We start from the raw sequence: 56,039 nt of genomic DNA on the forward strand, positions 1-56,039 counted from the left end.
AATCATGTTTGGCAGGCTCAAGGACTGGCGGCGTGTCGCAACCCGCTATGATCGCTGCCCAAAAGTCTTCCTCTCAGCCATCGCGCTCGCCGCTACAGTCATCTATTGGCTATGAGTCCTGACCCTAGGGCGAACGTGCTTGCCAGAGAACGAAATTTTAAAACTTGTTCCTTGTTCCAATGCATCAAAGGCGCTGCTATTTGTTTTTGCGGGCTCAATTATAGGACGCGCCACTGTCCCCGCTTGGTCTTCTATCCATTCTCGACCCCGACGCATCACGCCTTCGTAGATGAAGAAATTATTCTTTGTCCGAATTGTTAGATCGTTGAAGCCATATGCAATATAGGTGACACCAACGCCCTTATTTCCACGCGTCTCACCCCCAGATTTAAAAGAAATACTTGGAGCAAGGAAAGATCTAAATTCCACCTCTTCGAATCCGCACCCGTTATCGATGATCTCGATAGAGTTTTCTTGCAAGTTGACTACAACTTTGATCTTAGGTTTTTCGCTCAATTCAGAGGAAAAGCGCTTCTCAACGGCATCCATTGCGTTCTGTATAAGTTCCGATAGCGGGTCGTAGTTGCTAACATAAGACTTCAGAATGTTTTTGATTTCACGCTTCTTAGCGGATGCTAGTACATTCGCATCGACCGCACCTGCCGCTTCCAAAGGATCCCAGGTCAAATTCTTGGTAACCGATGCCATGTGCCGACGCTCCTAATTCAAAAGGCTGCTGCTGGACGAGATCTTTGCTCGACGTAGGTGACAGGTATGCCACTTTATCTCGGATTAGGCTAGCCATCTGCCTGCACTGGCTTCGCTATTCCGTCAGCCTTGGGGGGCGGTGACCGACCGGTTTCTGCGCCTGAAGTTCGCGGTGATCGCTAGACAGAGTTTCCGCAAACTGTGCAGCGCAGCGGTCCGTGCATGATGCGGCGAATGTCGGCAAACCGCCCCCTGCGTCGGTCATGGTGCAACAGCAAAGGGTCATCAGTCGGATGGCGCGAACGGCATAAAGGTCCCGCTCAACCGCCATCCGCTAGTCGAAAATGCAGCATGCATGAACGGTAGGAATGTGAAAGCCGCACTGCATAGTGACCGCGTGGGGGCCGTCTCGAATGAATAGCGGCCTGACCAAGTCCACCGGAAGTAGACAGCCATCTTGACAGGCGCCCGCGCGAAGCGCCTACATTTAAGGACCTGACCGGGACATTTCTGGCGAATCCTTTTCGCTTGGGAAAGGGGATCCATGACGCGATGGTTGCACAACTTCCTGAAGGGCGACGCGGTGCTGGTTTCAATCCTGGTGCTGTCACTTTCGGGGTTGGCCGTACTTGGCGCTATCGTGTGGCGCGCAGGCGCACCGGTCCCTGCACCACTGCCGACACCACCCCCTGCCTACACGCTGTCAGTGTCCGAGGACGAGAAGTCCATCCGCATTGAGGGAGCAATCGAGTTGGGCATCACTGCGGCGCTGTCCGAGCTTCTCGATGACATCGGAGATGTTGGCGTGCTGGAATTGCAAAGTGGGGGCGGGCGGGTGCCTGAAGCGCGCGGCCTGATCCGGCTGGTTACCGAGCATCAGTTGGCGACAGTGGCGCGGGGTGATTGCCTGTCGACCTGCGCACTTGTTTTCATGGCTGGCTCCCCGCGGCGGATGGAGGACGGAGCACGGCTGGGCTTCCACAGTTATGCGTTGAATATGCCAGTGGTGTCCACCCTGATGGACGTGAGCGCCGAACAGGCCAGAGACATGGCGGGGTTCCTGGCGCGGGGCATTGACGGGGCTTTCCTCGACCGGATCGTCGCAACACCGCCCGAAAACATGTGGTTCCCGTCGCGTCACCTGTTGCTTGAGGCAGGCGTTCTGACTGAACCGCCAGTAAACGCTGCAGATACCATTCCGTGATCAACGATCGTCCTGTTTGAAAACCCCGCGACCCCGCTTGGCGTTGGGCGGAATGTGTTGCAGCGCATCCCGGCATCAGCACCACCGAACTCCAACAACCTGGCACCTCAATCCAAGCCGAGTTTTTTCCTGATCGCCCTCTCTGAGAGCTCGAGTATCAGGGCGGATAGCTGTTTGAGCGACAATGAAGCAACTTCGGCGGGCGTGAGTACCCGCTTTAGCTGATTCCATACATCCGCCTGCTCCATTGAGGCCAACAGATTGTGGCCCGCAGTTGTCAGGTCGCGGACAAGAATGGTTTGCACAAGCCGCCCGTCCATCGCGATGGGGCGCCCGTCAATCATCTGCCTCTTCGGTCAGGGCGGTGACACCCGCCCCATGGCCGAACATCTGCTGTTGCAAACCTTCGAACACGCCAACCCCCGCCAAAACAGCCGCAGCCTGATAACTTTGCATCACGCCGCTACTGTTTATCCCGGTCGGATCATGCTCCACTTCGGAATCATTGGAGATCAGAACGACGCGGGCAGGGGCGTCTTGATCCAGACTGCTGATCGCCGCATATCCCTTCTTACCTGTCGCAAAACGAAAAAATGCCGCAAGAAGCTGATACAGACCTGCGCTGTCAAGCCCGATCGTCCGAAGAGCGGGGCCGTCATCATCAACTTCGCGGCGAAACCCCTTCCCGGCGGCGATGTACCAGGTATCATGATTAACTCGGCTGACATGCTCTGAGCTATCGGTATACCAAGCAATAAAAGCGTCTACGACGTTTTGTTCTGTCCCGTTGTGATCAATACTGACTGACAACATGTAATCCATGAACGCTTTACCTTTTCAGTTCAACAGGTGCGATGATCGATTCATCTTCCAGAACGTGAAGGGGCGTCGCGCGAGGTACTACTGCGCCAACCAAATCATCAAAGCTCGCATTGATCGGTTTGATATGATCTTTCTTGTCAGCCATTGATCAGTCCTTTGTAGGTCAGCCGCTTGCCGTCCATACGGTCAATCGTCATTCCGATGAAGTTCATGGTGCCAATTGCGTTCTCAATCTTAGTGATGGGATGTGGTCACTGCGGAAGCTCGAGCATAATTGACCTAGACCTGTTTGCAACGAACGTCTGACCAAGTAACCTTGAAATATCACAATGCCCCGCCCCGCGCGGGGCTTTTTCATGCGCGCCGCAGCCCGGCGCTGACAAAGCGTCAGGACTCGACTCTGGCGCGAACTGCCTGCAGGCTTCCCATACCCCCGAATCTGGCTGGCGGCCGGTTGGGGGCAGGGGTAGCGCCCCTAAGTGGCCCCACAGCTAGGGGCTGCGAAGGGCTTGATGGAGCGTGGATGCGCGCAATCAGGCTCGCCCGGCAAAAGCAGGTGCACCTGCCGATGCCAAGCCGCCTCGCAAGGGCGGGATACAAATACTGAGTGTGGTGCAACCATGCTCGAAGGCCTTCGGGCGCTGCTTTGGGGAACCCCTCATGCAGACTCGATTGACGGCAGTCAGAAGGGTTGTGACGCTCCTTGCGGAGATCGCGACCATTCTGGCAGGGATTATCGCAATAGCCGAATGGCTACTGTGATACCCAGGGGAGGTTCCGGCCTCCCCTACCTTACCCTTCACATCACTCATTTGCATCCCTCGTTCGCGCCAGAGCGAAAGCCCTGACAGGGTGATTCTGGCACGCAGGGCAGCCATGCGCAATTAAATATTGCGTTAATCGCAATATAATGCTTGACGGAAGTTGCGCTTATCGCAATAAAGTGCCCATGCCCCAACGCATGGAGACACCGCAATGACCGCCCACGCTACATTCACCCCCGCCGAAATTGCACAGGTTCGCCTGCACAGAAAGACCATGCAGGCGCTGGAATCCACGCTGTTTGCGGCCCGCCAGTCCAGCGACCCTGTGCGCGTGCTGTCAGAGGCGCTGATACGGCAGATGGATTGCGAGGAATTCACGCAGGTCATCGAAGCCATGCTTACGATCTGGAACGCGGAACCCGCCGATAGCGATATGTGCCCGCATTACGGTGCGCGCATGTCACTGGCCGAAGCTGCCAATGACGTGATGCATGACTATGCGCTGGAGGAGGGCAGCTACTACCGGCTGCGCGGGGCGGTTGACCACGCTTTCGGGCCTGCACTGTTCCGGAGGGCGAACTGATGTCCGTCCGCGAGGATCTACTCGCCGCGATGCACGATCTGAACCGTGCGCAACACTCCCTAGCGATGGCGCTGGCGCATGACAGCACCGCCGGGTTGGAAGGTGTCCGCCGCGATATATCGTCCGCAGACCGCTGCCTCGCTACCATTTCGCAGCCAGCAAATCCGCACCGCGGCATGGCTATTCTGCTGGAGGATATCGCGCAGAGGGCACGGGCATGATCCGCATCGCAATCGCGTTCCTGCTTGCTCTCATCGTGCTGCACATCACCCCGAATGCGGCGCTCCACATCACCCATCCCGCAACGATTGAGCATTGACTATGACCCACCTTGCCCCCGGCATTTACGCCGACATACCGGACACGGACTACCACGCCGACACGCTGACAGCGCAGCCTGCGCTGTCCAACTCCATCGCCAAGCTGCTACTGCGCAGCCCACTGCATGCGTGGACAGCGCACCCGCGGCTGAACCCGCACTTCGAGCGCAAGGACTCCAAGGTTTTCGATCTGGGAAGGGCAGCGCATCGCGCGGCCTTGGGCAAGGGCAGCGACTATGCGGCCATTCCGGAAGACTATCTGTCAAGCAATGGCGCGGCCAGCACCAAGCTGGCCAAGGACTTCATTGCCACTTCCCGCGAGCAGGGGCTGACCCCGCTCAAATCGGAGGAAGTGGACCAGATCGGCGCCATGGCCGAGAAGCTGCGCGCGCGGCTGGCCGAATATGGCATCACGCTGGATCCGGCACGAAGCGAAATGACAGCCATTGCTGAGATTGACGGCGTGCCGTGCAAGTGCCGGGTGGACAACGCGCCCGCGGCGGCAATGCGCATCCCGGGCATACCGATGCCGCGCAAGGTGCTGATCGACCTGAAGACCATCGAGGACGCCAGCCCGGACGCTGCGCGGCGCGCGGTTGAGAACTACGGGTATGATTTTCAGGGGGCATTTTACCCCGAGGTATGGAAAGCGGCCTGCGGTGAAGATCGCGATATGATCTTTGCGTTCATCGAGAAACTGCCGCCCCATGAAGTCGCGGTGGTGCATCTGTTGAACGAGCCGGGCCACTCCGGCGACTGGTTCGAGGATGCACGCGCCAAGACAGCGGCAGCCCGCGCACTCTGGAAGGAATGCAGCACGACCAACCGCTGGCCCGGCTATCCGAACGGCATCATCACGCTCGAGGCCCGCCCGTTCTTTCGCCAGTCATGGCAGGACCGTGCCGCCATGCTTTGCCAGACCAGCAAGCCCACCGCTGCCGCATTGCGCGCAGCATATGCCGCACAGGCCCCACACAGAATTGCAGGAGAATAACACATGGGAATGATCCGTTTTACACCTGTCGCCGAACTGACAGACCCGCTGACACTTTCAATCGGCCTGTCCGGCGGGTCCGGTACCGGCAAGACCTACAGCGCCCTTCTGATGGCACGCGGCATCGCGGAGGTTGTCACGGGCAGGGCTGGCGCCCCCATAGGCTATGTGGACACCGAGAACCGCCGGGCGCTGCACTACAAGCAGGCGTTCCCCGAAATGATGCATTTCGACATGAAGGCCGTTGACGACAGCGGCAATATGGTCGGCTTCGGGCCGGAGCGCTGGATACAGGTGATCGATGCCGCAGAGGCCGCGAAACTGCCGGTTCTCGTGATCGACAGCTTTTCGCACGCATGGGAAGGCGTGGGCGGGGTGCTGGACCTGCACGCGCAGACGCTGGACAGGCTGACCGGCGGGGATGACAACAAGAAGAACCAGCGCAGCCAGCTCGCATGGGCAGCAGTAAAGCCCCGCTACCGCCGACTGATCGACCGCATCGTGCGGGCGAAGTGCAACATCATCATCTGCACGCGCGCCAAGCCGGTCATGCAGGAAAAATCCGCAAAGACCAACTGGCAGGAAGTCAATGCACGCCAGACCAAGACCCGCCGCCAGGACGTGCCTTGGGATCCGGCTGCCGATGGTGACCTGATGTTCGAAATGACGACGATGGTCATCCTTGACCCGTCCGCGCCCGGCTGCCCCATCCACCAGATCAAAGTCGCCGACCAGTTCAAGGGCCTTCTGGATGCGCGCCAGCCCATGGGGGTGGAAACCGGCCGCGCCATGGCGAAGTGGGCCATGGGGCAGGGTGATGCGCAAAAGCAGAAGGATATTCTGGACGCAGCGCGCGCAGAGGCCCGCAAGGGTAGGGAGGCGTTTGTTGCCTACTGGAACAGTGACACCGGCAAGGCCAACCGCCAGCTGCTGAACACCATCAAGGGCGAATGTCAGGAGATCGTCGCGCGCGCAGAGCAAGAGGCCGCGCAGTCTGATGATGATCCTTTCGCCACACCAGCCCCGATCCTCACCGATGCTGAGCGCGAGCGCATTGCTCGCGAGGTTGCAGAGGAAGCGCGTGCGGCAGAAGAAGGGGCAGCGTGATGGCATGGTATTCGGAGCGTATGACACCGATCGGCCGCTGGGCACCGCAAGTCACACCCAACAAGCCCTGCGACAGAACCACCGACGGGAAGCACGTCACCCTGCGCCGTGTGCGTGAATTGCGGCCGCACGAGGTACATCTGACAGTTGGTGCCCTGCACGCAATCGAGAACGAGCGGGCACTGCTCGCTTGGGAGCGTGCGCAGGAAGAGGTTCCGGCCGCGCGGGACATGGTGGCAACGGGGATCGCGGAATGACGGCCCGTGCGATGACACCCGAACACGTAGCCGAGCGCTGGGAATGCAGCGCCGAAACCGTCCGCCAGATGTGCAGGCGGGGGGAGTTGCCACATTTCCGCGTCGGGCGCATGATACGACTGCGGCCGGAGCATATAGAGGAATATGAATGCAGGACTACCGGATCGGAAAACTCAACGGACGATTTGTCGTCACATGGCACGAGAGCGGGCACCGCCGCCGCTTCCGGCTTAACGCCGCAACAGCGCGCGAGGCTGAGGCGGAGGCCCGCCAGATAATCCTTGATGTGGCCGCACCGCGTGAAACGGCCAAAGTGTCCGAGATATGGGAAGCCTACCGCGCCGACAGGCAGGGCCGTAGCATCGCCGAATCCATGCTCCATACAGGTAAATCGGTCCTGCCCGCCTTCGGCCATTTCCGCCCCGAGCAGATCACAACGCAGGACTGCCGCGACACGATTGCGGCCTGGCGTGCCGGTGGAAAGCACGACGGCACGATCTGGACGCGCCTGAACCACCTGCGTATTGCGCTGAACTGGGCGCAGAAGATGCGCATCATCGACCGCGCGCCCCATATCGAACGGCCACCGCAGCCCGCCCCGAAGGACCGCTATTTAAGTCGGGCGGAACTGGACCGGCTGGTCAATGCGGAAGCCGAGCCCCATGTGAAGCTGGCCATTATTCTGATGCTGACAACTGCGGCGCGCATTACTGCCGCGCTACAGCTCACTTGGGACCGCGTCGATTTCGCCCGCGGGCAGATCAATCTGCGCACCGGGGAGGGGCACCGGAAAGGCCGTGCGGTCGTCCCTATGAACAATACGCTGCGCGCCGCGCTGGAGGACGCCCAAATGGGTGCGCTTACAGATTACGTCATTGAATGGGGTGGCAGGCCTGTAAAGTCCATCAAGCGGGGTTTTGCACGCGCCGTGGAGAACGCCGGTCTGTCCGATGTGACGCCGCATGTGCTGCGCCACACCGCCGCTGTACGCATGGCCGAAGACGGGACGCCGATGAGCGAAATCGCCCAATATCTGGGGCATACGAACACGGCCATCACAGAGAAGATCTATGCCCGCTATTCGCCCGAACACTTGCGTAGCGCCGCCGATTCACTGGAGTTTTCACAGCTTAAAATAGTGCGCTAAGGTTCGGTGAACCAAAGGGGCACTTAACAAAATTTACCTAAGTTATTGATTTATCTGGTCGGAGTGAGAGGATTCGAACCTCCGGCCCCTGCCTCCCGAAGACAGTGCTCTACCAGGCTGAGCTACACTCCGACCGATAGGTGGCGTATACGACCGCCCGGCACCTTTGGCAAGAGTATGAAAGCATGGAAAATGCACGATCCATGGGTGGATTTCCGAGGGCTTTCCAAACCACATAATATTGCATATGAATGACAAAAGCAGTCAGTAAATGCGGCAGGTATATGCAGCTTATAACAACGACGACGGCGCTGGCCGAATTTTGTGCGGCTGCGCGTGCAGCGCCTTATGTTACCGTTGATACCGAATTCCTGCGTGAACGCACTTATTATGCGCAGCTTTGCCTGTTGCAGATGGCGCTACCGGGGCCTGATGGGCCGACATCCGGGCCTGCGGTTTTGGTTGATCCTTTGGCTGATGGTCTGTCGCTGGACCCGTTCTATGAGCTTCTGCGCGACGAAAGCACAGTGAAGGTGCTGCATGCCGCGCGCCAGGATCTGGAGATATTCTTCATTGAAGGGGGCGTTCTGCCCAAGCCGCTGTTTGATACACAGGTTGCCGCTATGGTCTGTGGTTTCGGCGATCAGGCGGGATATGAAACACTGGTGCGCAAGCTGGCGAAAGCGCAGGTCGACAAATCCTCGCGCTTTACCGACTGGTCGCGCCGCCCGCTATCGGATGCGCAGCTGAAATATGCGCTGGCTGATGTGACTCATCTGCGTGTTGTCTATGAAGCGTTGGATGCGAAGCTTCAGGCAACTGGCCGTGCGCCATGGGTGGTTGAGGAATTGCAGACCCTGTCTGATCCGGAAACCTATATCCAGCGCCCGCAGGAAGCGTGGCAGCGTGTACGCACGCGCAATGATTCCGGGCGCTTTCTGGCGATTGTCCGCGAATTGGCGGCGTTCCGCGAATCCTATGCGCAGGGGCGCAATGTGCCGCGTTCGCGTGTCTACAAGGATGATGCCTTGCTGGAACTGGCATCGGTCAAGCCGACCGCGCCAGAGGATCTGGGCCGCACGCGCCTGCTGTTGCGCGAAGCCCGCAAGGGCGAGATCGCCAATGGTATTCTGGAAGCCGTCGCGCGCGGGATGGCCTGTGACCCGGAAGATTTTCCCAAGGCGCAGGCCGGGCGCGAAAACATGCAGGTTAATCCCGCACTGGCGGATCTGTTGCGCGTATTGCTGAAAGCCAAATCCGACAGCACCGATGTTGCGGCGAAACTGATTGCATCCGCATCGGATCTGGACGCGCTGGCTGCTGGGTTCCGCGACGTTCCTGCGCTTGCTGGGTGGCGCGCAGAAGTGTTCGGCACGGATGCCCTGCGTTTGTGCAGGGGCGAGGTGGGCTTGGCCGTAAAGGGCGGCAAGGTCGATGTGTTCGGGATCTGACACGCCTTTGGGGTCAGCCGGGGGCCTCGACCCGTGGTTGCAGGATTACACTACCTGTTGACCCTGTGAGTTCGCAGATCATGACGTGCGACGTCATTCCTGCGTTCGCGTGGGCAGGCTGCAACGCCAGCCGGATTGCGAAACCTGACGGTCAGCGCCGGATTTCGCGCTGGTTCTGCGCGCCGCGCACCACAATGCGCCGTACCCCTTCCAGACGCCGGTTCGACACTTTCACGCCTGCGGTCACTGTGCGCGATGCTTCTGACCCTGTTCCACTGCGCGACATGGGGCTTGCCACCACGAATTCATAAATCAATGTGCCATCCAGCGGGTATCCGTCATTGAGGGGGCGCAGTTCCACGTCCCACCATCCCTGTGTCCCGGTCACGCCGGTCGCGTGAACAACGGCCCCTTCGGGGGTGCGCAACACTTCCATTTCCGTCACCACGGGCACAAGCGCGCGCCGGTCAACCGTGCCGCCCCATCCGCCTGACGGGGCCAGGGTTTCGGCGGACTGACCGCCGAACCAGTTGAACGGGTTCATCCGCGACTCGCGCATTGAACCGCAGGCCGACAGGACCAGTACCAAAACAAGCGACGCAAGAAGGGACTTTTGCATGACTGGTCCTTTTGATAATAACTGTGCATTGCAGGGCTTTCCTACGGGTTAGCCTAATTCGCAAGCTTTGAAAAGTGCCCCTGAAGCAATGCGGGACAAGCAGAGGCGTGCCGGAATATATCTGGCGGATCAGGCTGGACCTTGGCGGTGTTGGGGCTTAGGACTGTCGGCAGTTCCAGACAAGAGGCCACTCATGGCAAGCCCGGCTTTTGAAGACATCGCTGAAACCTTCGATTTTCTGGATGATTGGGAAGATCGCTATCGTCATGTCATCGAGCTTGGTCGCGCGATGCCCCCGCTTGATGATGCGCTGAAAACACCTGCTACCCGTGTTGAAGGGTGCGCAAGTCAGGTCTGGATTCAACCGATGCCAAAGGGCGAAGGGCCGGAGGCGACATTCGATTTCATGGGCGATAGCGACGCGATGATCGTGCGCGGGCTGATCGCGGTGCTGCATGCCCTTTATGCAGGTCAGAGCGTGGCTGACGTGCTGAAGACAGATGCGCAGGCCGAACTCGCGCGGCTGGGGCTGGATGATCATCTGTCCTCGCAGCGCTCCAACGGGTTGCGCGCCATGGTGGGGCGCATTCGCGCGGTCGCCACCGAGATGGCCGGATGACTTTCGATCCCGTTCTGCTGGCACAGCTGACGGCGCTGCTGGTCGTCATTGGTGCGTTTGCCGGTGTCGTTGCTGGGCTTCTGGGGGTTGGCGGGGGCATTGTGCTGGTGCCTGCCTTTTTCTATCTGTTCACTGCGCTGGGTTATGGTGGCGCGCAGGTAATGCAGGTCTGTCTGGCGACATCACTTGCGACGATCATCGTGACCTCCGCGCGTTCTGTGCAAAGCCATAACAGGCGTGGCGCTGTGGAATGGCCCATCCTGCGCGGCTGGGCGCTGGGTATTGGTATTGGTGCCGTCATCGGTGTGCTGACTGCCGCGATGCTGCGATCCGTGGTGTTGCAGGGCATTTTTGGTGTTCTTGGTGTGCTGATCGGGCTGTGGCTGGCATTTGGTCGTGCGGATTTCCGGCTGGGAAACACTATGCCGACAGGCCCGCTGAGAGGGGTGATTGCCAGTGCGGTCGGGTTTCTGTCGGTGCTGATGGGCATTGGTGGCGGGTCATTGGGTGTGCCCCTGATGACACTCTATGGTATGCCGATTCACCGCGCAGTGGCCACTGCCGCCGGTTTCGGAATTCTGATTGCGGTTCCGTCGGTTCTGTTCTTCCTGTTCGTGCCGGTGGCCGATGCGCCCCCGCTGACGATTGGCGCGGTCAACTTGCCAGCCTTTGGGGTTGTCGTGGCGATGACACTGATAACGGCGCCCTGGGGTGCGAAGCTGGCCCATGCGCTGGACGCCACGCCATTGAAGCGGGTCTTCGCTGCATTCATTATCCTCATGGCGCTGAACATGCTGCGCAAAGCGCTGGGCTGGTAGCGGCGGAAAACGGGGGGGGGTCTGCCCCGCGCGGCCCATCGCGGGCCGCCCCCCACCAAGACTATTTTGCCAAAGATGAATGTCCCCATGCTTGCGCAACCGGTCTGATTGCGGCATGTCTGGCACAGCATTGAGCAAGGAGAGCCAGATGAGCCGCGCATTCGTTTTTCCGGGGCAGGGTGCCCAGACCATTGGCATGGGGCAGGCGCTGGCCATGGCCTATCCTGCAGCGATGGCCGTGTTTCAGGAAGTGGACGAGGCGCTTGGTGAAAAGCTGTCTGCACTGATCTGGGAAGGGGATATCGCGGATCTGACACTGACCGCAAATGCGCAACCTGCGCTGATGGCAACGTCGCTTGCCGCGCTGCGGGCAATGGAAACCGAAGGGGTTGCGATTACAGATGCAGCCTTTGTGGCCGGGCATTCCCTTGGTGAATATTCGGCGCTTGCCGCCAGCGGGGCGCTGGCGATTGCTGATGCGGCGCGGTTGTTGCGCATTCGCGGGCAGGCAATGCAGGCCGCCGTTCCGGTGGGCGAGGGCGCGATGGCCGCACTGCTGGGGCTGGATTTCGCCACCGCCGCCGAAGTGGCCGCCGAAGCCGCCCAGGGGCAGGTTTGTCAGGCCGCCAATGACAACGACCCCGCACAGGTGGTGGTGTCCGGGCATAGGGCGGCAGTTGAACGTGCGGTTGAAATTGCAAAAATCCGTGGTGCGCGGCGTGCGATGCTGCTGCCTGTCTCCGCGCCATTTCATTGTACGCTGATGCAACCTGCTGCGGAGCGTATGGCGGATGCGCTGGCCGATGTGGCGCTGCACGCGCCAGCGGTACCACTGGTTGCCAATGTCCGCGCAGAACCGGTCAGCGATCCCGAAAGTATACGCAAGCTGTTGATCGAACAGGTCACGGGGTCGGTGCGCTGGCGTGAATCTGTGGCATGGATGGCTGGACAGGGCGTAAATGAATTCTGGGAAATCGGCGCGGGCAAGGCGCTTTCGGGAATGATCCGGCGAATTGCAAAAGAGGCAGAGACACGCAATTTCGCCACGCCCGAAGATGTTGCATCGCTGACGGCCTGATGCGGCGGGTTGCGCGGGGCGTGGGTGAAACCCGTCTGGGGTTCCCGATATACAACTTGCCGAGAATTAACGAAATCCCGGCTTTTCGGAAGTTCAGCGAACAACCGAAAAGCCGACAGGCGCAGCGCGCCATTGCCTGCTTCAGGGGATGATGCGGGAATACAGCACACCTGCAAGTGACGCGCCCGCCAGCATGCCGGATTGGCCGAAGACCACCGCGATAACCGGTGCAAATTGCGTTGTGGTTTCTGCGCCCATCGCGCCGCCCTGTGTGGGCGTTGCATAGCGCAGGTCCGCGCTGGCGGCCCAGCCTTCGGACATGCGAAAATCCTGCAAGGCTTGTTCGGTCATGAAAAACAGTGCATGCGCATATTGTTGCGCACCTACCTGCAACCCAACGCTGGCGCGCGTGGCCGAGTAGTAGTCAACGGTAATGTCGTCAATGCGCAAGGCGCCACGGCCATAAGACCCGCCGACAAACAGCCCTGCTTCCGTCACGACAGGGATATAAAGAATCCCGCGGGCATTCTGGAACAATTCCCCCAGCGACGGGTAAGTGTTGCGCAGATAGTCGCGCGCGGCATCTACGCGGGCGTCCAGAACATCCGCGCCCTGTCCGCCAATGGGGTTGCCGCATGCGGCCAGCGCGGCGGTTGCGCCTGTTCCAAGGATCACGCTGCGGCGGGATAGCTGTTTCATTGTCATTTTCCTATGCTCTGGCCTAATGCAGTATGGCCTGCCTCTGTTCTGTCCGGTTGCGTCGGATCGCGTTATTGCGCGGTATCATACGTGTAAATCAAGCACTTGTCATCTGTCAGGGACATGGCTGTCTGATACTTGCGCATAGTTTTGCCTGTTGCCGGGCAAGATTATGTGCCGGTTGGCCGCAGGAAGCACAAATCCTGCCCTTATCCCTTCAGTGCTGCTGCCACGCGCGGGGCAAAATATGTCAGCACCCCGTCGCAGCCCGCGCGCTTGAAGGCCATCATGCTTTCGAGCATCACCTTCTCGCCATCCAGCCATCCGTTTTGGGCGGCCGCCATCAGCATCGCATATTCGCCGGACACCTGATAGGCGAAGGTCGGGCGCTGGAACCGGTCCCTGACTGCGCGGCAAATATCCAGATAGGGCATCCCCGGCTTGACCATGACCATATCGGCCCCTTCGGCCAGATCGCGCGCCACGCAGGCCAGCGCTTCTTCGCGGTTGGCGGGGTTGATCTGATAGGTTGCCTTGTCCCCCACCAGCCTGCCCGATGCGCCGACAGCATCGCGGAACGGGCCGTAAAACCCGCTGGCGAATTTCGCGGCATAGGACAGGATTGCGATATCCTTGTGGCCTGCCGCTTCCAATGCGCTGCGCAACGCGCCGATACGACCGTCCATCATGTCCGAGGGGCCAAGAATATCGGCGCCTGCCTCAGCCTGTGCCAGCCCCATTCTGACCAGCGCTTCCACTGTTTCGTCATTGAGGATCCGGCCATCGACCACCAGCCCGTCATGGCCATTGGCATTATAGGGATCAAGCGCAATATCGGTCATGACCATCAGATCCGGCAAGTCCTGCTTCAGCGCACAAATGGCGCGGTTGGTCAGGTTGTCGGGATTCCACGCCTCTTCACAGGTGTCTGTGCGCAGGGACGGGTCGGTATAAGGAAACAGACAAATCGCGGGGATGCCAAGTGCATAGGCGTCCGCAGCGGCACCCAGCAATTTGTCAATGGACAGGCGGCTGACACCGGGAAGTGAGGGTATCGGGTCTTCGATCCCGTCGCCATCGCGAATGAAAACAGGCCAGATCAGGTCGCTTGCAGAAAGCCCGTTTTCCTGAACCATGTCACGCAGGGCACGGGTGCGGCGCAGACGGCGTAAGCGCGCGGCGGGGAAGGGGGCTGGGGTCATGATCGCGGCCTTTTCTGGTCTTTCGGACTTGGTGCCATGGCAGATGGACAATTGGAAGCCCTGTACCCGCACAGGCCGCGTGGTTTGCACGCACCCGGAAACAAAAGATAGGGTGCGTGGATACCACGCACCCTGAGCTTCACTGTTAAAGCAGCGCCTTGACCTTCTCGGCGACAGCTTCGGCGGTGATTCCGAAATGCTGGTAAAGTTCGGGCGCGGGCGCAGAGGCACCGAAGCCTTCCATGCCTACAAAACCGGCCTTCTCGCGGCGACCGCGTTCGTCGCACAGCCAGCGGTCCCAGCCAAAGCGCAGGCCAGCTTCGATCGCCACGCGAACGGGGCCTGCGGGCAGCACCTTGCGGCGATAGGCTTCGGGCTGATCTTCGAACAATTCCCAGCAAGGGAAAGACACAACCCGCGTGCCGATCCCTTCGGCCTGCAGCAGGTCGCGCGCGGCCATCGCGATTTCCACCTCGGACCCCGTTGCCATCAGGATGGCCTGACGCTTGCCGGTGGCTTCAGCCAGGACATAGGCCCCTTGCGCGGTCTGGTTCCTGACCTTGTGTTCCGTGCGCAGTGTGGGCAGGTTCTGCCGGCTCAGTGCCAGCACCGATGGCGTACGTGGGGCGGTCAGCGCGATTTCCCAGGCTTCGGCCGTTTCAACCGTGTCGCAGGGACGGAAGACATAGGTGTTGGGGGTCGCGCGCAGCATGGCCAGATGTTCGACCGGCTGGTGGGTTGGCCCATCTTCGCCCAGACCGATGGAATCATGCGTCATGACATAGGTGACCGGCACACCCATCAGCGCCGAAAGCCGCATTGACCCGCGCGCGTAATCGGTAAAACACATGAATGTGCCGCCATAGGGTTTCACACCACCATGCAGTGCCAGGCCATTCATGGCCGCCGCCATGCCATGTTCGCGGATGCCGTAATAGACATAACGCCCCTTGCGGTCTTCTGGGCTGAAGACGCCCAGACCGGCGGTCTTGGTGTTGTTGGAGCCCGTCAGATCCGCCGATCCGCCCATAGTTTCGGGCATGATTTCGTTGACGACTTCCAGCACCATTTCCGATGATTTGCGCGTTGCTACCTTCGGTGTGGTTTCGCTGATCTGCTTTTTCAGTGCGCGGATTGCGGATTCCAGCTTCTTCGGCGCCTCGCCTGCCATGCGGCGGGTGAATTCGGCCTGTTTTGTGCCGGACAGTTTGGTAAAGCGCCCTTCCCATTCCGTGCGGGCTGTGGCACCTTTGGCACCGATCGCACGCCATGCATCCAGAATATCGGCGGGAATGTCGAACGCGCCGTGCGGCCAGCCGTAGATTTCCTTGGTTGCTGCAATTTCAGCATCGCCAAGGGGCGAGCCATGCGCACTGTTCGTGTCCGCCTTCTTAGGGCTGCCAAAGCCGATGATTGTCTTGCAATCGATCAGTACAGGGCGGTCCGACCCTTTTGCAGCGGTCAATGCGCGGTCAATATCGGCGGGGTCATGCCCGTCACAGGCCAGAACCTTCCAGCCCGCGGCGGCAAAACGTGCGCGCTGGTCGGTGGAATCCGACAGGCTGACGCGCCCGTCAATGGTAATGTCGTTATTGTCCCACAACACAATCAGACGGCCCAGTTTCTGATGACCGGCCAGCCCGATGGCTTCGTGGCTGATCCCTTCCATCAGACAGCCATCGCCCGCAATGACATACGTGTAATGGTCAACCACTTTCTGCCCAAATTCGGCGCGCAGTTTTTCTTCAGCCATGGCAAAGCCCACGGCGTTGGAAATGCCCTGACCCAACGGCCCGGTTGTGGTTTCCACGCCCTTGACATGGCCATATTCAGGGTGGCCCGCCGTGATAGACCCCCATTGGCGGAAATTCCTGATCTGGTCCAGCGTCATGTCTTCATAGCCGGTCAGATACAGCAGCGCATAGACCAGCATCGACCCGTGACCCGCCGACAGGATGAAGCGGTCACGATCCGCCCAATCCGGTTGCTTGGGGTCAAATTTCAGGTGCTTCTCAAACAGCACTGTGGCAACATCGGCCATGCCCATGGGCATGCCGGGATGGCCGGAATTTGCGGCCTGCACCGCATCCATGGCCAATGTGCGAATGGCGGTGGCTTTTTTCCAGTGTTCCGGGTTGGCTTGGCGAAGGGCGGCAATATCCACGGGCATCGATCCTTGTTGGGGCAATGTTTGCGCTCTCCATAGCAGTCTGGGCCGCAAGTTCAAGCAAAGGCAGCATGTCGCGCGGCCGGGGCATGGCAATCTTGGAAAATCGCCGGTTTGGTTGTAGGATTCCTGCATACAATCCGGGTTGTCTTGTCAGACGTGATTCGGCATGACAAAAAGAGGAATCGGAACAGGGCGACAGAAAGCAGGACATATATGAGCGATATAAAAAATCTGGAGCAGCGCATCAGCCGCGCGCTCGACCGGATTTCGCGTAATGTGGACGCCGTGCGCGCCACGCCCGTTGCGGTTGCGCAGACGCCGCAGGATGTGGCGCAACTGAATGCCCAGCTGGAGGCAGAGCGCGCCAGAACTGCACAACTGACCGAACGGGTCAATGCTGTGCGCCAGCGGCAGGAAAGTTCCTTTACCACGCTGGAACGCCGACTCGCCCGCATGACCGAACAGCTTGATTTGCAAAGTCTGGAAATGCTGCGCCTGAAAAAGGCGAATACCAAACTGATAGAAGCCAATCGCCAGTTGCGCGACGGGCATGAAGCCAAGGTCATCGAACCCAGCGCGATTAACCGGTCGCTGCTGGCTGAACTTGAAGCCTTGCGTGCTGAACGCGCGGCTGACATGGTTGAAATGGAAGATGTGCTTGGGGAACTGAAACCCTTGATCGCGACAGGGGATGACCATGCCTGAACAGACCATCATTATTGGCCACAAGGAATTTCAGGTCGCCTGTCAACCCGGCGAAGAAGGGTTCCTTCTGGCCGCTGCCGAAATGCTGGATACAGAGGCCCGCACGCTACTGGACCAGATTGGCCGTGTTCCGGCGGAACGCATGTTGCTGATGTCGGGATTGATGCTGGCCGACCGCACCGCAGGGGTTGAAGACAAGCTGCAGGCTGCAGAGGTCGAGCTGGCGTCCCTGCGCGAGGAAATCTCACGCCTGCATGCCCGGCCCATGCCGGAACCGCGCCAGATTGAAGTGCCGGTCGTGCCACAGGATCTGACCGATGCGCTGACTGAACTGGCCGCCCGCGCCGAAGCCGTGGCCGACGATCTGGAGCAACGCCCGTAAGGCGCCGCGCCGGGTTCTGTCGGATATTTGGCCGGAATGTTGTATCGGGGGCATCGGGTGTGTTGGCATATTCACCAGGCCCGCGCCTGCGACGGGCCGGAGTCTGCCGGTGCCATACTGGAGAAGTTAACTTTATGCAGGCGGCACAATCGCAAGCTCAAAGGCTTGGCGTGAGATCAGCTAAACCGGCAGGCCGCGGGACAGCCCACCGGTGGCGCGGCGGCCTTGCGGCCTTTGCTCCGCGCCTTTGGGGTGTGTAAACATCTGCTTCACACCAGCCCTGCATAATCTTCCCCGCGCTACCGCGCGATATGGGCCAGTGCCGCGCGCAGGGCCGCGTTGAATTCCGGATGGGAGTAAATGTCATTATGCCCCGCCGGAATGCGCGCGACATGAAGGCGCGCGCTGTCTGACGCCATCAACCCGGCAATCAGCGCTTCACTGCGCGCGGGAGGGATGACCTCATCCCCCGTGGCGGTCAGTATGGCGACTGGGATCTGGCGGTCACGCAAATCGCTTAGCGGGTTCATGTCATGGCGCAAAAGCCATCTGACAGGCACCCATGGCATGCTGCCCCGCGCCACATTGTGCAGGCTGTCAAACGGTGTGACCAGTAGCACCCCCTTCAACTCGCGCACCGCGCCCAGATAAGCGGCGGCACCAGCGCCAACGCTGAACCCGACGGCTATGGTCCCCGGCGCACCGTCGCTGAGGACGTCATGGATCAACACCGCGTCGCCGCGCAGGGCCTGCGCCGACGGGGTGCCGGTGCTGGGGGAGTAGCCACGAAAATGGAATGTTGCGACCGGGTGGTCGGGGGCGTGCTGGTGCAGAAACAGCGCCAGACTTTCTGCGTTCCAGGCATTGCCGCCAAAACCCAGCAGCAGGGCGGTATCATTGCGCCGACCGGGTATGCGCACGCCGTGCAGTTCATCGCCGTCGGCGCTGCGCAGGGTCAGTCGTTCGGTCTGGCCGGGCAGGGATGGGGCGGGGCCGACAAGGGCGCGTGGAAAGATCAGGGATGTCTGGAAAATGGCCAGAAGCCCGATCACCAGTGCATAGATTGCGAAGGCGACCAGAACCAGTTTCAACATGCCCCCCATCGCGACTAGGCCGGCAACTGATCGACACGCGGAATATGCGGTTTGATGTCAATCAATGGCGTACCGTTGATGGTGTCTATAGCATCAATCGTGATCCGGCCTGCATCGATATCCAGTTCCAGAACCCTGACAACGCCCATGCCAATGGGATTGGGCCGTGCAGGGGACCGCAGGTTGAATGTGCCGGTCGGTGTATCGCGGTGGCGCGGTTTCTGGCGGATCAGGTCGCGCGGCGCGCGATCCATCCAGTAAAGCAGCACCAGCACATCGCCCGTCACAATGCCATCCAGGCCCGCGCGGAATTGCGGTTCAACCCACAGACGGGCCGGTTTTCCGGCCTCGCGGGCTTGCCCGATGTTTCTGGGGCAATCCTCCAGCGACCAGTCGCTTTCGATATGACCGATAAAGGTGATTTCGGCATGCATCGCGAATGGCGCGTCAAGGCGTTGTTCGCCGGGGCGTGCGGCGAAGCGGTCCTTCATTCGGGGTCACTTTCACGTCCCCCGCGAAACCCTTGGGCCACAACATATTTTTCGGAACTGTCGGACCGGCTGGCAGGCGGTTTGACATTCGCGACCTTTTTGAAGTTCTGCTTCAGCAGGCGCTGCAGATCGCCTTCTGCCCCGCCGGCCAGAACCTTGGCGACAAAAGTGCCGCCTTCTTCCAGCACATCAAAAGCGAAATGCGCTGCCGCGTCGCAAAGCGCCATGATGCGCATGTGGTCGGTCTGCTTATGCCCGCTGGACGCCGCTGCCATGTCCGACAAGACCACATCAGCCTTCCCGCCCAGCCATTCCTTGACCTGATCATCCGCGCCTTCGTCCAGAAAATCCAGCACATGGGCCGTGGCACCGGGCAGGGGTTCCACTTCCTGCAAATCCACCCCCAGCACAAGGCCAGTGCGCTTGCCCTTCTTTTCGCCCAGCGGGTTTACACGCGCAACCGCGACCTGCAGCCAGCCCCCCGGCGCACAGCCCAGATCGACAACCCGCGCACCTGGCACAAGGAAGCGATACTTGTCATCGAGTTCAAGCAGCTTATAGGCCGCGCGCCCGCGATAACCATCGCGCCGGGCCGCCGCCACATAAGGGTCGTTCAACTGCCGTTCCAGCCATCGGGTGGAGGACAGCTTGCGCCCGCGCGCAGTCTTGACCTTGACCTTCAGTTCGCGGCTGCCGCGACCGGATGTGTTTGTCGTTTTCATTTGTCCTGCGCCTTTCGTCAGGCTTGCATGTCAAGCGCGCCATCGCGGCTCATCTGCGCGTAAAGCAGCCCCTCGCGCAACCCGCGATCGGCAACCGACATGCGTTCGGTCGGCCAGACGCGCATCAGGGCGGTCAAAATCGCGGCACCGGACATGATTTGCGTGTGCCGGTCGCGCCCGATGCTGGGGTCTTGCCTGCGACCGATGGGACCAAGCGCCAGATATTCGCGGATAACCTTGTCCACCTGCCCTGAATTCATCACCAGCCCGTCAACCTTGGACCGGTCATACCGTTTCAGCCGCAGATAGGACGCCGCGACAGTGGTAATGGTGCCCGATGTGCCGATGATCTGAAAGGCCTTGTGTTCTTTCAGGTCGCGATAGGGTGTGAAGGCTTCAAGCTGTTCTTCGAAATACCAGCTCATCAGCGCAAACCGTGCCGCGTCATCATCGACATCGGCGAAATAATCCTTCAGCGTGGCAACCCCGAGCGGCACACTGATCCAGTCAATGACCTGCGGTTTACCCTGCACCGGATCGCGGTTGAAGGCGCCGTGATACATGCCCATGATGGCATTGCGGCGCTTTTCCGGCGCAACGCGCGACAGATCGATCCAGACCAGTTCGGTTGACCCCCCGCCAATATCGATCACCAGAAGCTGTTCGGTTTCCACGGCCACAAGCGATGCGCAGGACACCACGGCGAGGCGCGCTTCTTCTTCGGCGGTGATGATGTCAAGGCGCAGACCGGTTTCCGCATGGGCGCGGCGGATGAAATCGCGGCTGTTCCGTGCGCGCCTGCAGGCTTCGGTCGCCACCAGCCGCATGCGCGACACATTATGGCGTTCCAGTTTCGCGCGGCAAATCCGCAATGCCTGCAATGTGCGCTGCATCGGATGATAGGATAACAATCCCGAAGATTTCAGGCCGGTTCCAAGTTCTACAGCTTTGGAAAAACTGTCCACCACTTCGAAGTGCCCGCCGAGGGGACGGGCAATCAACATGCGACAGCTATTCGTCCCCAGATCAAGTGCCGCATAAAGTTGCGGCGACCTTGACTTGGGGTGGCGCGGTGCCTTTGCCGATTTCCGGGCAACGGCAACAGGCGCCGCGCCGTGTGTCGAATTCGGGGAAGCGCCCGCGCCTGCGGGACGCTCGGGCGTCATTCTTCGCCCTCCAATATCGTGTTAGGTATGAACGTAATCAACCGCCCCGGAATAAGCAAGTGTTTGCGCGTCACGGTGGGGCGGGTAATTCACCCGCAGGGTCATAATGAGGTTGAAAGATATGACGGCTGCGCCTACTCGTTTTTCCGGCAGGGACGGTGAAGGACTGACAGGTCGGCCCGGTGCGGACGCAGGTCGCAACCAGACGGGACAGACGCGCGGCGCGGTGGCCTATGGGGGCAATGGCCGGAGGAAGGAAAAAAACATGGCACAGCTTGTGATCGTTTACTGGCGCGATATACCTGCACAGGTGATCGTGGGCAAAGGCCGCAAGGCGCACAAGATTCAGCTTTCCGAACGCTTTGAACAGGCGATTGACCGCTGCGCCATGAAAGTGGGCGCAAAGGATGCGGATGCCTATCTGGCGGAATGGCGCAAAGCCCCCCCCATCGAGGTCGCTGGAAGCGACGAAGATGTCGCGAAATCCACCGCAGCTCAGCTGGAAGCGCAGTATGACGCAGACAGGCTGAAGCTGCTGATCGTCAATGACGGCTGGGCAGCGAAGGTCTGACCGGAATGACCCGCCCCCGTTTACTGGAGAGCATCATGGCGCTTTTGAATTTTCGTCGCTCCGCGCAACCCGGCACGGCCACGCAGAACACTGCCGAAGTCGAGGCCCTGATGCAGGGCTATTCCATCGAAGTGATGCCGCGCACAGCCGAGAAGGTAGCCGATTTCCGCGCCATTCTGCCAGTCGGCACACGTGTCTATATCGCCCATATTGACGGCACCCCCATTTCCGACATGGTTGCGACGGCTGCCCGCCTGCGCGCCGAAGGTATGGAACCGATGCCGCATTTCCCCTCGCGCATCATTGCGGACAGGCAGGAACTGACGGACTGGATTTCCCGTTATCAGGGCGAAGCCGATGTGAAGCAGGCGCTGTTGCTGGGTGGCGGAGTCAGCACGCCGAAAGGCGATTATGACAATTCCATGCAAATGCTGGAAACCGGCTTGTTCGACGGGTTCACCCGGCTGCATGTGGCCGGCCATCCCGAAGGCAACCGCGATATTGACCCCGATGGCGGCCAGCGTGTCATTCTGGATGCCTTGCGCTGGAAGCAGGGTTATGCGCGCGAAGCAGGCGTGAAGATGGCCATTGTCACCCAATTCGCATTCGAGGCAAAACCGGTTATAGCATGGGCGCAGGATTTGCGCGATCAGGGCATCACGCTGCCGGTGCATCTGGGTGTTGCCGGGCCTGCGAAATTGCAGACGCTTATCAAATTCGCCATTGCCTGCGGTGTCGGCCCGTCGCTGCGCGTGCTGCAAAAACGCGCCAAGGATGTGTCGAAGCTGTTGCTGCCGTTTGAACCGACAGAACTGGTCGGGGAACTGGCCGCGCACAAGGCCGCAAACCCTGATTTCGCCGTGGAACGCCTGCATTTCTTCCCGCTTGGCGGGATCAAGGCCAATGCCGACTGGAATATCGCCAATGGTGGGGCCGCCGCCCAACCGGCGCAACACTGACCGCCCCTTTTTTCCGGAGAGATCATGACCCGCACTGTCCTTGAATCCGCAACCAAGACTGTTGTCATCGGCTTTGACGAGCCATTTTGCGTGATTGGTGAGCGCATAAACCCCACAGGCCGCAAGAAGCTGGCGGCGGAACTGGAACGGGACGATTTCTCGACCGTTGAATGGGACGCGCTGGAACAGGTTGCTTGTGGCGCGACGGTACTTGATGTGAATTCGGGTGCTGTCTTTACCAACAAGATGGCCGCAGACCCGCGTTATGCGGACAATAATTTCGTTGAACCAATGTTGATGAAAGCCCTGATTGAACGGGTTCAGGCCGTGGTGGATGTGCCGCTTTGCATCGACAGTTCGGTCCCCGGCGCGCTGGAGCAGGGCTTGCAGGCTGCCTATGGACGCCCGCTGTTGAATTCCGTCACTGGTGAAGAGGAACGGCTGGAACTGGTGCTGCCGCTGGTCAAGAAATACAATGTGCCGGTTGTGGCGATTTCCAATGATGATACCGGCATATCCGAAGACCCCGAAGTACGGTTCGCCGTGGCGAAAAAGATTGTCGAACGTGCTGCGGATTTCGGCATTCCGGCGCATGACATTGTTGTGGACCCGCTGGTCATGCCAATCGGGGCCATGGCGACCGCGGGGCAACAGGTGTTTTCACTGGTGCGGCGTCTGCGCGAAGAACTGGGTGTGAACACGACGTGTGGCGCGTCCAATATCAGCTTTGGCCTGCCCAACCGGCATGGTATTAACGCGGCGTTTCTGCCTATGGCGATCGGTGCAGGCATGACCAGCGCGATCATGAATCCTGTGCGATCCGTCGAAATGGAGGCCATCCGCGCCGCAAACCTGCTTATGAACCATGACGCAAATGGCGGCGCATGGATCGGGTTGTCCAAGGTTCTGGAAGCTGTGAAGGATGGTGTCAGCTTCGCCGAAGCGTCAAAAGCCGCGATGGATGCAGGCGCGCGCACCGGCGGGCGGCGTGGCGGTCGGCGGTCGCGCGCCTGACGCCAGTTCGCGCAAGCACGTACTGGCGGAACTGCCATAGTCTGTGCGCGTCTATTCGCGCACGGGACGCTGTTTCGGTAAGGGGCGGCACGGGGCCGGTCTGATGACCCTCGACCAAGAGGATCTTCAAGATCCCCGACACCTTGTCCCCCCCCTCCGCCGGGCTGACGCTGCCATGGCCCTTGCTGAGCGGATGAAGGGAAGAACCGGCGGTACTCGTGCAGGCCCCTTGCCGGGATGACCCGCACGCGCGATACCAACGCGCCCCTTTCCTGGGCAATTTCAGCGGCCTGTTGTCGTGCGGGGCGACATTTCAGGCATTGACACCGGATCACCGCGGGGTAGGTCAGGTGCGATGACACAGAGCCATTCTCATATCACGCTGGGCGGAGCGCCCGAAGGTTTTGACGCACTGTTGCTGGCGCGCGAACTGGGTAAGTCCGGCGCGCCCTTGCTGCATGTCGCGCGCGATGACAAACGCGCCGAGGCGATGGCACGTGCGTTGGCCTTTTTTGCGCCTGAAACCACTGTGCTGCGCTTTCCAGCATGGGATTGCCTGCCATATGACCGCGTGTCGCCCAATGCGGATGTGTCCAGCGCACGCATGGCCACACTGGCAGCCCTGGCCCATGGGGTGCCGGGGCCATTTGTGCTGCTAAGTACGTTGTCGGCGGTGATGCAGGCAGTGCCCGCGCGTGATGTGGTGGCGGGCGCGTCATTTGTGGCGCAGGTCGGGCGGCGGATTGACGAATCTGCCTTGCGGGGCTGGCTGGTGCGCATGGGGTTCACACAGGCCCCCACTGTCACCGAACCGGGCGATTATGCCATTCGCGGCGGTATTATAGATATCTATCCCCCCGGTGATCTGGGACCAGTACGGCTGGACATGTTCGGCGATGTACTGGAGGCCGCGCGCCGCTTTGACCCTGCCACGCAGCGCAGTCTGGAAAAGCTGGATGTGGTGGAATTTGCCCCAGTGTCCGAGATTATTCTAGATGATGCCGCGATTACCCGTTTCCGGCAGAATTACCGCATCGAATTCGGCGCGGCGGGCAGCGATGACCCGCTTTATGAAGCGGTCAGCGCGGGGCGGAAACATCAGGGGATGGAACACTGGCTGCCATTTTTTCATGCCCGCATGGAAACGCTGTTTGACTATCTGCCAGATGCATCTGTCATGCTGGATGACCAGATTGCGCCCGCGCGCGCATCGCGCTGGGAAGGGATCGCGGACCAGTATGATGCCCGGCGCGAAGCGATGGCCGACCGCAAACGTCTGGATACCGTTTATAAACCCTGCCCCCCCGGACTGCTATATCTGGATGAGGCCGCGTGGGCGCGGTCCCTGTCATCGCGGCGTGTTATCCAGTTGCAGCCGACGAAAACTGCGCCGGGGCCGGGCGTTCTGGATGCAGGCGGGCGGATGGGGCGCAGCTTTGCACCCGAACGGCAGGCCGAAGCCAATGTGTTTGACGCGCTGGCCGCGCATGTCAATGACCGGCGAAAGCAGGGCGATGTGGTGATTGCCAGCCATTCCGACGGTGCGCGCGAACGCCTGTCTGGCCTGCTGGAAGATCACGGTGCAGGGCGCGCGCAGAATATCAGCACAGTGCGCGACATGGGAACAGCACCGAAAGGGCGGCTGTTCCTGACTGTCTGGCCGCTGGATCAGGGGTTTGAAACGCCGGACCTGACAGTGATTTCCGAACAGGATGTGCTGGGCGAACGGTTGGTCGGGCGGGCCAAGCGGCGCAAGCGCGCCGAGAATTTCCTGACCGAAGCGCAAAGCCTGTCACCCGGTGACCTGATCGTGCATGTCGATCATGGTGTGGGGCGGTATACGGGGTTGGAGACTATCACTGCGATGGGCGCGCCGCATGAATGCATTGCGCTGGAATATGCAGGCGGGGATCGGTTGTTCCTGCCAGTGGAAAATATCGAACTTCTGTCGCGCTATGGCCATGAAGAAGGGCTGCTGGACCGGCTTGGCGGCGGGGCATGGCAGGCCAAGAAAGCGCGGCTGAAACAACGTATCCGCGAGATTGCCGACAAGCTGATCCGTATAGCCGCCGAACGCCAGTTGCGAAGCGCGCCCCGGTTCAGCGCGTCGGACGGCATGTGGGAGGAATTTCTGGCCCGCTTCCCCTATGCTGAAACCGATGACCAGTTGCGCGCGATCGAGGATGTGCTGGATGATTTCGACAGCGGCCGCCCCATGGACCGGCTGGTGGTGGGCGATGTGGGTTTCGGCAAGACCGAAGTGGCGATGCGCGCGGCCTTTATCGCGGCCATGTCAGGGGTGCAGGTGGCCGTCATTGCGCCGACAACGCTGCTGGCCCGCCAGCATTTCAAGACCTTCGCAGACCGTTTTCGCGGTTTTCCCATTACGGTCAAACCGCTGTCGCGTTTCGTGTCTGCCAAGGATGCCAACACCACCCGCGAAGGGTTGACCAAGGGCAGCGTTGATATTTGCATCGGCACCCATGCGCTGCTGGCCAAGGGGGTGAAATTCGCCAATCTGGGCCTGCTGATCATTGATGAGGAACAGCATTTCGGCGTGAACCACAAGGAACGCCTGAAGGAATTGCGCAGCGATGTGCATGTCCTGACACTGACCGCAACGCCCATCCCGCGCACTTTGCAATTGTCGCTGACAGGGGTGCGTGATCTGTCCATCATCCAGACCCCGCCAGTGGACCGGCTGGCAATCCGCACCTATGTCAGCGAATTCGACACCGTGACATTGCGCGAGGCATTGTTGCGCGAACATTATCGTGGGGGGCAGTCGTTCTTCGTGGTGCCACGTATTTCCGACCTGCCGGAGGTGGAAGAGTTTCTACGCAATCAGGTGCCTGAAATCAGCTATGTCACCGCGAATGGCCAGATGGCGGCGGGTGAACTGGATGACCGGATGAATGCGTTTTATGACGGCAGATATGATGTTCTCGTGGCGACCAGTATCGTTGAATCCGGCCTTGATATTCCGCGCGCGAATACGATGATTGTGCATCGTGCCGATATGTTCGGGCTGTCGCAACTGTATCAGATACGCGGCCGGGTCGGGCGGGCCAAGACGCGGGCCTATTGCTTCCTGACCACCAAACCGCGCGCGCCACTGACCCCACAGGCGCAGAAACGGCTGCGCCTGTTGGCCAGCCTTGACAGCCTTGGCGCGGGGTTCAACCTGGCCAGCCATGACATGGACCTGCGCGGCGCAGGCAATATTCTGGGTGAAGAACAATCCGGCCATATCAATGAAGTTGGGTATGAACTGTATCAGCAGATGCTGGAAGAAACGATTGCAAAGATCCGCTCGGGTGAAATCGCGGATGTGTCTGATCTGGATGGCCAATGGGCACCACAAATCAATCTGGGCGTTCCGGTCCTGATACCTGATGACTATGTACCCGATCTGGATGTGCGGCTGGGTCTTTACCGGCGGTTGTCGGGGCTGACCAACAAAGTCGATCTGGAAGGGTTCGCTGCCGAACTCATTGACCGGTTCGGCAAGCTTCCGCGCGAAGTGAACACGCTTCTGGTAGTCATGCGTATCAAGGCTGAATGCAAACGTGCAGGCATCGCGAAACTGGATGCCGGGCCAAAGGGTGCCACGATCCAGTTCCATAACGACAAATTCGCCAATCCCGCAGGGTTGGTGGAATTCGTCAATGATCAGCGCGGCCTGGCGAAAATCCGCGACAACAAGATTGTGGTGCGCCGAGACTGGAGCACCGAAAAGGAACGTGTGCGCGGCGCGTTCGCCATTGCGTCAGATCTCGCATTGAAGGCGCAGGGGTAAGCTACATAGTACCGTCCAAGAAACATGCCGGACCTGTCGGCCCGGCATGACATAGACCAGCATTATTGTGTCACATTACCGAAACTGCCGCATCCTCCTCGTCATCATCTTCTGATGCGGGGATGTCGGCCTCCTCATCTGCGCTCATCGCGACCATCAGACCGTCCATGCTGATATCGTCCGACATTTCTGCGATCATTTCGTCATAGGCCGCAATCAGGGCATCGGCATCAGCGAAGCCACCCTCCGGTGCGACGATACGCATTTCCTCGATTTCGCGCAGATATCCTTCATCGCTCGTTTCGAAAAACCGGACTTCCTGCAACTCATCGACGCTGAAATAGCCGTTATCTTCGAACACGGCGACGTAATTGGCGAATGTTCCTTCGGCATCCGGTTCAAGGCCTGCGGCTTCCAGCATTTCGGGATCAAAGTTATCCCATTCATAGATATTGCCACTGCTGGCATCGGAATTCAGAACGAAGAAAACCTTTTCATAGGTCGCAGCATCGTCGTCATCACCGTTGTCATCATCAACGGTTTCCGGGTTCCCCGAAACTGCCTTGATAGAATCGCCCCCGTTCACCGAAGTTGCGCGGATACCAAAGAAATCAATGTCATCAATGCTGTCCACACCATCCAGATCAATGGTCATTGTGTCGCCTGCCTGCAGGAAGGTGTCCTTGTCGGTGCCCTCGGACCCCAATCCCGGACGGCTCAGGGCGATAGCGTCGTCCCATTGCACCGTTTCACCTTCAAAGCTGGAGCCACTGCCATTCATGTTCAGCGGCCCGCTCAATCCAGCGCTGTCACCAGAGAAGTCGTCATCACCGAAATACACGGCGTTCACATCCATAGACCCTTCGGTCACGGTAATGTCGGCCTTGATGATTCCGTTTTCCTCGTAAATGGTGACGGTATAAGACAGGCCGTTTTCCTGATAGGTGAAGATTTTAGACATTTCCGTTCTCCATTATTTCGCGGATATTGACCATGCAGGGCCATAATTCCGGTGATCAGCATGCCCGCGAGATTTCTGGTGGGGCAACGCCATTTCTTCGGTTGCGCTGTATTGGCGGACATGGTGCGCATCAGGGCATTAGAAATTCCAGAAAAACAACATAAGGCAGGCGATTGCCGCATGTCGTCCGGAACACCCCCGAACCATGGCATGCATCATAATTTTCTGTTAACTATCCTGAGCTACTCTGTCGTTTGGAAACAATCCCTTAGTCATCCGAACTTTGGTGCCGGTTCGGGAACGCACCAGCCTTGGAAACGGGGCGGAAGCGCCGCGTGTGGCCCATATGCGAATCATCAGTCGGCATATACTTCCCTGCCGTTGCCGTCTGCGTTAGGACAGGAATATGAAGATTACGCTCCGGCAATTGTCCTATTTTCGCGCATTGGCGCAGGCCCGGAATTTCGGGCGCGCGGCGGAACTGGCCAATGTCAGCCAGCCCGCGCTATCAATGCAGATCAAGGAACTGGAAGCCATTCTTGGCGTGGCGCTGGTGGAACGATTGCCGCGTGATGTGCGCCTGACACGCGCAGGGCGCGAAGTTCTGGCGCGTGCGGAACGCATCCTGTCGGAAACGATGGAACTGGAAAGCTCGGCGCGGCGGCAGGGGTTGCAGGCGGCACTGACGCTGGGCATGATTCCGACCATCGCGCCCTATCTGTTGCCCGGAATGCTGGCGCGGCTGCGCGCGGGTGATATTACCCGCGACCTGCGCCTGCGTGAAGCGCAAACCAGCGACCTGCTGGCTGCACTGCGCGAAGGGCGGTTGGATGCGGTTGTTCTGGCCGATCCCGTTGCGGCCCCTGATCTGGTCATTTCCCCGCTGTTTCAGGACCGGTTCTTGCTGGCGGGCTCGCAAGGGCGGCTTGGCGGTCCGGACCCGGGGCACCGCGCCCTGGAACCGACAGCATTGAACCCCGATCATCTGCTGTTGTTGGATGATGGCCATTGTCTGGCGGATCAGGCGCTGGCTGTCTGCGCCATTGACCGACGCCAGACGCGGCTTGATCTGGGTGCGTCAACGCTGTCCACGTTATGTGGGCTGGTTGCGCAGGGGTTTGGCCTGACATTGCTGCCGGAACTGGCGGTGCGTGCCGAGGCGGCAGGCGGGCAGGGAATCGTTCTGCGGCGGTTTGCGCGGCCTGAACCCTTCCGCCAGATTGCGCTGTTGCGTCGTGCATCATCTGATCAGGGGGCATGGTTTGACGATCTTGGCGTATATTTATGTGCGGCGGGCGAAGAATTGATCGCTGCGGCGCGTCTGCGTTGTCCGCCGGTGTGATGCCGTCATGCAGCCAGCGCATGGCGGGCTTGAACTGTTGTCGTTGTTTTCGCCACGGATTCGGGCTAGATGAATCCCGGCAGCGTCCAGAGGAGGGGAAGCCTTGCGCGACTTGAAATTGCCTGACCAGCGCCACCCGGAAAAAGCCCACCGCGCGGTGCAGGCTCAGCCCAAGAAACCCGACTGGATCCGCGTCAAGGCACCCGGCGGCAAGGGATATGCCGAAACCCACAAGATCATGCGCGAGCACAAGCTGACCACAGTGTGCGAAGAAGCAGGCTGCCCCAATGTCGGCGAATGCTGGTCGCAGGGTCACGCCACCATGATGATCATGGGCGAAATCTGCACCCGTGGTTGCACATTCTGCAACGTGGCCACTGGCCGCCCCGATACGCTGGATGCGTTTGAACCGGGGCGCGTGGCCCATGCGGTCGAAAAACTGGGACTGAAACATGTGGTTATCACATCTGTGGACCGCGATGATCTGGATGATGGCGGGGCAGAGCATTTCGCCCAGACCATCCGCGCCGTGCGCCACCGCAGCCCCGGCACGACGATCGAAATCCTGACGCCTGATTTCCTGAAATGCGCACCATCCGTGCTGGAAGCCGTCGTGGGGGCGCGGCCTGATGTGTTTAACCACAATCTGGAAACCGTGCCCGGCCTTTACCCCGAAGTGCGCCCGGGCGCGCGTTATTTCCATTCCCTGCGCCTGTTGCAGCGCGTCAAGGAACTGGACCCGTCGATGTTTACCAAATCCGGTATCATGGTGGGCCTGGGCGAGGACCGGCAGGGTGTACTGCAGGTCATGGATGACATGCGCGCGGCGGATGTGGATTTCATCACCATCGGGCAGTATCTGCAGCCTACGCCGCGTCACCACCGCGTGGACAGGTTTGTGACGCCCGATGAATTCAAAGCCTATGAAAAGGCAGCTTTCGGCAAGGGGTTCCTGATGGTATCAGCCACGCCGCTGACCCGGTCCAGCTATCACGCTGGCGACGATTTTGCGCGCCTGCGTGATGCGCGACTGGCAAAACTGGCGGGCGCATAAGCTGCCCGCCCGCATGGCCGGTAGCGCGGGTGCCCCTTTGCATGCGCGGCATTCTGACCAGATGTGAAGGGGTGCATTTATCCCCACGCGGCGCTATGAACAGGTTAACAAGCCGATTCAGGAGTGCTGATCCATGAGTTTTTCCCGCGCCATCAAGATTGCGCCATCCATCCTTGCAGCCGATTTCGCCAATTTCGGGGCTGAATGCCGCGCGGTTGAAGATCAGGGCGCGGATTGGGTGCATGTTGATGTGATGGACGGGCATTTCGTGCCCAATATCACCTTCGGCCCTGCCACTTGTGCGGCCATCCGGCCCCATATTCGCGGCGTCATGGATGTGCATCTCATGATTGCGCCTGTGGACCCGTATATCGAGGGCTTTGCGAAGGCGGGCGCGGATTTCATTACCGCCCATATGGAAGCGGGCCCGCATATTCACCGTACCTTGCAGGCGATTCGCGGCAGCGGAGCAAAGGCCGGACTGGCGCTGAACCCCGGCACCGGGCTGGACGGGGTTGAAAACCTGCTGGATATGATTGACCTGGTCTGCGTGATGACCGTGAACCCCGGTTTTGGCGGGCAGAAATTTATCGATATGACCGACAAGGTGCAGCGGTTGCGCGCCCTGATCGGTGCGCGCCCCATCCATATTGAAATCGATGGTGGCATAACGCCCGACACGGCGCCGGTCATGGCGCGCGCGGGCGCGGATGTGCTGGTTGCGGGATCAGCGGTGTTCAAGGGCGGATCGGTACAGAACCCCGCCCCATATGGCGACAATATCCGCGCCATACGCGCCGCCGCAGAAGCTGCAATCGGGGTTGCCGTATGATCCGCGCTGTTATCTTTGATCTGGATGGCACGCTGATTGACAGCGCGCCGGATATTCACGCTGCGGCAAATCAGGTGCTGGAAGGCGAGGGGCTGCCACATATCAGCTTCGATCAGGCCCGCAGTTTTGTCGGGCGTGGCGCGCGCGTTTTCGTGGAACGGATGGAACACGCGGTGACCGGCGGGAACGAGCCTGCGCGCACGGCACATCTGCATGCGCAGTTTCTGTACTTCTATGAACGCGCGCATGAACATACACGGATTTACCCGCATGTTCCCGAAATGCTGGCCGAACTGCGAGGCAATGGTCTTGCACTGGGTCTTTGCACCAATAAACCCTTGCGGCCCACGCAGGCGGCGCTTGCGTATCTGGGTTGGAAAGACATGTTTGATGTGGTCATTGGCGGTGACAGTCTGGATGTGGCCAAGCCTGATCCCGCGCCGCTGCTGGCCGTGGTGACGGGGCTGGGGCTGACCCTGCCCGAGATTATCTATATTGGCGACAGCGAAACTGATGCGGAAACCGCCGAACGGGCGGGTTCGCGGTTCGGGCTGTATACGAAAGGCTACCGCAAGACCCCGGCTGAGCAGATGTTCCACCATTTCCGGTTTGACGATTACCGCCAGATGGCCGGTCAGATGTTCCAGCCTGGCTGAAAGACCGCCCATGACCCAACCCCGCCGCCCGATGCCGCCGCCCCTGTATGTTCCGAAGCCCGGTTTCGGGCGGCGCACACCGCCTGCGATATTCGCGCCGATCATGGGGCTGTTCGGGCTGGGGCTGGGCTGGCGTGAAGCGGCAGTTGTGTTCGGCCTGCCAACGGCCGTGGGCGATATGATCCTTGGGGCGGTGACGCTGTTGTTCCTGTTTGCGCTGGTGGCCTATCTGGCAAAACCCGCCCGCCGTGCTGCTGTGCTGGTCGAAGATATGCGCGTGCTGCCGGGGCGGGCGGGGCTGGCTGCGGCCAGCCTGTCGGTGATGTTGCTGGCCGCCAGCCTTGCGCAGATTGTGCCGGGCTTTGCGACTGCGCTGGCGATCTGTGCCTTCGTGCTGCATCTGGGGCTTGTTGCGCTGCTGGTGTATGTGCTGCGCACCAGCCCCCCCGAAGGGCGCGTTGTGACGCCTGTTTTCCACCTGAGTTTCGTGGGCTTCATCATCGGGGGCGTGGCGGCCAACGCGCTGGGACATCATGATATTGCGCGCGCAATCCTCTGGGCCATGCTGATCCCTGCTGGTGTCATCTGGGGGGGCAGCCTGCGCCAGATCATCACCCGCGTGCCGCCCGCGCCGTTGCGGCCGCTATTGGCCATTCATCTGGCCCCGGCCTGCTTGTTCACGATAGTTGCTCATGGCGCGGGATTGCCGGGGGTGGCGCAAGGGTTCGCTGGACTGGCCATCGTGATTTTTGCCGCACTTCTGATCTCATTGCGCTGGTTGACCGAAAGCGGGTTTTCGCCCCTTTGGGGGGCGTTCACTTTTCCCTTGGCGGCATTTGCGACGGCATTGCTGCTGGTATCTGACGGCAGGGGCGTTCTGGGATTGGGCGCGGGCGTGGTTCTGGCAGGGGCCACTGTGGCAGTGCCTGTTATTGCCTACAGGGTTCTGAAAATCTGGCCGGGCGGCAAGCTGGCAGCCAAAACCAATGCCGCCGAGGCCTGAGAGGGGGTTTTCATTCCCGCCAAGACGTGAAAAAGGAAACTGCCAAGCGATCCACCCATAAGGAGGCCGGTCATGGAGATTCGCGAGGCGCTTACCTTCGACGATGTGCTTCTGGTGCCAGCGGCATCAAGCGTTCTGCCAAATCAGGCGGATACAACCACTTTTGTCACCAGATCCATCAGGTTGAACATTCCGCTGCTGTCATCGGCCATGGATACCGTGACCGAAGCCCGCATGGCCATTGCCATGGCGCAGGCTGGCGGGATGGGGGTGATTCACCGCAATCTGGATACGGACACTCAGGCCGATGCAGTGCGCCGTGTGAAGCGGTTTGAATCCGGTATCGTCTATAACCCTGTGACGCTGACGCCGGATCAGACGCTGGCAGATGCCAAGGAATTGCAGGCGCGCTACAATGTTACCGGTTTTCCGGTGGTGGATGAAATGGGCCGCGTGCTGGGCATTGTGACCAACCGCGACATGCGTTTCGCCAATGATGACAAGACGCCGGTGCGCGTCATGATGACGGCTGACAATCTGGCTGTGCTGCGCGAACCTGCCGACCGAGAGGAAGCGCGCAGCCTGATGCAGGCACGCCGTATCGAAAAACTTCTGGTCACTGATGACAAGGGCCGCCTGACCGGTTTGCTGACGCTGCGCGACATTGACCGCGCGGTGTTGAACCCCACTGCCTGCAAGGATGAACTGGGGCGGCTGCGGGTGGCCGCGGCCACGACTGTCGGGGATGCTGGGTTTGAACGTTCGATGGCGTTGATCGATGCGGGCGTTGATCTGGTGGTGATTGATACTGCGCATGGTCATTCCGAAGGGGTGGCGCGCGCGGTGGAACGCATCAAGGCGCAGTCGAACGCGGTGCAGGTCGTGGCGGGCAATGTCGCCACCGCCGAGGCCACGCGCGCGCTGATTGATGCGGGCGCGGATGCAGTGAAGGTGGGCATAGGTCCGGGCTCCATCTGTACCACACGCATTGTGGCCGGTGTGGGTGTCCCGCAATTGACCGCGATCATGGATTGTGCGCGGGCAGCGGGCGATGTGCCCATTATTGCCGATGGCGGGATCAAACTGTCAGGCGATTTTGCCAAGGCCATCGCGGCAGGTGCAAGCTGCGCCATGGTGGGCAGCGCGATTGCCGGCACGGACGAAGCGCCGGGCGAAGTGATCCTGTATCAGGGTCGCAGCTACAAAAGCTATCGCGGCATGGGCAGTCTGGGCGCGATGGCGCGCGGGTCTGCCGATCGTTATTTTCAGAAAGATGCCGCCAGCGACAAGCTGGTTCCCGAAGGGATCGAAGGCCAGGTGCCCTATAAGGGGTCTGTCGGTGCGGTGCTGCACCAGATGGTCGGCGGCTTGCGCGCGGCCATGGGCTATACTGGTAACGGCACGGTTGCGGATATGCGCAGCAAGTGCCAGTTCGTGCGCATCACCAATGCCGGGTTGAAGGAAAGCCATGTGCATGATGTGCAGATCACCCGTGAAAGTCCGAACTACAGGGTTGGCTGACCGTATATGACCCTGCTGGAACAGATGACCCTGTTCGACGATTGGCCGACATTGGCGGCGGCGCTGACCGCCGTCTTTCTTGTGGGGTTGTCCAAGGGCGGGCTTGGCGGGGCATTCGCGTTGCTGGGGGTGCCGATACTGGCGCTTGTCATGCCGCCGGTGCAGGCCGCGGCATTGTTGCTGCCGATCCTTCTGATGATGGATGGCGTCAGCCTGTGGACATGGCGCGGCTGGTTTGACCGCGCCACACTTGTCCACCTGTTGCCCGGTGCGGTGCTGGGCATTGCCATTGGCGGGATGGCGGCTGCCTTCACGTCGGAAGCGTTAGTCAGGTTGATTGTGGGCGTGGTCGCGCTGGGCTTTGTGGCGCGCATGGCGCTGGCGCCGTCCGGCGGCACGGCACAAGGACAGGGGCGCGTGCGGGGCGGTTTCTGGGGGACAGTTGCGGGGTTCACCAGTTTCGTGGCCCATGCAGGTGGCCCGCCGTTTCAGGTCTATGTCCTTCCCCTGCGGCTTGACCCGAAAATTTATACCGGAACAAGCGTCATATTCTTTGCCGTGGTCAATGCGATCAAGGTTGTGCCTTATGCGGCGCTGGGCCAGTTTGACCGCGTGACGCTGGTATCTGCCGCGCTGATGCTGCCGCTTGCCGTGGTGGCCACCCTGATGGGGGCAGCCGTGGTAAAACGCATGCGTGCCGAAGTGTTCTATCCGCTGATGTATGTGATGGTGACGCTGGTGGGGCTGAAACTGGTCTGGGACGGGGTGTCCGCCCTGATTATCGGATAAGCCCTGCGCGTTGTGCGGTGCGCAAAATGGCGTCTGCGACAGCTTCGGGGCGGGCATGGTGGGGCATATGGCCCACGCCTTCCAGCCGCGTCAGGTTTACTGAACTGACCTCTTGTTCCAGACGTTCGGAATGTATGGACATGCCCACGGTTTCATCTGATGTGCCATGCACCACCTCTATAGGTATGGTCAGTGCGGGGTATCCCGGCGCCATGCCATCCACATATGTTTTCAGGCTGTTGACCTGCCGCGCATTCAGCGCAAGCTGGTCGGCGCGCAGGGTCAGGTCGCGGCCCAGATGATCCAGATAGCCATCAGGCACGGGATTTGGGGAAAACACACCATCCAATGTGGCCGTCACCGCTGAATCTGGCGCGAACTGCGCCACCAGTGGCAATACGATATTGCGCCCCAATGCCGATGCGCTGATGCGATACCACAACCCCAGATCACCGGGCCAGGGGTGGGACGCGGGTGCCAGCAATGTCAGGCCCGCCACATCATCGCCCGCGCGCAAGGCCCAGGCCAGCGCGACCGCCCCACCATAGGAATGACCCAGTAAAATGGGGCGCTCCACACCCAGTTCAGCGACTGCGGCGCGCAGGATATCGGCCTGTTCAAGTGGTCCTTCGGGGCCGCCGAAATCATCGGAAAACCCGAAACCGGGCCGGTCCAGCGCAATCACGCGGAAATCTGCGGCCATGCGGTCGATCAGGCCAAAGCTGAAATCGCGCGCATTGCCGTTTGCCCCATGGATCAACACCAGATCCGGCCCATGACCACGGATGATTGCGTGAATGCGCCCTTCGGGCAGGGTGACAAACGCACCTTCCGGCTGTGTCTGGGCATTGGCCATGCGGTCCCCGATCACGCCCATGCATGCCGTCAGAAGGATTGCGCTGAACGCAAGTGCCGCAAGTCTACTGGCCGATAAGGTCAAGGTCATAGGGTGTTGTCTGGTAAATCTGGTTTATCCAGTTACCATATAGAAGATGCGCGTGGCTTCTCCAGCGGTTCAGCGGCATTTTCGCGGGATTGTCATCGGGATAGTAGTTCTGCGGCACATTGATGGCTTTTCCGGCGGCCACATCGCGGTCATATTCATCCTTCAGCGTGGTGCTGTCATATTCGAGATGGTTGAAGATCATCAGCGCGCGGTGTCCGGGATCTTCGACCAGACAGGGACCGGACTGATCAGATGCGATCAGGGTATTCAGCCCGGCTACTTCGTCAATTTCGGGTTGGCGCAATTCGGTCCAGCGGCTGACCGGGATCAGCAGGTCATCCGAAAATCCCCGCAGATAAGGCGAGGCCGGTGCAAGATTGCGGTGCCGGAAGCAGCCGAATGCCTTGGCGTCCAGCATGTGTTTGTTAATGCCGTGGAAATGCCAGAGCATGGCCATGCCGCCCCAGCAAACGCCGAAACTGTTGTGAACATGGGTCTGGGTCCAGTCCAGAATTTCGGTCAGTTCATTCCAGTAGGTCACGTCTTCATAGGGCAGGTGTTCGATCGGCGCGCCGGTAATGACAAGCCCGTCAAACCGCTCAGACTTGACCTCCTGAAAGGGGCGGTAGAATTCCGCCATATGTTCGGCGGCGGTATTCTTTGTTTCATGTTCGGACATGCGGATCAGGGACAGTTCAATCTGCAAAGGGGTGGACCCGATCAGGCGCGCAAACTGGGTTTCGGTCTGGATTTTCTTTGGCATCAGGTTCAGAAGCCCGATGCGCAGAGGGCGGATGTCCTGCCGCGCGGCGTCGGTGTCGGACATGACCATGACCCCTTCGCGTGACAACACGTCGAAGGCAGGCAGCGTCGCGGGCAGCTTGATGGGCATGGGTGTTCCTCAGTCGGTCAGTCAGGCAGTTTTTCAGCAATAAGGTCGGTGAAACCGGGTGCGTTGCGAATATGCGCCACTTCTTCGGCGGTGACAGTCACGCCCCAGTTTTCGGCCATGGCGCTGTAGCGGGGGGCACGATGGGCTAGTGCGCGTGCATAGGTCCAGCGCACGAAAGCATCAGGGTCTATACGCTCGGCGGGCTGATTGGTTTCAGCCTGATAGGCTGTCCATGCATCGTGCAGAAAATCCGGCTGGTAATACATGGGCTTCGGCGCGCGGTCAAAACGGCGGATCAGTTCAGCCGTATGTGCGTCAGACCCCTTGATCCAGACCGGCAGCACATGTTCCGCCAGACGCGACATCAGCGGGTCTTGCGGGTCATCGGGATCGATCACCTCGCAGATTGATCCGCCAGTGTCGCAGATGAAATTCGCATAGCCGTAAAGTTCGCCGGCGCGGGCGATGAAATGCGGCGTATCCGACAGGGCCGCAATTTCGGCGGCGCGGTGCTGGTCCTGTCGAGTCATGTAGTCGTGGAAAGGCAGGCCGCCCAGATCGGGGTTACCCGGTTTACCTAGATAGGTGGATAGCGGCGCCAGATTTTCGAAGGTGATATTGGAACTGATATAGACCGAATCCGACAGCAGCAATTCGCGCAGCAGCGGTACTTTCATTGCCTCGCGCTTGAAATTATCGGCAATGAATTCGCCCATATAGCGCGTGCCGATCCGATAATCGACAGAATAGTGGAACCAGTCGCCCGCGTCGCGCAGCAATTTGGACAGATGTGTTTTGCCAAGTCCGGACATGCCAAACAGCATGACGCGCTTTGCAGGGGCATTTCGCCATATCCGGGCGTTGGGGTAAAGCATGGGCGCGCGGTCCTTGGTCGCAATGTGGTGACACTGCCTATCTACTGGTGCAGGCGGGGTCAATGCCACATCAAAAAGGCCCCGCCGCGGGGTGCGGCAGGGCCTTGGTCTGATCATGCGTTCCGATGTCAGAAACGGAAACCCACACGGATACCCGCGCCGATGGCGGAATTCTTGCCGAACTGGCCGCCAATGGGCGGGACCGTCGTTGCACTGCCCAGCTTGGTGTATTGAATGCCGCCGCTGATGGTCATGGCGTCAAGCGTGTAGGATGCACCGACCCCAATGGATGTACGCTTGCCGGTCGGGCCAAGGTTGCTGGTCGGGTTGCCATTGCCGGTATCATGGGACAGCGACAGCGACCCGGACCAGTTTTCGTTGAACCGCCGACCGACACCCAGCGTATAGGTCATGGAATTCTTCTGGTATGCGACCAGTGAACTGCCTGTCGCCATGTTGAACTGCGGCGGGGTGATGTCGAAATCTTTCCATTTGACATACCGGACGGACCCGAAAACCAACGTGTCCTCTGCAACCCCTGTCTGGAATTCAAGGTTCAGGGATTCAGGCATCTTGGTTGTAAACCGTGTCGATGCCTGCGGGAATGCACCAGGGCCGGTTTCAGTGGCCCGGAAGCTGTGCTTGATTGCGGACTGATAGGTCAGCGCCACACGCATTGCGATTTCCGGCTTTTCATACGCTACACCCACCAGATAGCCCCAAGCCTGATCTGTATTGGTGGACATCGTGTAAGCGAAAGCAGGAAGGTTGACAGAACCGCTTGTCCAGGATGACCGCAGCCCGGCATGCGCGCTGAAGCCGTTGCCGAACTTGTAGCGCAGAATACCTGTCAGGCTGGTATTGCTGATCTTGCCGGTTGCCCCGGTCAGAATTGCCGCTGTTCCTGTCGGATACATGACATCTGCCCCGAAAGGCTGGTCAAGGATAATGGCATAGGACCATTGCTCGTTGATATCCGCCTTATAGGAAATCGACCCGGTAAAGAAATTGCGCGCGATATTACCGGTGGCGCCCGGTGCGTTGCCGCTGACGCGCGGTGCGCCATAAGTCGCACCCACTTCCACATATCGCCCCTGTTGAAACAAAATATTCATGGATTGCGGGTTGCGTTCGATGCCGCCTGCGACTGCGGGGCTCGCGCCAAGGGCCACAAGACCTGCTGCGATGTAATTGCGCACGGAAAACTCCTCCTTCTTTCCGGCAGGGTGTCTCCTCTCACCCGCTCGCATCAAGTAAACACCTTATTCACCGGTCTGTCACATCTGACTTTGCGTCAAGTTATACCATCGACCCGGATTGTTGCGACTTTACAACTGAAGGTTTAGTGTCGGCAGGGTCAACCTGCTATTAATTCGGGTACAGATGCGTCTGCCCCACCGCGCCGCCGCGCGCCAGTTCGGGGTCCAGTGTCATGGGAATATATTCGCCACGCCGCCATAACTCGCCCAGATCGTCATAATGGCGCGACAGTGGGTGCCCTGACTGACCCGTGGACAGGATAAAGACCGAGCTTTCGGGATCAGCAAAATCATAGACAGCGCGGTAAACTGCGGCATGGACATTGGCGAAGGGTTCAGGGTCCCGCCCCGATGTGCGGGCGCGCATCAGTGTGTGATCGCCGCCTGATGTAGATTGCCGGATATTGACGAAGGCGCGCAGGCCCGGCGCATTCCCCAGCACCGTGTGCCGGTGGGTGGCGGTATGGGCGTCACCCCAACGCCAGCTTTCAACGGATGTGCCATAGCGTTCGGTCAGGCGCAGCAGTGCTTCATCCAGTGACAGAAGCGCCATATCCGTGCAAGTTTCCTGCACCGAGGATTGCACCACATTGCACCATTCGCCCGCGCCGTTCGTGTTGCGGAACACCCGTTCAATGAAGTCGGGATTGACATGCGTGAAGGCGTCTTCCAGCGGTCCCAGCTCGTCGCGGATAAGGCGGGTCTGCAACGCGCGCATCCATGCGGAATAGATCAGGGGTTCGGGCAGATGTTCGTTCATCTCGCCGTTCCAGTCGGCCAGCAGGCTTAGCGCACGCTGGCGCAGATGGGCGCGGGTGCCCGCAGGCGCCGCCTCGCCAGAGAACCACAGATCGGCTGCAACCAGCGGCAGCAGCAAACGCGCGGCGGGACTGACAGTGTCCAGTTGCGCTTCGATAAAACTGTCGCGGGTATGGACGTTGCGCGCACGCATCAGATGCAGAAAGCGGGTGATGCGCTGCGTATCGCCCCAGTCATGGCTGACATGCAGCGGAAAGGGGCGGTCAAGAATCTTGTTGTTGGTGTTGCCCAGAATACCGCTTTCGGGGTCCAGAAAGCGCGGATTGGATGAATAGGGCAAGGTGCCCAGCCAGCGGTTTTCCGCATGCCAGCCCGGTGCAGGCATGCGCCCTTGCGTCTGATGATCGGCATTGCGGCGTGGCAGATGGCCGATTGTCTGCATGGCCACGCGGTCGCGGGTGGCCAGCATCAGGTTTTGTGCCGGGGCCACGAATAATTCACCCGCATCAATAGCCGCTTCCATCGTTTGCGCCTGCATCAGGCGGATTGCGGCAGTCATGGTTGTGTCTTCAGCGGTCAGGGCGGTCCAGCCAATGCTGGCCACATGCCCCGGCGGGGTGACGGTGCCCAGATCATAAAGTGCCCCCGACAGGACCGGGCCGTTTTCGGACCAGCGCAATGTCAGGGTCAGCGGGTCTTCGTCCTTGACCCGGATGATGGAACCGCGGGTTTCAAATTCGGCCCAGCCATCGGGGGTGCGGTATTGCGCGGGGTCGTCGGGATTCAGCTGTTCGATGAACACATCGGTATCATCGACATAGGCCGATGTGATGCCCCAACCCAGCGCGTTTGAACGGCCTGACAGGATGGCCGGAATCCCCGGAATTGTAGCACCGATTACCCCGCCGGATATCAGTTCGATACGGGCAAGATACATAAGCGCGGGCGCGGTCAGTTCCAGATGGGGGTCATTCGCCAGCAACGCGCCATCGCCTGCAGCACGTGCGGGCGCTGCGGCAAAACTGTTGGACGCCCCCGCCAATGTATAGGGCCGGATGGGCGAGAGGGGGTCGTCAAATACAGCAACCTGTGTTGCGACGGGCAGGCCCGGAAACAGACTGGAATATTCGGGCACTTCGGCCAAGCCTGCGCCGGGCGCATCCGGCATCAGATCGCGCAGGCGGTCGTTGTCCAGCAAGCTCGATGCGCGCGCGCGCAGCACTTCGGTGGATATCTGTGAATTCAGTTGCACCGACAGCAGTTTCAGGATGGCCAGTGAATCCGCCGGTTGCCATAGCGGTGTTTCCGTCCTGAACATGAAGAATTCCGGCGCGCCACGCCCGCGCGCGCGGTCCGATGTCAGCCGCAGCCAGGCATTCACCCCGTCGGCATAGGCGCGAAGCGCGTCCTGGGTCGCGGTGTCCTGCACATCGAAGGACGCGCGCGCCAGCCCGTAGATGTCTAGCCTGCGCATCAGTTCATCGGTGCGCAATGTGCGGCGACCGAACATTTCCGACAAGCGCCCCTGCGCTGTGCGCCGCAATATCTGCATCTGCCACAATCTGTCCTGCGCGTGTACAAAACCCAGGCCAAAAAACACATCGCGATCGGTTTCGCCAAAAACATGCGGCACATTGTGGGTATTGCGCAGGATTTCGACCGGGGCGGTCAGCCCGTCAAGGGTGAAATCCTCGTTATAATCGGGTAAGGACCGCGACAGGAAAAAATAGATTGCCAGCGCCACCAGTGCAGTCAATGCCAGCAGACCGGACAGAATATAGACGAGCCAGCGAAACAGGGTAAACATGGGCGCAAAACGGCTTTCGGTTGACGGTCATTCTGGCCATGATACCTATTATCTGGGCGGGACAAGCGCAATCACAAGTATGGGAAAGGCCGGGCAATGGCAAAAATCGCGTTTCTGGGGCTGGGGGTCATGGGCGGACCAATGGCGGGGCATCTGGCCCGTGTCGGCCATGACGTCACAGTCTATAACCGCACCACCACCAAGGCAAAAGCCTGGGGGGCTGCACATGGTGGTGATTGGGCGAAAACCCCGCGCGCGGCTGCACAAGGCGCTGAATTTGTGATGGCCTGTGTGGGCAATGATGATGACTTGCGCAATGTCTGTCTGGGCGAAGACGGGGCTTTTGCCGGGATGGGGACGGGCACGGTCTTCGTGGACCATACAACCGTGTCGGCACAGGTAGCCCGTGAATTGCACGGCATTGCCGATGCGCAGGGCGTGGGTTTCGTGGATGCGCCGGTTTCGGGCGGGCAGGCGGGGGCCGAAAACGGGGTTCTGTCGATCATGTGCGGGGGGGATGCGGCAACCTTTGAACGCGCGGAGCCGGTCATGGGGGCCTATGCCCGCGTGTGCAGACGCATGGGCGACAGCGGTGCCGGGCAGATTGCCAAGATGATGAACCAGATCTGCATTGCGGGCCTTGTTCAGGGGCTGGCAGAGGCACTGCATTTCGGCGAGAAATCGGGCATGGATGGCCGCGCCGTGGTCGAGGTCATCAGCCAGGGCGCGGCGGGATCATGGCAGATGGCAAACCGCCACGCCACGATGCTGGATGGTGAATTCAATCACGGGTTTGCTGTGGACTGGATGCGCAAGGATCTGGCCATCTGTCTGGCTGCGGCGGAAGATGTGGGCGCATCCTTGCCTGTCACAGCATTGATTGATCAGTTCTACAAGGATGTTCAGCGCATGGGCGGCGGGCGCTGGGACACATCCAGCCTGATTGAACGTCTGCGCGCGTTCGGGGGGAATGATGCTGTATGAACTGGACGGGCAGCGGCCTGATGTACCTGCGGATGGGGATTTCTGGGTGGCACCGGGGGCGCATGTCATCGGGAATGTGGTGTTGGGGCAGGGCGTTTCAATCTGGTTCGGATGCACCTTGCGGGGCGATAATGAACCCCTGATGATCGGGGCGGGATCCAATATTCAGGAAAACTGCGTTCTGCACACGGATATGGGCTATCCGTTGCGCGTTGGTGAGAACTGCACCATCGGGCATAAGGCGATCCTGCATGGCTGTACCATCGGCGATGGTTCGCTTGTGGGGATGGGCGCGACGGTTCTGAATGGTGCGACTATCGGCAAGGGCTGTCTGATCGGCGCAGGGGCGCTGGTGACCGAGGGCAAGGAAATTCCTGACGGGTCATTGGTGATGGGCGCGCCGGGACGGGTGGTGCGGCAACTGGATGACGCGGCGCGCGCCCAGTTGCTGCAATCTGCAGCGGGATATCGTGCGAATATGGGCCGGTTCAGGACCGGTTTGCGCGCGATCTGAACTCTCGTGGATTTTCCGGGGGCGGCTTGGGGGGCGGCTGCCCCCCAAACCCCCTGCCTCAAGGGGGGACCCCCCTTGAGAAACCCGTGCGGGCGTGTCCGCGCATATGTCTGCACGACATGTGAAAACGCGCGCTTTGTTGGATATTTATGCCAGAATGAAAGCGGCAGGGTGATGGGGCGTTGAAAAAAGGCCATCGTGAGATGGCCTTTCATTGGAGTTTGCTTGTCTGCCTGTTCAGGCGCTGGCTTTGGCCTGGCGCTTGCGTTCATGCGGGTCAAGGAAGCGTTTGCGCAGCCGGATGGCGTTTGGCGTCACTTCGACCAGTTCATCATCATCGATATAGGCGATCGCCTGTTCCAGCGACATGATGGTGGGCGGGGTCAGTTTTACCGCATCATCGGTGCCGGAGGCGCGCACATTGGTCAGTTTCTTGCCCTTCAGGGGGTTCACTTCCAGATCATTGTCGCGCGAATGTTCGCCGATGATCATGCCCTGATAGACCGGTTCCTGGGGATTGATGAACATGCGCCCGCGATCTTCGAGGTTCCACAGCGCATAGGCGACGGCGGTGCCATCCTCCATGGAGATCAGCACCCCTTCGCGGCGGCCCGGAATTGCCCCTTTATAAGGTGCCCATTCGTGGAACACGCGGTTCAGAACCCCGGTGCCGCGCGTGTCGGTCAGGAATTCGCCGTGATAGCCGATCAACCCGCGCGACGGGACATGCGCGATGATGCGCGTCTTGCCTGCGCCTGCGGGTTTCATTTCGACCAGTTCGCCCTTACGCGGGCCGGTCAGCTTTTCGATGACAGTGCCGGTATATTCGTCATCGACATCGATTGTGGCTTCCTCGATCGGTTCCAGCCGCTGGCCGTCTTCGTTGCGCATCAGCACGCGAGGGCGCGAGATGGACAGTTCGAACCCTTCGCGGCGCATGTTTTCGATCAGCACGCCCATTTGCAATTCGCCACGGCCTGCCACCTCGAAGGCTTCGCCGCCTGGTGTGTCACTGACTTTGATCGCTACGTTCAGTTCTGCTTCACGCATCAGGCGTTCGCGGATGATGCGGCTTTGCACCTTGGAGCCGTCACGGCCGGCAAGGGGCGAATCATTGATGCCGAAGGTGACGCTGATAGTCGGCGGGTCGATGGGCTGTGCATCAAGTGCTGTTTCGACATCCAATGCACAGAGGGTGTCGGCAACCGTGGCTTTCGACATGCCGGCAAGGGTCACGATGTCGCCTGCTTCGGCAGCGTCGATGGGTTGTTGGCCAAGGCCGCGAAAGGCCAGAACCTTGGTGACGCGGAATTGTTCGAGCTTCTTGCTGTCGCGCGACAGCGCCTTGATGGTTTCGCCTGCCTTCAGCGTGCCGGATTCAACACGGCCGGTCAGGATGCGGCCCAGATAGGGATCCGCCGACAGGGTAGTGGCCAGCATGCGGAACGGTTCCGCGCGCGCCGCAACTTGTGCAGGGGCGGGCACATGGGCCACGACAAGGTCGAACAATGCCGACATGTCCTTGCGCGGACCGTCAAGTTCCGCATCGGCCCAGCCATTGATGCCGGAGGCGTAAAGCACAGGGAAATCAAGCTGTTCATCGCTGGCGCCCAGATTGGCGAACAGGTCGAATACCTCATCCAGTGCGCGGTCGGCGTCGGCTGCGGGTTTGTCCACCTTGTTGAGAAGGACAATCGGACGCAGCCCCAGCGCCAACGCTTTGGATGTCACGAATTTGGTTTGCGGCATAGGGCCTTCGGCAGCATCGACCAGCAGAACAACGCCATCGACCATGGACAGGATGCGTTCCACCTCTCCGCCGAAATCGGCGTGGCCGGGGGTGTCCACGATATTGATGCGCGTGTCTTTCCATTCAACCGACGTGGCTTTGGCCAGAATCGTGATTCCGCGTTCGCGTTCCAGATCATTGCTGTCCATTGCGCGTTCAGTGGTGGCCTGATTTTCGCGGTAGGTGCCCGATTGCTTCAGAAGTTCATCGACAAGTGTCGTCTTGCCGTGGTCAACGTGGGCGATAATCGCGATATTGCGAAGGTCCATAACAAAAGTGCCTTTTCATGCTGCGCCGCCGCATTAGCCGAAGATTGCCTGAAATGCCAGCCCTGATCGCGTTACGTTGCGATATAATGGTCACGGCGATGATTGATGGCCAGTATCGCATTCAGCACTATCGCGCCCAGCAGTGACCACAGGACCAGATCAGGAGGCAATATCAGGAATGCGACAGCAAACAGCACCAGATCGAAGCCCAGTTGTACCAGCCCCGCACGCCAGCCGAAGCGTTCCTGCAGGTCATAGGCCACAATGCCCACGCCGCCGAGGCTGGCGCGGTGGCGGAAAATGGCCAGCAGCCCGGCACCGGTAATCATGCCGAACAGCACTGCCGCAACGGCGGGGTTTTGCGGGATCACGGTGACCAGATCGCCCATGAACCCCGACATGACCGAAATCAGCGTGACCGAGATCAGCGTCTTGATGGTGAATTCCGGTCCCAGCCTGTGCCATGCCAGAACGTAGAACGGAATATTGATGACAAAGAAGACCGGCCCGAAACCCCATCCTGTCGCATAGGCGATCAGCACCGCCAATCCGGCGGTCTGGCCGGTGACCAGCCCCGCACCGGTCAGCACCAGAATTCCGAAAGCGCACATGGCGGTCCCGAAGACCAGCCCTTGTGCATCTTCTATGCGGGTATGGCGGGGGGTATCGGTCATGCGGTCAGACCCTGGCGCTGAACAGGTTGATGACAAGAATGCCCGCGATGATAAGCGAAATCCCGATGATGGCGGGCGCATCCAGTTTCTGTCCGAAGATGATCCAGCCCAGAAAGGAAATCAGGCAGATGCCAAGCCCCGCCCAGATGGCATAGGCAACGCCAACCGGGATTATGCGCAGCACCAGCGACAGCAGCCAGAATGACAGCGCATAGGCCAGAATGGCCCCCGTCGCGGGGAACAGGCGTGTCATGCCATCGCTGGCTTTCAGTGCTGTCGTGCCCAGCGTTTCGAACATGATGGCGATTGCCAGATAAAGCCAGTGCATTGCGTATCCTTCAGAAGGAGCGACCCGCTGCCATGTCGGCAACCGCGCGTTCGATTTCGCGCAGGCGTTCGGCGTTGGGCGGGTGGGTTCCCAGAAACTGGTTGCCTGGGTCGGGGATGCGGCGGAACAATGCGGCTGCGGCCAGCGGGTCATACCCCCCGCGTGCCGCAATCAACGCACCGAGGCGGTCGGCTTCCAGCTCGAACGGTTTGGAATACCGCCTTGCGCCGACAGTGGCACTTGCATTGACGATGCGCTGCGCGGTGGGCTGGTCTGCGCCGGACAATGTGGCCACCAACCCGCCCAGAAGCGCGCCGGTCATCGCCTGATTCTGCATGCGTGGCAGGTGGTCGGCAATGTGATGCGCCGCCTCATGCCCGAAAATCAGCGCAACTTCGTCCGCGCTGCGCAGCTCACGCAGCAACGCTTCGGTAAAGGCGATAATGGGCCGCCCCTGTGCATCGCGGGTGTGAAAGGCATTTGGCGGCTGGCCGGGCCGGTCGTCCAGGACAACGTTGAAATTGCAGTCCAGATGCGGGCTGCGTTCGCGGCAGACCTGTGTGGCGACGGGGCGCATACGCGCCACGACAGCGCCGAATTGGCTGCGGGTGACGGCTGGTCCCGGTGCTGTGGTGGCCGCGGGCGGTGGCGGGGCCAGAACAACCGGGGCCATCTGGCAGGCCGACAGCAGCAAAAACGCGCCGAGGGCCGCGCCTTTGCGAAGAAGATGGGGAATCTGCATCGGGTTTGTCCTGTGTGCACTTATCGCATCATCTAGCTGGCAAGCGCGGGCAGGGCAACAAAGCAAAGATCACAGCTTCGCGCAGGGCATAGAAAGAGGGGGCAGATGCCCCCTTTTTCACGTCGGTTCAGTGCAGTGTGGGTCAGGCCAGTGCCTTGTTCAGGTATTCATCAACCTTTTCCAGATAGCCCATGGTGGTCAGCCATTTCTGGTCAGGTCCGACCAGAAGCGCCAGATCTTTGGTCATGAACCCGTCTTCGACAGTCTGGACAGTCACCTTTTCCAGCGTTTCAGCGAATTTCAGCAGCTCTGCATTGTCATCCAGCTTGGCGCGGTGCTTCAGGCCGCCGGTCCATGCAAAGATCGACGCGATGGAGTTGGTCGAGGTTTCCTTGCCCGCCTGATGCTGGCGGTAATGGCGGGTGACTGTGCCATGCGCGGCCTCTGCCTCGACGATCTGGCCATCGGGGGTCATCAGCTGGCTGGTCATCAGGCCAAGGCTGCCAAAGCCCTGCGCAACCGTGTCGGACTGCACATCGCCATCATAGTTCTTGCAGGCCCAGACATAGCCGCCCGACCATTTCATCGCGCAGGCCACCATGTCATCGATCAGACGGTGTTCATAGGTGATGCCCGCTGCCTTGAACTTGTCGGCAAATTCGGCCTCGAATACTTCCTGGAACAGGTCTTTGAAGCGCCCGTCATAGGCCTTCAGAATGGTGTTCTTGGTGGACAGATAGACCGGCCAGCCGCGCGCCAGGCCATAGTTCATGGACGCCCGCGCGAAATCGCGGATCGAATCGTCAAGGTTGTACATCGCCATGGTGACACCGGCACCGGGGGCCTGGAACACTTCATGTTCGATGGTTTCGCCGTCATCGCCCACGAATTTGATCGTCAGCTTGCCCGCGCCCGGAAAGCGGAAATCGGTCGCGCGATACTGGTCGCCGAATGCGTGGCGGCCCACGACGATGGGCTGTGTCCAGCCGGGAACAAGGCGCGGTACATTGCGGCAGATGATCGGTTCGCGGAAAATGACGCCGCCCAGAATGTTGCGGATGGTGCCGTTGGGCGAACGATACATGCGCTTCAGACCGAATTCTTCGACGCGGTCTTCATCGGGGGTGATGGTCGCGCATTTGACGCCTACACCATATTGCTTGATGGCATTGGCGGCATCAACGGTGATCTGGTCGTCGGTGCGGTCGCGTTCTTCAATGCCCAGGTCGTAATATTTCAGGTCAATATCCAGATAGGGCAGGATCAGTTTCTTCTTGATGAAATCCCAGATGATCCGGGTCATTTCATCGCCGTCAAGTTCCACGACCGGGTTTGCTACCTTGATCTTGCTCATGTGATCCTCGCCTTTTTGGAATGAGTCGATTTGCGCCCTCATACCCTATTCATTGCGGGATGCAAAGTACTGTATGCCGTTGTATACGAAAAATATGCGGGGCTGTACTGCCCAGCCGGTGCGGCCTGTTACGCAATACGACGCGGCAGGCGCAGTCCGTTCAGCGGGTGCTTTCTGTCAGCCGGTGTGCAACATAGCTGGAAACCGTGTTCAGCATGGGCTGCATATGGGTTTCTTCGTCCTTGAAGAAATGGTCCGCGCCCTCGATTTCGGAATGCGTGATCGTGATGCCACGCTGTTCCTGCAGTTTGGATACCAGTGTGCGGGTGTCGCGCGGCGGCGCTACGCGGTCGGCGCTGCCATTGATAATCAACCCGGATGCCGGGCAGGGGGCGAGAAAGCTGAAATCATAAAGATTCGCCGGCGGGGCCACCGAAACGAAACCGGTAATATCGGGGCGGCGCATCAGAAGCTGCATGCCGATCCATGCGCCAAAGCTGAACCCCGCAACCCAGCAATGGCGCACATTATGCGACAGGGCCTGCATGTAATCGAGCGCGGCAGCGGCATCGGACAATTCGCCCACGCCCTGATCATATTCGCCCTGCGACCGGCCGACGCCGCGGAAATTGAACCGCATCACCGAAAAGCCCATCTTGTGAAAGGCGTAATGCAGGTTGTAGACAACCTTGTTGTTCATGGTGCCGCCGAATTGTGGATGCGGGTGCAACACAATGGCAATCGGGGCGTCACGGTTGGGCTGCGGGTGATAGCGGCCTTCAAGGCGGCCTTCAGGGCCGGGGAAAATGATCTCGGGCATGGGCTTACCTGTCGGGATTATGTGGCATCGGCGCGGCAACGGAAAATAGTAGGTCAGGGATGTACAGCGGCTGCATGTATTCTTGACTCTTTCCTATGGTATATTTAGAAGAATTCTAAATCATCCGTTGTCGGCGGGATTTTGCCAGCTGTTTGGCCGCATAGACTTAGGCGCGTGGCCTGCCCGCGTCAACCTTTAAGCTGGTGCTGCGGCGCAATGACGGGCTATGAAACTCTGTCGGCGGTGCTGCGGGTATGATTGCGACAGGGCTGCGGTTTGAGGACAGAATTCGGGGGACAGGGGAATGAAGCTTTCCACCAAGGGGCGGTATGCCATGGTTGCGCTGATAGATCTGGCACTTGCGCCAGAGGGAAAGCTGATTTCCCTGAATGAGATTTCAGTGCGTCAAAGCGTGTCGCTGGCCTATCTGGAGCAGCTTTTCGTGAAGCTGCGCCGCGCGGGGCTGGTCGAATCAGTACGCGGCCCCGGGGGCGGGTACCGCCTGGCGCGCGGGGCGGACAGTATCCGCGTGTCCGAAGTGCTGGAAGCGGTGGATGAAACCGTCAGCGCCATGCATTCCGGCGCGGGCGCATCCGGCGGGGTGTCGGGGTCGCGGGCGCAATCGCTGACCAACCGCTTGTGGGAGGGGTTGTCGGCACATGTCTATGTTTTCCTTCATCAGACCCGGCTGTCGGATGTTGCGGGTAACAGCCTGACCCCTTGTCCGGCAGTTCCAACATTATTCGAGGTCGTGGATGAATAGATAGGGGCGCTGCCCCGTCACCTGCGGTGACTCCCCGGGATATTTGGGCCAGACTGAAATACTAAGGAACCATGATGCGCCGTGTCTATCTGGATTATAATGCCACCACGCCGTTGCGGCCGGAGGCGCGCGCGGCGATGGTTGCGGCGATGGATGTCACGGGAAACCCGTCTTCGGTGCATGCGGAGGGGCGGCGCGCCCGCGCGTTGATCGAGAAGGCGCGTGCGCAGGTCGCAGCGGCACTGGGGGCAGAGGGGGCCGAGATTGTCTTCACTTCCGGGGCGACAGAGGCTGCGGCGCTGGCGCTTGGGGGCCGCGGATTGTCGGGCGCCATGATCGAGCATGAGGCAGTGCGCGCCTGGAGTGATGACGCGCTGGAGGTGGACGCGCAGGGGCATGTGTACCCATCCGCGCCGGAGCGCGCGACATTACAGCTGGCGAATTCGGAAACCGGTATCGTTCAGGACCTGCCTGCGGGGTTGGCGGTCAGCGATCTGACACAGGGGTTTGGCAAGCTGCCCTTCGCGTTCAACTGGCTGAATGTGCAGATGGGGCTGGTTTCGGCGCATAAGCTGGGCGGGCCGAAAGGCATTGGCGCGCTGGTCATGGCCCCGGGGACAGAACTGGCCGCGCAGTTGAAGGGCGGGGGCCAGGAAATGGGCCGCCGTGCGGGTACAGAGAATGTCATCGGCATAGCAGGTTTCGGCGCAGCGGCGGAAGCAGCGTCACGCGATCTTGCCAATGGGGTCTGGAAAGATGTATCTGTAATTAGAAATATTCTAGAAGAGGCTCTGGACAGTGCTGCAAGCAAGACTATTTTAGTCGGGAAAGATGTGCCACGTTTGCCCAACACGCTTTGCCTGGCGACACCGGGCTGGAAGGGCGAATTGCAGGTGATGCAGATGGACCTTGCCGGGTTCGCTATTTCCGCAGGGTCCGCCTGTTCATCGGGTAAGCTGCGGGCATCGGCGGTGCTGCAGGCGATGGGGTATGACGCGGCCACTGCGGCGGGGGCGATTCGTGTGTCGCTGGGGCCGGATGTGACGGAAGAGGATGTGCTGCGCTTTGCTGAGGCATGGCTGAAGGACTACCGCCGCGTTGCTGCAAGGGGCGCGGCCTGAATTGAGAGAGCGCCGCCCGCGGGGCTGGCGCGAAGAAGGGAAAAGACATGGTTGCATTGGATGAAACCCAGCTGCGCGAAGGTGTGGACCGCGAGACTGTCGAAACCGTGCAGTCGATGGCGGGCACATATAAGCATGGCTGGGAAACCGATATCGAGATGGAATTCGCCCCCAAAGGGCTGAATGAGGATATCGTGCGCCTGATTTCGGAAAAGAACAAGGAGCCGGAATGGCTGCTGGAATGGCGGCTGGAGGCCTATCGGCGTTGGCTGACCATGGAATCCCCCGATTGGGCGATGCTGAAGATTCCGGAGATCGACTATCAGGAGCAGTATTATTACGCGAAACCGAAATCCATGGTTGAAAAGCCGAAATCCCTAGATGATGTGGATCCCAAGCTGCTGGAAACCTATGCGAAACTGGGCATTCCGCTGAAGGAGCAGATGATCCTTGCGGGTGTCGAGGGCGCGGATGAGGGCCGCAAGGTGGCCGTCGATGCGGTGTTTGATTCCGTGTCCCTTGGCACCACCTTCAAGGACGAGCTGAAGAAGGCGGGCGTCATCTTCTGTTCCATCTCGGAAGCGGTGCAGGACCATCCCGATCTGGTGAAGAAATATCTTGGGTCTGTCGTGCCGCAGAATGACAATTACTTTGCCGCGCTGAATTCGGCCGTGTTTTCCGATGGCAGCTTTGTCTATATCCCTGCCGGTGTGAAATGCCCGATGGAATTGTCGACCTATTTCCGCATCAATGCCGAAAATACCGGCCAGTTTGAACGCACATTGATTGTGGCGGAAAAAGGGGCTTCTGTCAGCTATCTTGAAGGGTGTACTGCGCCCAAGCGGGACACGACGCAGTTGCATGCCGCCGTGGTTGAAATTGTCATTCTGGAAGATGCAGATGTCAAATATTCGACAGTGCAGAACTGGTTTCCCGGTGATGAAAACGGCAAGGGCGGGATCTACAACTTCGTCACCAAACGCGCCGATTGCCGTGAGGACCGCGCCAAAGTGATGTGGACGCAGGTGGAAACGGGTTCGGCCATCACATGGAAATACCCGTCCTGCATTCTGCGCGGGGATGACACGCAGGGTGAGTTTTATTCGATCGCCATCGCCAATAACTGGCAACAGGCCGACACCGGCACGAAAATGGTGCATCTGGGTAAGAATTCACGCTCACGTATCGTGTCGAAGGGGATTTCGGCAGGCCATGCGCAGAATACCTATCGGGGCCTTGTATCGATGCACCCGAAAGCGACGAATTCGCGCAATTACACGCAATGCGACAGCCTGCTGATCGGCGACAAATGCGGCGCGCATACGGTGCCTTATATCGAAGTGCGCAATGCATCGAGTCGGGTAGAGCATGAAGCGACAACCTCCAAGGTGGATGACGACCAGCTGTTCTATTGCCGCCAACGCGGGATGGATGAGGAAGAGGCGGTCGCGCTGGTTGTGAACGGGTTCTGCAAGGAGGTGTTGCAGGAACTGCCGATGGAATTCGCCATGGAAGCGCAGGCGCTGGTTGCGATCTCGCTGGAAGGGTCAGTGGGCTAAAGCCCAGAGGAATATGGCGCGCAGCGCCTGAGGTAAGGAAAAGAATATGCTGGAAATCAATAACCTGCACGCGGAACTTGAAGACGATTCCGAGGTGAAGATCCTCAAGGGTCTGTCGCTGACCATCAACCCCGGAGAGGTGCATGCCATCATGGGGCCGAACGGGTCGGGCAAGTCCACCCTGTCCTATGTCCTGTCGGGCCGTGATGGTTATGAAGTCACCCAAGGCGGCGCCACGCTGGAAGGGGCTGATCTGCTGGAGATGGAGCCAGAGGAACGTGCGGCCGCTGGCCTGTTTCTGGCGTTCCAGTATCCGGTTGAAATTCCGGGTGTTGGCAACATGACCTTTTTGCGCACGGCGGTAAACGCGCAGCGCAAGGCGCGTGGCGAAGAAGAACTGTCAGCCGGTGAGTTCCTGAAAATCATCCGCGCGAAAGCCAAGGAATTGCAGATCGATGCGGATATGCTGAAACGCCCGGTCAATGTGGGCTTTTCGGGTGGCGAGAAGAAGCGCAACGAAATCCTGCAAATGGCGATGCTGGAACCCAAGATGTGCATTCTGGACGAAACCGATTCCGGTCTGGATGTGGATGCGATGAAACTAGTCAGCGACGGCGTGAACGCGCTGCGCGATGCGGGCCGGTCCTTTCTGGTCATCACCCATTACCAGCGCCTGCTGAACCATATCAAACCCGATTTTGTCCATATCATGAGTGAGGGGCGCATCATCAAGTCGGGCGGCCCCGAACTGGCGCTGGAAGTCGAAGAGAACGGCTATGCAGACCTGATGGCGGAGGCAAGCTGATGATGCCGCGGGCGAAGCTGAAAGCGCAGAAACGCGATGCCGCGCAGGCCCGTCTTGCGGCGCTGTCGTTGCCGCAGGGCGGGGGCTGGGTAACCCGCGCCCGCACAGCGGCAAGGGCGCGGCTGCTGGATATGGGGCTGCCGGTCAAGCGCGATGAATACTGGCGCTACACTGATCCGCGTGATCTGACATCTGATCAGTTTGCCGCGGCCAAAGTGCTGAAAATCACCGATGAAGAACCTGCGTTTTCCGCGGTGGACCGTGTGAAACTGGTCTTCGTGGATGGTGTGTTTGATGCGCTCGCGTCGGATGATCCCGCGCTGGCCGGTGTGGAAATCAGCCTGTTGCTGGATGTGGCGAACACAGACCTGCATTGGGCGCAGGACATATATGGCAAGCTGGAAGCGCGCGGGCAATTGCCTGTAGAACGCCCGCTGGCCGCGTTCAACACCGCCTTTGCACAGCAAGGTGTCCTGATCCGCGCGACAGCCAAGGCCGCGAAGCCGGTCGCGCTGGTCTATCTGCGCAGCCACGAGCATGCCGATGCCATCATGCATCATATTGTGCGTGTCGAGCAGGGGGCGGAACTGACATTGCTGGAAAACGGGCCGGTTGCAGCGCGTTTCAATCAGGTGATCGAAGCCGAAATCGGCGCAGGCGGTACGCTGCATCATGTGCGCACGCAAGGGCGCGATCATGACCGCGCAGGCAGTGCGCATCTGTTCGCGCAACTGGGGCAAGGAGCGCAGCTGAAATCCTTTACCCTGACTGCGAATGGTCGGCTGGTGCGCAATGAAGCCATGATCTGGCTGGATGGGCAGGGCGGCTCTGCGCATATTGCGGGCGCGACTGTGGGCGATGGTGCGTTTCACCATGATGACACAGTGTTTGTCACCCATGGCGCGCAGGGGGGCGAAAGCCGTCAGGTTTTCAAGAAAGTGCTGCGCAACGGCGCTGTGGGTGTGTTTCAGGGCAAGATTCTGGTCGAACAGGCCGCCCAGCAGACCGACGGCTACCAGATCAGCCAGGCGTTGTTGCTGGATGAAAATGCCCAGTTTCTGGCCAAGCCGGAACTGGAAATCTATGCTGATGATGTGAAATGCAGCCATGGGTCCACATCGGGCGAAATTGATCCCGCGCAGCTATTCTATCTGCGTGCACGCGGGGTGCCCGAAGCAAAGGCAAAGATGCTGCTGGTGCTGGCCTTTCTGGCCGAAGCGCTGGACGAAATAGCCGATCCCGATCTGGCCGAGGATTTACGCGGGCGCATGGAAAGCTGGCTGCAGCGCCATTCCTGAACCGGGATGTCGCGCCGGTGCTGCGGGTGGGGGGCGCTGCCCCCCAGTCACGGCCCTAGCGGGCCGCGCCCACCCCCCGGGATATTTTGACCAGAATGAATATATGTCGCAAAGATGGATGGCGCGATGTCCCTGACGCTGAATATTGCACGAAGCTACCGTGATCCGGCGCAGGTTGTGCGGGGTCTGCTGGGGCAGGGGGTGCGTGAACCACAGGTGCTGTTTTTCAATCTTCTGTCCTGCGGTCTGATTTTCGTAGCGCAATGGCCACGCTTGTCGCGGGACGCAACGCTTGACCCGTCGGTGACGTTCGAGCAGCGCATGGGTGGGGCGCTTTTTGCTGTCATGTTCCTGTTGCCGCTGATTCTGTATGCATTGGCCTGGGCGTTGCAGGGCGGGTTGCGGCTGGCGCGCATGCCGGTGCCTGGACTTTGGGCGCGGTTGGCGCTGTTCTGGGCATTGCTGGCGGTGACGCCGCTGATGCTGGTACAGGGGGGGCTGTCGGCCTTGCTGGGACCAGTTGGCGCAGTGCAGGCTTTCGGGTTTGTCGTGGCGGGCGCTTTCATCTACATACTGGGTTTCGGGGTAAGGGCGGCGATCAGGCTTGTGCAGGATGGCCACGGGACGCCCCGATGATGGCAAGCACGAAGGGACACCCGTCATGCAGTTGAATATTGCCGCTGTCAGCGCCCTTGTGCGGCTGACACTGACCCGCCCGCGCGAGGCTGCCGCACGGCTGATTGCGCTGGATGTGCCGGATGATGCGCGGTGGCTGGGATTTGTCATCGTTGTCGTGCTGAGTGTGTTTCTGGGGCAGGTATCCGTCCTGCTGATGGAAGACGGCGAAGCGATGATGGG

58 protein-coding genes, 1 tRNA gene and 1 pseudogene (1 of these 60 running past the window's edge) are annotated in these 56,039 nt (G+C 59.9%); 35 read left to right on the top strand and 25 right to left on the bottom strand.

The genetic code is table 11. The features are described from left to right. Window positions 1-115, top strand: a pseudogene (locus tag PUT78_RS15335) (IS5/IS1182 family transposase); the annotation flags it as partial. On the opposite strand, the gene PUT78_RS15340 reads toward PUT78_RS15335, so the two are convergent. Beyond that, entirely contained in the window at window positions 103-708 is a 606-nt protein-coding gene (locus PUT78_RS15340; RefSeq protein WP_274353152.1) for an ATP-binding protein, read from the bottom strand. The pseudogene PUT78_RS15335 and the gene PUT78_RS15340 sit on opposite strands and share 13 nt — an antisense overlap. A gap of 544 nt (window positions 709-1,252) precedes the next feature. Here PUT78_RS15340 and PUT78_RS15345 point away from each other — a divergent pair. Then, a complete protein-coding gene (locus PUT78_RS15345; RefSeq protein WP_274353153.1) occupies window positions 1,253-1,912 on the top strand; it encodes a COG3904 family protein in 660 nt (219 codons plus the stop codon). A 107-nt stretch (window positions 1,913-2,019) separates the two neighbouring features. On the opposite strand, the gene PUT78_RS15350 is transcribed toward PUT78_RS15345, so the two are convergent. Genes PUT78_RS15350 through PUT78_RS15360 form a run of 3 tightly spaced genes read right to left on the bottom strand, consistent with a single transcriptional unit; the run spans window position 2,020 to window position 2,879 of the window. Then, complete coding sequence (locus PUT78_RS15350; RefSeq protein ID WP_274353154.1) at window positions 2,020-2,256, bottom strand: hypothetical protein; 237 nt, start codon at window positions 2,254-2,256, stop codon at window positions 2,020-2,022. Continuing rightward, window positions 2,249-2,734 carry a hypothetical protein gene (locus PUT78_RS15355; protein ID WP_274353155.1) on the bottom strand — a complete coding sequence of 162 codons (486 nt, stop codon included), beginning with the start codon at window positions 2,732-2,734 and terminating at the stop codon, window positions 2,249-2,251. The genes PUT78_RS15350 and PUT78_RS15355 overlap by 8 nt, the downstream gene beginning before the upstream one ends. A gap of 7 nt (window positions 2,735-2,741) precedes the next feature. Next, a complete protein-coding gene (locus PUT78_RS15360; RefSeq protein WP_274353156.1) occupies window positions 2,742-2,879 on the bottom strand; it encodes a hypothetical protein in 138 nt (45 codons plus the stop codon). Between the two features lie 830 nt (window positions 2,880-3,709). Between PUT78_RS15360 and PUT78_RS15365 the strand changes: the two genes are divergently transcribed. The 7 genes from PUT78_RS15365 (at window position 3,710) to PUT78_RS15390 (ending at window position 7,906) form a co-directional block, all read left to right on the top strand. Beyond that, window positions 3,710-4,081, top strand: a complete 372-nt coding sequence (locus tag PUT78_RS15365) for a hypothetical protein (protein WP_274353157.1) — start codon at window positions 3,710-3,712, stop codon at window positions 4,079-4,081. Then, complete coding sequence (locus PUT78_RS15370) at window positions 4,081-4,302, top strand: hypothetical protein (RefSeq protein WP_274353158.1); 222 nt, start codon at window positions 4,081-4,083, stop codon at window positions 4,300-4,302. Before PUT78_RS15365 ends, PUT78_RS15370 begins: the two co-directional genes overlap by 1 nt. Window positions 4,303-4,402: 100 nt before the next feature. Further along, complete coding sequence (locus PUT78_RS15375; protein ID WP_274353159.1) at window positions 4,403-5,395, top strand: PD-(D/E)XK nuclease-like domain-containing protein; 993 nt, start codon at window positions 4,403-4,405, stop codon at window positions 5,393-5,395. Between the two features lie 3 nt (window positions 5,396-5,398). Next, window positions 5,399-6,502: an AAA family ATPase gene (locus tag PUT78_RS15380; protein ID WP_274353160.1), complete on the top strand. Its 1,104-nt coding sequence runs from the start codon at window positions 5,399-5,401 to the stop codon at window positions 6,500-6,502. Beyond that, complete coding sequence (locus PUT78_RS15385) at window positions 6,502-6,759, top strand: hypothetical protein (protein ID WP_274353161.1); 258 nt, start codon at window positions 6,502-6,504, stop codon at window positions 6,757-6,759. The genes PUT78_RS15380 and PUT78_RS15385 overlap by 1 nt, the downstream gene beginning before the upstream one ends. An 11-nt stretch (window positions 6,760-6,770) precedes the next feature. After that, entirely contained in the window at window positions 6,771-7,037 is a 267-nt protein-coding gene (locus PUT78_RS23820) for a helix-turn-helix domain-containing protein (RefSeq protein WP_420793509.1), read from the top strand. Then, window positions 6,923-7,906 carry a tyrosine-type recombinase/integrase gene (locus tag PUT78_RS15390; protein WP_420793510.1) on the top strand — a complete coding sequence of 328 codons (984 nt, stop codon included), beginning with the start codon at window positions 6,923-6,925 and terminating at the stop codon, window positions 7,904-7,906. Before PUT78_RS23820 ends, PUT78_RS15390 begins: the two co-directional genes overlap by 115 nt. A gap of 55 nt (window positions 7,907-7,961) precedes the next feature. On the opposite strand, the gene PUT78_RS15395 is transcribed toward PUT78_RS15390, so the two are convergent. After that, window positions 7,962-8,038, bottom strand: a tRNA-Pro gene (locus PUT78_RS15395). Window positions 8,039-8,190: 152 nt separating this feature from the next. Here PUT78_RS15395 and rnd point away from each other — a divergent pair. Further along, window positions 8,191-9,357, top strand: coding sequence for a ribonuclease D (gene rnd, locus PUT78_RS15400; protein ID WP_274353163.1), 1,167 nt, complete (start codon window positions 8,191-8,193; stop codon window positions 9,355-9,357). A 151-nt stretch (window positions 9,358-9,508) separates the two neighbouring features. Here rnd and PUT78_RS15405 read toward each other — a convergent pair whose 3' ends face one another. Next, window positions 9,509-9,976, bottom strand: coding sequence for a hypothetical protein (locus PUT78_RS15405; protein ID WP_274353164.1), 468 nt, complete (start codon window positions 9,974-9,976; stop codon window positions 9,509-9,511). A 193-nt stretch (window positions 9,977-10,169) separates the two neighbouring features. Between PUT78_RS15405 and PUT78_RS15410 the strand changes: the two genes are divergently transcribed. The 3 genes from PUT78_RS15410 to fabD all read left to right on the top strand — a co-directional run bounded on the left by PUT78_RS15410 (window position 10,170) and on the right by fabD (window position 12,491). Next, window positions 10,170-10,595, top strand: coding sequence for a SufE family protein (locus PUT78_RS15410; protein ID WP_274353165.1), 426 nt, complete (start codon window positions 10,170-10,172; stop codon window positions 10,593-10,595). Continuing rightward, entirely contained in the window at window positions 10,592-11,413 is an 822-nt protein-coding gene (locus PUT78_RS15415) for a sulfite exporter TauE/SafE family protein (protein WP_274353166.1), read from the top strand. Before PUT78_RS15410 ends, PUT78_RS15415 begins: the two co-directional genes overlap by 4 nt. 148 nt (window positions 11,414-11,561) lie before the next feature. Then, entirely contained in the window at window positions 11,562-12,491 is a 930-nt protein-coding gene (gene fabD / locus PUT78_RS15420; RefSeq protein ID WP_274353167.1) for an ACP S-malonyltransferase, read from the top strand. Window positions 12,492-12,632: 141 nt separating this feature from the next. On the opposite strand, the gene PUT78_RS15425 is transcribed toward fabD, so the two are convergent. The 3 genes from PUT78_RS15425 to tkt form a co-directional block, all read right to left on the bottom strand. Then, window positions 12,633-13,190 carry a lipid-binding SYLF domain-containing protein gene (locus tag PUT78_RS15425; protein ID WP_274353168.1) on the bottom strand — a complete coding sequence of 186 codons (558 nt, stop codon included), beginning with the start codon at window positions 13,188-13,190 and terminating at the stop codon, window positions 12,633-12,635. Window positions 13,191-13,399: 209 nt separating this feature from the next. Beyond that, window positions 13,400-14,392 (bottom strand): porphobilinogen synthase, encoded by a 993-nt coding sequence (hemB, locus tag PUT78_RS15430; protein ID WP_274353169.1) that lies wholly within the window; start codon window positions 14,390-14,392, stop codon window positions 13,400-13,402. A gap of 145 nt (window positions 14,393-14,537) precedes the next feature. Continuing rightward, window positions 14,538-16,556 carry a transketolase gene (tkt, locus tag PUT78_RS15435; protein WP_274353170.1) on the bottom strand — a complete coding sequence of 673 codons (2,019 nt, stop codon included), beginning with the start codon at window positions 16,554-16,556 and terminating at the stop codon, window positions 14,538-14,540. Between the two features lie 219 nt (window positions 16,557-16,775). On the opposite strand from tkt, the gene PUT78_RS15440 reads away from it, so the two are divergent. Both PUT78_RS15440 and PUT78_RS15445 read left to right on the top strand, forming a co-directional pair. Beyond that, entirely contained in the window at window positions 16,776-17,267 is a 492-nt protein-coding gene (locus PUT78_RS15440; protein ID WP_274353171.1) for a hypothetical protein, read from the top strand. Then, a complete protein-coding gene (locus PUT78_RS15445) occupies window positions 17,260-17,649 on the top strand; it encodes a cell division protein ZapA (RefSeq protein WP_274353172.1) in 390 nt (129 codons plus the stop codon). The genes PUT78_RS15440 and PUT78_RS15445 overlap by 8 nt, the downstream gene beginning before the upstream one ends. 299 nt (window positions 17,650-17,948) lie before the next feature. On the opposite strand, the gene PUT78_RS15450 is transcribed toward PUT78_RS15445, so the two are convergent. Genes PUT78_RS15450 through PUT78_RS15465 form a run of 4 tightly spaced genes read right to left on the bottom strand, consistent with a single transcriptional unit; the run spans window position 17,949 to window position 21,122 of the window. Further along, entirely contained in the window at window positions 17,949-18,743 is a 795-nt protein-coding gene (locus PUT78_RS15450; RefSeq protein ID WP_274353173.1) for an alpha/beta hydrolase family protein, read from the bottom strand. A 14-nt stretch (window positions 18,744-18,757) separates the two neighbouring features. Continuing rightward, window positions 18,758-19,234 carry an SAM-dependent methyltransferase gene (locus PUT78_RS15455; RefSeq protein WP_274353174.1) on the bottom strand — a complete coding sequence of 159 codons (477 nt, stop codon included), beginning with the start codon at window positions 19,232-19,234 and terminating at the stop codon, window positions 18,758-18,760. Next, the gene (locus tag PUT78_RS15460; protein ID WP_274353175.1) at window positions 19,231-19,956 is read right to left on the bottom strand and encodes an RlmE family RNA methyltransferase; all 726 of its coding nucleotides are present in this window, start codon (window positions 19,954-19,956) and stop codon (window positions 19,231-19,233) included. The genes PUT78_RS15455 and PUT78_RS15460 overlap by 4 nt, the downstream gene beginning before the upstream one ends. 17 nt (window positions 19,957-19,973) lie before the next feature. Beyond that, complete coding sequence (locus PUT78_RS15465) at window positions 19,974-21,122, bottom strand: Ppx/GppA phosphatase family protein (RefSeq protein ID WP_274353176.1); 1,149 nt, start codon at window positions 21,120-21,122, stop codon at window positions 19,974-19,976. 265 nt (window positions 21,123-21,387) lie between these two features. On the opposite strand from PUT78_RS15465, the gene PUT78_RS15470 reads away from it, so the two are divergent. The 4 genes from PUT78_RS15470 to mfd all read left to right on the top strand — a co-directional run bounded on the left by PUT78_RS15470 (window position 21,388) and on the right by mfd (window position 27,465). Further along, window positions 21,388-21,693 carry a virulence factor gene (locus PUT78_RS15470; RefSeq protein ID WP_274353177.1) on the top strand — a complete coding sequence of 102 codons (306 nt, stop codon included), beginning with the start codon at window positions 21,388-21,390 and terminating at the stop codon, window positions 21,691-21,693. Between the two features lie 35 nt (window positions 21,694-21,728). Beyond that, a complete protein-coding gene (locus PUT78_RS15475; RefSeq protein ID WP_274353178.1) occupies window positions 21,729-22,652 on the top strand; it encodes a methylenetetrahydrofolate reductase in 924 nt (307 codons plus the stop codon). A 24-nt stretch (window positions 22,653-22,676) separates the two neighbouring features. Beyond that, entirely contained in the window at window positions 22,677-23,666 is a 990-nt protein-coding gene (locus PUT78_RS15480) for a methyltetrahydrofolate cobalamin methyltransferase (RefSeq protein WP_274353179.1), read from the top strand. A gap of 355 nt (window positions 23,667-24,021) precedes the next feature. Next, the gene (gene mfd, locus PUT78_RS15485; protein ID WP_274353180.1) at window positions 24,022-27,465 is read left to right on the top strand and encodes a transcription-repair coupling factor; all 3,444 of its coding nucleotides are present in this window, start codon (window positions 24,022-24,024) and stop codon (window positions 27,463-27,465) included. 70 nt (window positions 27,466-27,535) lie between these two features. Here the strand turns inward: mfd and PUT78_RS15490 are convergent, their stop codons facing one another. Then, window positions 27,536-28,426 (bottom strand): hypothetical protein, encoded by an 891-nt coding sequence (locus PUT78_RS15490; RefSeq protein WP_274353181.1) that lies wholly within the window; start codon window positions 28,424-28,426, stop codon window positions 27,536-27,538. Window positions 28,427-28,832: 406 nt separating this feature from the next. Here PUT78_RS15490 and PUT78_RS15495 point away from each other — a divergent pair, with 406 nt between their 5' ends. The 7 genes from PUT78_RS15495 (at window position 28,833) to PUT78_RS15525 (ending at window position 35,623) form a co-directional block, all read left to right on the top strand. Continuing rightward, window positions 28,833-29,768, top strand: coding sequence for a hydrogen peroxide-inducible genes activator (locus tag PUT78_RS15495; protein WP_274353182.1), 936 nt, complete (start codon window positions 28,833-28,835; stop codon window positions 29,766-29,768). Window positions 29,769-29,871: 103 nt separating this feature from the next. After that, window positions 29,872-30,822 (top strand): lipoyl synthase, encoded by a 951-nt coding sequence (lipA, locus tag PUT78_RS15500; RefSeq protein ID WP_274353183.1) that lies wholly within the window; start codon window positions 29,872-29,874, stop codon window positions 30,820-30,822. A gap of 133 nt (window positions 30,823-30,955) precedes the next feature. Beyond that, entirely contained in the window at window positions 30,956-31,654 is a 699-nt protein-coding gene (rpe, locus tag PUT78_RS15505; protein ID WP_274353184.1) for a ribulose-phosphate 3-epimerase, read from the top strand. After that, complete coding sequence (gene gph / locus PUT78_RS15510; RefSeq protein WP_274353185.1) at window positions 31,651-32,310, top strand: phosphoglycolate phosphatase; 660 nt, start codon at window positions 31,651-31,653, stop codon at window positions 32,308-32,310. Before rpe ends, gph begins: the two co-directional genes overlap by 4 nt. A 10-nt stretch (window positions 32,311-32,320) precedes the next feature. Further along, on the top strand, window positions 32,321-33,313 hold the full coding sequence (locus PUT78_RS15515) for a TDT family transporter (protein ID WP_274353186.1): 993 nt from the start codon (window positions 32,321-32,323) through the stop codon (window positions 33,311-33,313). A 72-nt stretch (window positions 33,314-33,385) separates the two neighbouring features. Next, window positions 33,386-34,834, top strand: coding sequence for an IMP dehydrogenase (gene guaB, locus PUT78_RS15520; RefSeq protein WP_274353187.1), 1,449 nt, complete (start codon window positions 33,386-33,388; stop codon window positions 34,832-34,834). 6 nt (window positions 34,835-34,840) lie between these two features. Then, window positions 34,841-35,623: a sulfite exporter TauE/SafE family protein gene (locus tag PUT78_RS15525; protein WP_274353188.1), complete on the top strand. Its 783-nt coding sequence runs from the start codon at window positions 34,841-34,843 to the stop codon at window positions 35,621-35,623. Here the strand turns inward: PUT78_RS15525 and PUT78_RS15530 are convergent. The 5 genes from PUT78_RS15530 to PUT78_RS15550 form a co-directional block, all read right to left on the bottom strand. Next, complete coding sequence (locus PUT78_RS15530) at window positions 35,613-36,569, bottom strand: alpha/beta fold hydrolase (RefSeq protein ID WP_274353189.1); 957 nt, start codon at window positions 36,567-36,569, stop codon at window positions 35,613-35,615. The genes PUT78_RS15525 and PUT78_RS15530 overlap by 11 nt on opposite strands. After that, window positions 36,544-37,461, bottom strand: coding sequence for a homoserine O-acetyltransferase MetA (gene metA / locus PUT78_RS15535; protein ID WP_274353190.1), 918 nt, complete (start codon window positions 37,459-37,461; stop codon window positions 36,544-36,546). Before metA ends, PUT78_RS15530 begins: the two co-directional genes overlap by 26 nt. Window positions 37,462-37,478: 17 nt before the next feature. Further along, window positions 37,479-38,336, bottom strand: coding sequence for an ATPase (locus PUT78_RS15540; protein ID WP_274353191.1), 858 nt, complete (start codon window positions 38,334-38,336; stop codon window positions 37,479-37,481). 128 nt (window positions 38,337-38,464) lie between these two features. Next, window positions 38,465-39,535: an OmpP1/FadL family transporter gene (locus PUT78_RS15545; protein WP_274353192.1), complete on the bottom strand. Its 1,071-nt coding sequence runs from the start codon at window positions 39,533-39,535 to the stop codon at window positions 38,465-38,467. Between the two features lie 169 nt (window positions 39,536-39,704). After that, window positions 39,705-42,161, bottom strand: a complete 2,457-nt coding sequence (locus PUT78_RS15550; protein WP_274353193.1) for a penicillin acylase family protein — start codon at window positions 42,159-42,161, stop codon at window positions 39,705-39,707. Window positions 42,162-42,257: 96 nt separating this feature from the next. Between PUT78_RS15550 and PUT78_RS15555 the strand changes: the two genes are divergently transcribed. Together PUT78_RS15555 and PUT78_RS15560 are read left to right on the top strand one after the other, a co-directional pair. Beyond that, window positions 42,258-43,145, top strand: coding sequence for an NAD(P)-dependent oxidoreductase (locus PUT78_RS15555; protein ID WP_274353194.1), 888 nt, complete (start codon window positions 42,258-42,260; stop codon window positions 43,143-43,145). Continuing rightward, window positions 43,135-43,659 carry a gamma carbonic anhydrase family protein gene (locus tag PUT78_RS15560; protein ID WP_274353251.1) on the top strand — a complete coding sequence of 175 codons (525 nt, stop codon included), beginning with the start codon at window positions 43,135-43,137 and terminating at the stop codon, window positions 43,657-43,659. The genes PUT78_RS15555 and PUT78_RS15560 overlap by 11 nt, the downstream gene beginning before the upstream one ends. Window positions 43,660-43,896: 237 nt before the next feature. Here the strand turns inward: PUT78_RS15560 and typA are convergent, their stop codons facing one another. From typA to PUT78_RS15590, 6 genes are all read right to left on the bottom strand, one after another. Beyond that, window positions 43,897-45,717 carry a translational GTPase TypA gene (gene typA, locus PUT78_RS15565; protein WP_274353195.1) on the bottom strand — a complete coding sequence of 607 codons (1,821 nt, stop codon included), beginning with the start codon at window positions 45,715-45,717 and terminating at the stop codon, window positions 43,897-43,899. 71 nt (window positions 45,718-45,788) lie between these two features. After that, entirely contained in the window at window positions 45,789-46,391 is a 603-nt protein-coding gene (locus tag PUT78_RS15570) for a YitT family protein (RefSeq protein WP_274353196.1), read from the bottom strand. A 4-nt stretch (window positions 46,392-46,395) separates the two neighbouring features. Then, entirely contained in the window at window positions 46,396-46,719 is a 324-nt protein-coding gene (locus PUT78_RS15575; protein ID WP_274353197.1) for an SMR family transporter, read from the bottom strand. Between the two features lie 10 nt (window positions 46,720-46,729). Further along, window positions 46,730-47,461 carry a M48 family metalloprotease gene (locus tag PUT78_RS15580; RefSeq protein WP_274353198.1) on the bottom strand — a complete coding sequence of 244 codons (732 nt, stop codon included), beginning with the start codon at window positions 47,459-47,461 and terminating at the stop codon, window positions 46,730-46,732. 142 nt (window positions 47,462-47,603) lie between these two features. After that, entirely contained in the window at window positions 47,604-48,815 is a 1,212-nt protein-coding gene (locus PUT78_RS15585; RefSeq protein WP_274353199.1) for an NADP-dependent isocitrate dehydrogenase, read from the bottom strand. 160 nt (window positions 48,816-48,975) lie between these two features. Continuing rightward, window positions 48,976-49,635, bottom strand: coding sequence for an alpha/beta hydrolase (locus PUT78_RS15590; RefSeq protein ID WP_274353200.1), 660 nt, complete (start codon window positions 49,633-49,635; stop codon window positions 48,976-48,978). Between the two features lie 304 nt (window positions 49,636-49,939). Here PUT78_RS15590 and iscR point away from each other — a divergent pair, with 304 nt between their 5' ends. The 7 genes from iscR to PUT78_RS15625 form a co-directional block, all read left to right on the top strand. Beyond that, window positions 49,940-50,398, top strand: coding sequence for a Fe-S cluster assembly transcriptional regulator IscR (iscR, locus tag PUT78_RS15595; protein WP_274353201.1), 459 nt, complete (start codon window positions 49,940-49,942; stop codon window positions 50,396-50,398). 74 nt (window positions 50,399-50,472) lie between these two features. Next, entirely contained in the window at window positions 50,473-51,519 is a 1,047-nt protein-coding gene (locus PUT78_RS15600) for a cysteine desulfurase family protein (protein ID WP_274353252.1), read from the top strand. Between the two features lie 47 nt (window positions 51,520-51,566). Next, the gene (gene sufB / locus PUT78_RS15605; protein ID WP_274353202.1) at window positions 51,567-53,078 is read left to right on the top strand and encodes a Fe-S cluster assembly protein SufB; all 1,512 of its coding nucleotides are present in this window, start codon (window positions 51,567-51,569) and stop codon (window positions 53,076-53,078) included. 46 nt (window positions 53,079-53,124) lie between these two features. Beyond that, the gene (gene sufC, locus PUT78_RS15610; RefSeq protein ID WP_274353203.1) at window positions 53,125-53,883 is read left to right on the top strand and encodes a Fe-S cluster assembly ATPase SufC; all 759 of its coding nucleotides are present in this window, start codon (window positions 53,125-53,127) and stop codon (window positions 53,881-53,883) included. Between the two features lie 2 nt (window positions 53,884-53,885). After that, window positions 53,886-55,181, top strand: a complete 1,296-nt coding sequence (locus tag PUT78_RS15615) for a SufB/SufD family protein (protein ID WP_274353253.1) — start codon at window positions 53,886-53,888, stop codon at window positions 55,179-55,181. A gap of 126 nt (window positions 55,182-55,307) precedes the next feature. Next, window positions 55,308-55,817, top strand: coding sequence for a YIP1 family protein (locus PUT78_RS15620; protein WP_274353204.1), 510 nt, complete (start codon window positions 55,308-55,310; stop codon window positions 55,815-55,817). Further along, window positions 55,795-56,039, top strand: the 5' portion of a protein-coding gene (locus tag PUT78_RS15625) for a Yip1 family protein (protein ID WP_274353205.1). 385 nt of this gene lie beyond the right edge of the window; 245 of the gene's 630 nt are visible here — the first part of the coding sequence; the start codon lies at window positions 55,795-55,797; its stop codon lies beyond the right edge, outside the window. Before PUT78_RS15620 ends, PUT78_RS15625 begins: the two co-directional genes overlap by 23 nt.

The sequence above is a fragment of the Roseinatronobacter alkalisoli genome (assembly GCF_028745735.1).
GTDB lineage: Bacteria > Pseudomonadota > Alphaproteobacteria > Rhodobacterales > Rhodobacteraceae > Roseinatronobacter > Roseinatronobacter alkalisoli.

Coding starts and splice junctions, on each gene's coding strand:
- PUT78_RS15590 (WP_274353200.1), bottom strand. CDS start 49,635: ATGCCCGAGATCATTTTCCCCGGCCCTGAAGGCCGCCTTGAAGGCCGC.
- rpe (WP_274353184.1), top strand. CDS start 30,956: ATGAGTTTTTCCCGCGCCATCAAGATTGCGCCATCCATCCTTGCAGCC.
- PUT78_RS15345 (WP_274353153.1), top strand. CDS start 1,253: ATGACGCGATGGTTGCACAACTTCCTGAAGGGCGACGCGGTGCTGGTT.
- sufC (WP_274353203.1), top strand. CDS start 53,125: ATGCTGGAAATCAATAACCTGCACGCGGAACTTGAAGACGATTCCGAG.
- PUT78_RS15370 (WP_274353158.1), top strand. CDS start 4,081: ATGTCCGTCCGCGAGGATCTACTCGCCGCGATGCACGATCTGAACCGT.
- PUT78_RS15360 (WP_274353156.1), bottom strand. CDS start 2,879: ATGGCTGACAAGAAAGATCATATCAAACCGATCAATGCGAGCTTTGAT.
- PUT78_RS15465 (WP_274353176.1), bottom strand. CDS start 21,122: ATGACGCCCGAGCGTCCCGCAGGCGCGGGCGCTTCCCCGAATTCGACA.
- PUT78_RS15405 (WP_274353164.1), bottom strand. CDS start 9,976: ATGCAAAAGTCCCTTCTTGCGTCGCTTGTTTTGGTACTGGTCCTGTCG.
- iscR (WP_274353201.1), top strand. CDS start 49,940: ATGAAGCTTTCCACCAAGGGGCGGTATGCCATGGTTGCGCTGATAGAT.
- PUT78_RS15445 (WP_274353172.1), top strand. CDS start 17,260: ATGCCTGAACAGACCATCATTATTGGCCACAAGGAATTTCAGGTCGCC.
- PUT78_RS15550 (WP_274353193.1), bottom strand. CDS start 42,161: ATGTTTACCCTGTTTCGCTGGCTCGTCTATATTCTGTCCGGTCTGCTG.
- metA (WP_274353190.1), bottom strand. CDS start 37,461: ATGCCCATCAAGCTGCCCGCGACGCTGCCTGCCTTCGACGTGTTGTCA.
- PUT78_RS15475 (WP_274353178.1), top strand. CDS start 21,729: ATGGCGCTTTTGAATTTTCGTCGCTCCGCGCAACCCGGCACGGCCACG.
- PUT78_RS15380 (WP_274353160.1), top strand. CDS start 5,399: ATGGGAATGATCCGTTTTACACCTGTCGCCGAACTGACAGACCCGCTG.
- PUT78_RS15490 (WP_274353181.1), bottom strand. CDS start 28,426: ATGTCTAAAATCTTCACCTATCAGGAAAACGGCCTGTCTTATACCGTC.
- PUT78_RS15365 (WP_274353157.1), top strand. CDS start 3,710: ATGACCGCCCACGCTACATTCACCCCCGCCGAAATTGCACAGGTTCGC.
- PUT78_RS15560 (WP_274353251.1), top strand. CDS start 43,135: ATGCTGTATGAACTGGACGGGCAGCGGCCTGATGTACCTGCGGATGGG.
- PUT78_RS15425 (WP_274353168.1), bottom strand. CDS start 13,190: ATGAAACAGCTATCCCGCCGCAGCGTGATCCTTGGAACAGGCGCAACC.
- PUT78_RS15615 (WP_274353253.1), top strand. CDS start 53,886: ATGCCGCGGGCGAAGCTGAAAGCGCAGAAACGCGATGCCGCGCAGGCC.
- rnd (WP_274353163.1), top strand. CDS start 8,191: ATGCAGCTTATAACAACGACGACGGCGCTGGCCGAATTTTGTGCGGCT.
- PUT78_RS15530 (WP_274353189.1), bottom strand. CDS start 36,569: ATGACCTTGACCTTATCGGCCAGTAGACTTGCGGCACTTGCGTTCAGC.
- typA (WP_274353195.1), bottom strand. CDS start 45,717: ATGGACCTTCGCAATATCGCGATTATCGCCCACGTTGACCACGGCAAG.
- mfd (WP_274353180.1), top strand. CDS start 24,022: ATGACACAGAGCCATTCTCATATCACGCTGGGCGGAGCGCCCGAAGGT.
- PUT78_RS15340 (WP_274353152.1), bottom strand. CDS start 708: ATGGCATCGGTTACCAAGAATTTGACCTGGGATCCTTTGGAAGCGGCA.
- PUT78_RS15585 (WP_274353199.1), bottom strand. CDS start 48,815: ATGAGCAAGATCAAGGTAGCAAACCCGGTCGTGGAACTTGACGGCGAT.
- PUT78_RS15525 (WP_274353188.1), top strand. CDS start 34,841: ATGACCCTGCTGGAACAGATGACCCTGTTCGACGATTGGCCGACATTG.
- gph (WP_274353185.1), top strand. CDS start 31,651: ATGATCCGCGCTGTTATCTTTGATCTGGATGGCACGCTGATTGACAGC.
- PUT78_RS15450 (WP_274353173.1), bottom strand. CDS start 18,743: ATGTTGAAACTGGTTCTGGTCGCCTTCGCAATCTATGCACTGGTGATC.
- PUT78_RS15350 (WP_274353154.1), bottom strand. CDS start 2,256: ATGATTGACGGGCGCCCCATCGCGATGGACGGGCGGCTTGTGCAAACC.
- PUT78_RS15600 (WP_274353252.1), top strand. CDS start 50,473: ATGCGCCGTGTCTATCTGGATTATAATGCCACCACGCCGTTGCGGCCG.
- PUT78_RS23820 (WP_420793509.1), top strand. CDS start 6,771: ATGACACCCGAACACGTAGCCGAGCGCTGGGAATGCAGCGCCGAAACC.
- PUT78_RS15570 (WP_274353196.1), bottom strand. CDS start 46,391: ATGACCGATACCCCCCGCCATACCCGCATAGAAGATGCACAAGGGCTG.
- sufB (WP_274353202.1), top strand. CDS start 51,567: ATGGTTGCATTGGATGAAACCCAGCTGCGCGAAGGTGTGGACCGCGAG.
- hemB (WP_274353169.1), bottom strand. CDS start 14,392: ATGACCCCAGCCCCCTTCCCCGCCGCGCGCTTACGCCGTCTGCGCCGC.
- PUT78_RS15440 (WP_274353171.1), top strand. CDS start 16,776: ATGAGCGATATAAAAAATCTGGAGCAGCGCATCAGCCGCGCGCTCGAC.
- PUT78_RS15575 (WP_274353197.1), bottom strand. CDS start 46,719: ATGCACTGGCTTTATCTGGCAATCGCCATCATGTTCGAAACGCTGGGC.
- PUT78_RS15480 (WP_274353179.1), top strand. CDS start 22,677: ATGACCCGCACTGTCCTTGAATCCGCAACCAAGACTGTTGTCATCGGC.
- PUT78_RS15555 (WP_274353194.1), top strand. CDS start 42,258: ATGGCAAAAATCGCGTTTCTGGGGCTGGGGGTCATGGGCGGACCAATG.
- PUT78_RS15470 (WP_274353177.1), top strand. CDS start 21,388: ATGGCACAGCTTGTGATCGTTTACTGGCGCGATATACCTGCACAGGTG.
- PUT78_RS15415 (WP_274353166.1), top strand. CDS start 10,592: ATGACTTTCGATCCCGTTCTGCTGGCACAGCTGACGGCGCTGCTGGTC.
- PUT78_RS15540 (WP_274353191.1), bottom strand. CDS start 38,336: ATGCTTTACCCCAACGCCCGGATATGGCGAAATGCCCCTGCAAAGCGC.
- PUT78_RS15355 (WP_274353155.1), bottom strand. CDS start 2,734: ATGGATTACATGTTGTCAGTCAGTATTGATCACAACGGGACAGAACAA.
- PUT78_RS15580 (WP_274353198.1), bottom strand. CDS start 47,461: ATGCAGATTCCCCATCTTCTTCGCAAAGGCGCGGCCCTCGGCGCGTTT.
- PUT78_RS15375 (WP_274353159.1), top strand. CDS start 4,403: ATGACCCACCTTGCCCCCGGCATTTACGCCGACATACCGGACACGGAC.
- PUT78_RS15455 (WP_274353174.1), bottom strand. CDS start 19,234: ATGAAGGACCGCTTCGCCGCACGCCCCGGCGAACAACGCCTTGACGCG.
- guaB (WP_274353187.1), top strand. CDS start 33,386: ATGGAGATTCGCGAGGCGCTTACCTTCGACGATGTGCTTCTGGTGCCA.
- PUT78_RS15515 (WP_274353186.1), top strand. CDS start 32,321: ATGACCCAACCCCGCCGCCCGATGCCGCCGCCCCTGTATGTTCCGAAG.
- PUT78_RS15385 (WP_274353161.1), top strand. CDS start 6,502: ATGGCATGGTATTCGGAGCGTATGACACCGATCGGCCGCTGGGCACCG.
- fabD (WP_274353167.1), top strand. CDS start 11,562: ATGAGCCGCGCATTCGTTTTTCCGGGGCAGGGTGCCCAGACCATTGGC.
- PUT78_RS15620 (WP_274353204.1), top strand. CDS start 55,308: ATGTCCCTGACGCTGAATATTGCACGAAGCTACCGTGATCCGGCGCAG.
- PUT78_RS15460 (WP_274353175.1), bottom strand. CDS start 19,956: ATGAAAACGACAAACACATCCGGTCGCGGCAGCCGCGAACTGAAGGTC.
- PUT78_RS15495 (WP_274353182.1), top strand. CDS start 28,833: ATGAAGATTACGCTCCGGCAATTGTCCTATTTTCGCGCATTGGCGCAG.
- PUT78_RS15410 (WP_274353165.1), top strand. CDS start 10,170: ATGGCAAGCCCGGCTTTTGAAGACATCGCTGAAACCTTCGATTTTCTG.